Raw genomic sequence first — 57,671 nt, 5'->3', positions numbered from 1 at the left:
CTGGCGCGGAACAGGAACATGCCGCTGTTCCAGAAATATCCACCGGCTTCGACGAATTCCTGAGCGCGTTGCTCGTCCGGTTTTTCAACGAACTGGGCGACGCGGCTCACGCCTTCCGGCAGCAGGGCATCGGCGGTGGATTTGATGTAGCCGTAGCCGGTTTCAGGCTTGGTGGCCGGCACGCCAAACAGGACCATTTCGCCACGCTCGGCCGCCACGGTGGCCAGGGCCAAGGCGCGTTGCAGGGATTTCTGGTCGTCGATGACGTGGTCGGCCGGCAGCACCAGCATCAGCTCGTCACGGCCTTCGTTGGCCAGCATCATCGCGGTGATGGCGACGGCGGGGGCGGTGTTACGACCAAACGGTTCCATGATGATCGCCTGGGTGTCCAGGCCCAGACCGTCGAGTTGCTCGCCGACGATAAAGCGATGCTCCTTGTTACACACCACGATCGGGTGCTGCATGCCCTCGAACTGCAGGCGCTTGAGGGTCTGCTGGAAGAGGGTGTGTTCGCCGGTCAGTGCCAGGAACTGTTTTGGAAACTGTTTACGCGAAAGAGGCCAGAGTCGGGAACCGCTGCCACCTGACAAGATCACTGGAATCATTTTGTTTCTCCAAAATTTCGATAGCGTTTGTTTGGGCTATACGTCGGTTATGTCTGTCGTTTCGGGTGTTTCTAGTTGTTCGTGGAGCTGTAGGAGCGCGCTTGCCCGCGATTGCGTCGGTATGGCCGATACAAATGCGCCGTCTGACACATCGCATTCGCGGGCAAGCGCGCTCCTACGTAAATCCTCCGGATTTACTGAGTCGACGTCGGGCGCTTGACCCACACTGGCGACAGGTTGCTGCCGTTGCCGGTGACGTACAGCACCGCTGCTTCACCGCGCTCAAGCGCGACCGGCTTCAAGTCGCTGACTTTCTTGTCGCCATCGAACAGCGCGAAGCTGACCTTGACCGGGTTGATCTCACGCTCGCCGGTGCCTTTGGCTTTCACCGAATCCACGACCGCGGTCTTGCCGTCGGCGGTTTTCAGGGTCAGCGCCTTGTCGCTCAGGTTCTGCACGCGCACCAGGGACTTTTGCTTGTTCTTGAACGGTGGCTCTTCCACCAGCTGTGGCGCGCCTGAGGTGTTGTTGACGATGGTGTAGTAGTGATCGCTCGCCAGTTTCACCGGCAGGGTGTTGCTGCCGATTTTGGCGCTGTAGTCACCCTGAGGCATGAAGCTGAAGTCACTGCTGGCCAGCGGGCCGATTTCGTTGAGGCTGGTGTTGCCCACGCTTGCACTGATTTCGGCGTTGCTGGCGTTGTAGACACGCACGAAGGTCGAGCCTTTCGGTGCGGTCGGGCCATACAGGGCGGCGTCGCCACCGGCGAAGGCCGAAAGGGAGACGAAGCCAAGACTGGCGGCCAGGACACAGGTTTTCAGCAGACCGGTTTTGGTCGAACGAGTAGGCATGCGAGTTGGGTTCTGCAAGGTCATGTGAGTAGTCCTCTCAGTTTTGCGCCTGATTAGGCGACTCGGATTGATTGGCGTTCTGAGCCAGATTTTGTTGTGGGTCACGAGCCTTTTTGAGTTCGGCGATCCACTGCGGATCGAACTCGGTCAGGTCGTTGTGAGCCGGCAGGTAGCGCTCCGGGAACTCCCAGATCAGCACCTGCGGCGGGTTGCTCTTGAAGGCGTCGGTCTGCAGATACTTGAGCATCGGCAGGATCGGGCCGTGGCCGTCTTCGGCGTAATTCACCACGTCGCTGTGCAGGGCCTGTTTCAGGGCGCCGGCGAAGTTCCAGTTGGGGTTGGCGCTGTAGCTGGTGCCCACCAGACCGACGGCGACCGAGTTGTCTGCGAACAGCGCGTCGCCACCGTCACCTTCGGTTTGCGCAGGGTTGGTGCTGCGTTGTTGCAGGTCATCCGGCTTGGGCAGCAGGTTGCTGAACAGCGGGTCCAGCGGCAGGAAGTTGGTCAGGTCGCCCTTGTACGGCTCGCTGGACTTGGCTTCGGTGACGAAGGTCTGCGGGTCGCCACTGAGCGGGGTCTGTTTGGAGATCGCCTCACCCAGTTGCTGTGCCACCACTTCGGCGCCCATCGGCGTCCAGTGGGTGTCGGTGCGCAGGAAGACCTGGCCCTTGTCCTTGGCGCTTTGCAGCGGCGCCAGCAAGTCAGGGGCGAGGATGCCGGCCTGATTCACTTGAGCGTGGAACTGCTGGTACAGATCGGTGTGCAGCGCCGAAGGCTTGGTGTCACCGATGTGCTCCGGGTACAGACGGGTCTTGGCCGGCACGATGGCCAAGACCAGCTGCGTGCCCTGTTTTTTCAGGGTGTCACGCACGCCCTGGATGATGGCCAGGTTGTCGGCTTCGTTCTGCTCGCCGTTGACCACCGCGTCGAATTCCTCGTCGGTGTACAGCCACTGGTCCTTGCCCAGGATCACGCCCGGACGACCTTCGTTGAACACCTTGTAGTCCAGCGCGGCCCAGAGGTTGGTGCCCAGCCGCTTGATCGGGAACTGATCGTCGTAGTGAGTCTCGACGGCCTTGGTCCAGTGACCATTGAGCACTGTGGTTTCCTTGGACGTCGAGAAGCCGATGAAGCTGCGCAGCGACCACAGACCCAGCGCCAGCAAGATGGCCAGGAACAGAAAGATGTAGATGAAACGCAATGAGCGGTTCATGTCAGGCGCCTCAGAACTGGAAGTACAGGAACGGCGAGAAGCTGGCCGCCGAGAGTTTGAGAATTGAGGCCACGAACATCAGCAGGATCAGGGCGCGCATGACGTAGCGCGACCAGTCGGCGGTCCAGTACGCAGGCTGAACCTGTGCATCGGTGCCGACGATGTAACCCGGTTGATGAATGCTGCCCGGCACGTCGCCCGGTACGGCCTTGATCAGGCCTGGCACAGCCGAAGCAGGGCCATCGGCTTGAACGGGGGCATCACCTTTTGGTTTCTCAGGGGCGCGGTTACGGTAGAAATCGCGCAGGCCGAAGAACGCCAAGGTGATATACGCCACGATCAGGGTCGCCACTTGCAGACCGGTGAGGCTGGCGCGGTTCAGATCCGACAGCTGCCACTCGCCGAAGCTGAACATCGCGCCGTACATGCGGGCGGCAACGTGCAGGTTCTCGGCGCGGAAGATCACCCATCCCATCACCACCAGCAGGAAGGTGAAGGCCCAGCGCACGACGTTGAACGTCTTGGGCGCCGTGTTGATGCCCAGCGCTTTTTCGATCGCCAGCCACACACCGTGCCAGGCACCCCAGACGATGTAGGTGATGTTGGCGCCGTGCCACAGGCCGCCCAGCAGCATGGTCAGGAACAGGTTGCGGTAGGTCGCGACCTTGCCGCCACGGTTGCCGCCCAGGGTGATGTACAGGTAGTCACGCAGCCAGGTGGAGAGGCTGATGTGCCAGCGACGCCAGAACTCGGTGATCGACTGGCTGACATAAGGCTGCTTGAAGTTTTCCATGAAGCGGAAACCCATCATCAGGCCCAGGCCGATGGCCATGTCGCTGTACCCGGAGAAGTCGAAATACAGTTGCGCGGTGTACGCCAGCGCGCCGAGCCAGGCGTCACCCGTGGTCGGGTTTTGCAGGGCAAAACAATGATCGGCGACGACGGCCAGGGTGTCGGCGATGAAGACCTTCTTGATGAAGCCCTGCATGAACCGCGTGCAGCCTTCGCTGAATTTGTCCAGGGTGTGGGTGCGGTTGTTGAACTGATCCACCAGGTCGCGGAAACGCAGTACGGGGCCGGCGATCAGGTGCGGGAAGATCGCCACGAATGCTGCGAAGTCGATCAGGTTGCGCGTCGCCGGTGTGTCGCCACGGTAGACGTCGATGATGTAGCTGATCGATTCGAAGATGTAGAACGAGATCCCGATCGGCAACAGCACGTGGGTCAGGATGAACGGCTCAAGACCGAACGAGGTCATGATCGCGTTGAGGCTGTCCACGCCGAAGTTGGCGTACTTGAAGTAGCCAAGGATGCACAGGTCGACCGCGACACCCAGCAGCAGCCAGCGTTGCGCGGGTTTGGTCCTGACCCCGGCTGCACCTACACGCAGGCCGATCCAGTAGTTCCACAGCGTCACCGCAGCGAACAGGGCCAGGAAGTCCACACGCCACCAGGCGTAGAACACGTAGCTGGCCACCAGCAGCAACAGGTTGCGGTAGCGGTTTCCGCTCACGTAGTACAAGCCGAGAAACACCGGCAAGAACAGGAACAGGAACACGTTGGATGAGAAAACCATCCTTATCTCTCCGTTTGTCCAGCATCAAGGGCCAAAGCCCCCCCAAACCCCCCATGAGAAATCGGAGGGGTAAAACATTTCCAACTCACCACGCGGTATCAACCTGTGGGAGCGAATCCTGTGGGAGCGAATTCATTCGCGAAACGGTGGCTGAATCGCCAACCGTCACAGGTCAGTTCTGAGTTGTCAGGACCGGCCTCTTGCGGATGAATCCGCTCCCACAGGTTTTGCGTCAACCGGTCAGTCCGGCGTGTACATCCGCTGCTACGAACCGCCTTTCTCACCTTTCTCATGGCTCGGGTCATAGGTGCGGGTCATGTCCCCGCCCAGGCGGAAGTTCTTGAACGGCTGCATCTTGTGCTTCTGTTCCAGCACGTCCGGGCCGCAGTCGTAGAGCGAGCAGTAGGGTTCCAGCCAAGCGAATTTCATGTCGGTTTTCAGGTCCGTCATGTCTTGCTTCACGCCGTCCTTCGCCTGGAATTCGTCACCCGAATCCTTCACCCCGGCCAGTACCCGGTCACCCAGGCGTTTCAGCGCTCCGTTGTTTTCAGGACGCAGATCGACGCCGTTGGCCTGAGCGAAACTGGCGATCATTGCCAGTGGCGGCAGGGCGTAGTTGTGGTACGCCAGCGCGCGCTGTTTGCGCTTGAGCTCGTTAGGCAGGAAGCCCTGTTGGTCGATCTGATTGGCCGCGACCTTGAACTCCTTCACCGACCAGTCGAACAGGTCTTTGCGGTTGGTCGCCACGGCGGTGGACATCACCGACCAGGCAGCCCAGTAGGAGTGGTTGTTGATCTTGTCCAGCGGCAGATTGCTCCAGTCGCTGACCACCTGATCGGCGAGCTTGCTGAACCAGGCCTCGATCACTTGCGCGTCCTGACCACGGGTAGCCAACGGATGCGACTCGGAGAACTTCAGGCGCAGGTAAGACGAGGACATGCTGCCCAGCGCCCACTTACGCATCGACTTGCCGGTGTGGTTGAAGTCCTTGGACTCCAGCGCATCGGCCTTGGCCCAGGTGGTGAGCATGCCCAGCGCGCAGTCGAGCTGCTCGGGCCGGCCATCACGCATGTATTGCATCACCACTTTGCTGGTGTTGCGTTCCATCGTGGTGATGTCCTTGGTGGTGTCGCGGAAGGCTTGCTCCGACGCGACGTTCAGCGTCGCGCGAGCCTTGTCCGAGCCTTCGTACTTGCTGCGGAACTGCAGCGAGCCGGTGTAGGGCTGCGGAGTCGCGTCACAAGTGAACTTGTTTTCGCCGCTTTTGAATTTTTCCACACCCTCGTAATAGCCTTGCGGCGGCACGAGGGTCGAGGCGGCACTGGCGCTGGTGGCGAATGCCGAAGCAGACAGCACGGCCAGCGACAGAAGGGTGGGGAGCATCAGTTTTGGAGTGTGCATAAGAGCCTCATAACCCGGCTTGCGCGGTTTGATGCGCGACATTCGGGAACACGTTGCGTTTGCATACTTTCGCTTCGACTTCCTGCGGTGCAGCGCCCGCTTCAGGACCCTGCACTTCCAATGCGAGCAATTGCTGGTCAGCCCAGTCCTTGTCATCGCGCAGTTCGAAGGAGAAGCGCCCGTCGGTTTCGGATGTTTCAGGTTTTTCGATCTTCAGGTCTTCGTGGCGGCCGTTCATGTACCACAGGCGCGCCTGAAGGGTTTTCACCGAGGTGTCGGCGAACTTGATGTCGATCTGATTGCTGCCGTTGCGCACATCCTTGATGCCGTTTTTGCCGTTGACCAACAGCTCGTTGGTGCCCGGCTTGAGGGAGGTTTTGGTGGTCATCAGCGCCGGTTTGCCTTCGCAGCCGTTATCCAGCAGCGACATCATCTGGCGATAGATGGTCTCTTGGTCCAGGCGGTACAGCGGCGAGAATTCCCAGATGAGAATCTTCGGCGGATGTTTCTGGAAGTCGTCGCTGCCCAGGTACTGCAGCATCGAGCCTTCAAGGCCGCCGCCAGGGAAGGCGACGTTCAACACATCCGCACCGATGTATTCCTGCAGAAAACCGGCAAAGTTGTAGTTCTTGCCGCTGTGACTGGTACCGACCAGGGTGATTTCCGGGTTACCGGAATCGCCGAACAGGTCGCCGTCGGCCGCTTCGCCTTTAGGTTCGGTCTCGAACTGATCCATGTACTGGATGGCGTAGCTGGTGCCGCACAATTGACCGGCCATATTGTGCAGAGTGCCCTTCTTGCCCATGCGACCTGACAGATGGGTCTCGAATTCGCGCTTTGGAATGTCCTTGAAGGCGGCCATCTTGTGCACAGAGTCAGCGACGATTTTCGCTGTACGCTGAGCGCCGTACGGGGTCCAGTGCTGGTCACCGCGGAAGTAGAAATCATGGGCCTGCTGCTCGTTGGTCAACGGCGACAGATCCGGCACGGTGTAGCCCATTTTCGCGAAGCGCCCCAGCATGGCCTGGTAGTTGCGCAGTGCCGTGTTGTAGTCGAATTTGTCGCGTTCGGCCGGGAACAGCTTGTTGCGATCGACCAGCCCGCGAGTCGGCTGATACACCACCACCAGCTCCACGCCCTTGCTCTTGAAGGCGTCGTGCAGCTGTTGCATGCGGCGGTAGCCTTCAGGCGTGGTGTCGAATTCGGTGCGCAGGTCTTCGCGGGTCCGGAACAGCCAGTCGCCCTGGGCCTGCACCAGCGTGGTGAAGTTCTGCTGGTAGCGGGTGACGTAATTTTTTTCGTCGTGCGCTTCCGGGCACAGGCTGCAGCAAGGCTCGGCGGTGAAGTTCGGCGCTGCGGCATCGGCTGCCGATGCTGCGTTGCTGGCCGCGAACAGGGCCGCTGTGAGGCCCGACAGCGTCAGCAATTTGATCAAGTGTGCGTGCATAGAAATGGCTTCCTCAGTCCCGGAGTTGTTTCTGGCTTTCGACCGGGTCGATCAACACGGCTTTTTGCTGGCGCACCAGCAGATCGAGGATTTCGTCCTGACGATCGCCGAGCACGCCGTTGAAGCTGATCCCGCTGCTCTTGGTCGGCGCAAGCATCGACACCTTGTACAGCTCGACACTCAGGGGCGAGTCGATGGACAGAGGGCCTGAGCCGTTGGAGGTCAGTTCACCGCCGACCATGATCAGCGACACTTCGGCGTCGAACGGATCGAGCTTGATGTCGCGGTCGGTGTCGGACAGGTCTTTGATGTGGCCGTAGACGCCCATCAGGCCGTTGCCGATGGCCAGGTTCTCGTACAGCTTGATGTTGGTGCTGTTGCGAACCCGGATGCCGTGACGTTTGTTTGCGAACACACGGTTGCCCCACAGCAGGTTGTCGGCGCTTTCGTACAACGTGATGCCGTCGGTGTGGTTGCGATAAATCTGGTTGTAGGCCACCAGGTTGTTCACGCTGTTACGGTCCAGGACGATGCCGGACAGATGGTTCTCGTAGCTCTTGTTGTTGATGATGAAGCTGTCGTTCACCTCACGGGAGATGATGATCCCGTGCTTCTTCTTGGTCCCGTACACCGTGTTCTCGGCAATGATCAGACCGTGGGAACGGTCATGGGGGTCGATGCCGTAGATGATGTTGTCGTGGTAGGTGTTGCCCTTGACCACGAAGTCGCGGGTCTCATAGCAGTAGTAGCCGTACCACATGTCCGAGAACTCGGAATTGACGATCCAGCCGGTCGGGTCCGGGCGGTTCATCTGCGCTTTCATGTTGGGCGTGTACTGGGAAATACTCACCCCGTACGACTTGCTGTTGTTGTAGCCCAGGCTTGCGACCTTGGTATTGAACATGTAGGTCTGGCTGCCGCCCCAGGACAGCAGGAACGGACGAAACTCCTTCGGCGCCTTGAAGGTCGACGGGCCGTTGGCCTTCTCGCTCCAGCCGGTCAGTTTGGTGTCCTGCATGAACAACTGGTTGTCGTTGACCAAAAACGCGCCGGCTTCCTGGGACAGGCGCAGCTCGGTGGTTTTCTTGTCGACTTCGAAGATGCCTTTCTTGCCGACCACGATCGGCAGACGCGCCAGGAACACACCCGGCGAGGTTTCGCTCAGGTACTGTTTGGGCACCTTCTTCGCCAGATCCTGAAGGTTCATGTAGCCGTCGTCGACGAAGATCGCTTGCGGAATGCCGTGTTGACGGGCAACCCATTCGGCCATCTTATTGTCGCCGCCGATGAACTCCTTCAGCGCGTCTTCCTGCATCATGCGGCGGATCGAAACCTTGCCCGGTTTGCTGCGCACGATCTTCTTCTGCATGGCCTGTTGGGTGTAGCCCGAAAGGTCCGGCAGCTTGGGTTTGTCCATCATCAACGGGCCCGCGTCGGGGCTGGTAATGCTGTAGGTCTTGGCCTCGTGCAGGTCTTTGACCGTGCCCGGATCGGCTGGCTGCTGAGCGGCAGCCGGTGCCGGCTTGGCCACCGGCGTATTGGCCATGGCCGACACGCCGGACAGCATCAGGACGCCGCCCAGTACCGCACTTCTCAGTGCGGCGCTTTCCAGCAGGGCATAGGGCCAGGCCCGTGACCGCAAACTGTTTGCTTGGCTGTTCATCTCATCGCACTCCTATCGCGGCTTGCATCAGAAGCGCCAGATGACGTCGACGATGGCGCGGTGCATGTAGTTGTCCACACCGCTGCCATACGCATCGCCGGGTTTGAACACGCCCGCGCGCAGGCGAATCAGCGCCGACGGCTCGTCGAAGGACTGGCTGACCGAGGTCGGCAGCAGGCCTTGCTTGAAGTACTTGGTGACCACCAGATCCATCTCCTGACCCAGGTCCTTGTTGCCGTCTTCCATTGGCAAGGACGTGAAGGTCGAGACGCCATCGGCATCGACACTCTCGCTGGCCGGGTTGACGCCTGCGCCACCGATGCCCGCATGGCCATCGACGCGGCGGAACTTGTGGTAGATCAGCGAGGCGTCGTAGTCCTCTTGCATCTGCCAGGAGGCGAACAGCGAGCCGGATTCCACGTTGGCCATTTCGCCCTGGAAAGCTTCACCGAAGCGGTGCACGCGCGAGCGGGTGCCGGTCCAGTTCGAGCGGTTGCTCTCCAGGCCGTTCTGTTCGTAGTTCTTGCTGGCGCGCGAGTAAGCGCCGCCGACCTGCCACTGCGGATCCAGACGCAAACGCAGGCCCAGGTCAGTCGCCCAGCCGCTCACATGGCTGCTGTCTTTCTGACCGGCCAGGTACTGGTCAGTGGTGGCGTCGTAGGTCGAACCGATCTGATCGCGGTTACCGGTCAGCCAGGTCAGGCTGCCCCAGTAGTTGACGGTGTTCAGGTTGCGATAGTTGTAGGCATCGCTGTTGGCCTGAAGGCCCAGCCAGGTCAGGTCGCCGCGGCTGGTCTTGTCCAGATCGTCGATGGCTTCGCCCTGATGCTTGAGGCTGCCGTCGTCGTGGCTGTGATGCGCCCGAATGCCGGCCCACTGGCCTGGCATCCACTGGTACTCCACATCGCCGAACAGGTGCTGGCGATTCTTGTCCTGGGCCGACAGCTCGGTGAGGTCGGTGCGGTATTCGCTGAAGCGCTGGGCGGCGCCGACTTCGGCCTTGAGCAGGGTGGTGTCGAAGGTCCAGTTCAGGGCTTCGATGTTGGTGTCGTGCCACTGGCCGTCGTCGTTGCGCAGGCGCTGGCGACCCAGTTTCAGGATCTCGCCAGGGTAGGGCGTGAAGCCGCTGTAGCCGATCCAGAACTCGCGCAGGGCAGCGTAGCTGTCGTCCACTTCGCGGCTGCTGGAGGTCTTGCGAGCGCGCTGGCTGCTTTGACCGTTGGCATCGGTGACCTGCTGATCCAGCGGGTCGGTCTGGATGGTGTCAGTGGCGGTCACCACCTGACCCATCGCGTAGCCGCTCCAGTCGCCCCATTGGCCATAAGCCCATGGGCGCAGGTCCAGACCGACACCGTTGACGTCGCCACCGCCGCGGGTGCCCAGGTCACGGTCATCTTCCATCTGGCCGGTGGCTTTGACTTCGATGCCGAAATTCTTGGTGTCGGTCAAGGCAGCCAATGTCGGCGTGGCCCAGATCAGGGTGAAGCCCAGACCGAGCCCGGCCGCCATCAGAGGGTTCAATTTAAGCTTCATAGAGGTGCGTCCTCGCCGTCTTTTTCTTCTTGCAGGCTCTGTAAGGCCAGCGCGTTCTGCGCTGTGGTGCCACGGACCTGCTGTTCACGTTGGAGAAGACTCTGTGCCTGGGCACGTTTCTCAGGGGGCAGTTGATCGTTCAGTTGCTGCATCAGGTCGGCGGCCTGCGGCGTGCCCTGGGCCTGCGCAAGCTGGCCGAAGACCCAGGCGTTGACCGGATCAGGCTTGATGCCCTTGCCTTGCGAGAACAGCTGCGCGAGGGCGAAGTCGGCGCTGTTCTGGCCCCCGCGAGCGGACGTCAGCAGTTCGTTGACGGCACGTTGCGGATCGGGATTGCCGAGGTAGCCACGGCGGTACAGCTGGCCCAGGTAGTAATGCGCGGAGATCTGCGTCGGCGCGGCCTTGCTCAGGTGCTCCTCGGCTTTTTTCGCATCCGGCAGCACCAGCTTGCCTTCGTAGTAGAGCTTGCCCAGCAGCAGCTCGGCGCGGGGTTGGTCCGCCGCACGGCCGTTGTCCAGGTACTCCATCATCTTGTTCACGTCGCCCAGTTCGGGGTAGTCGTACAGCAGCTGCGCCAGGCTCACCCACGAAGCCGGATAGCCCGGAGCGACCTTTTCCAGCAGTTGCTGAGCGGTCTTCTCGTCGGGCTTGCCGAGGGTCGAATCGGCCAGCACACGGGCGACGGTGTCGACGCGCATGGCCGGAATGCTGCCACTCGAATAACCGCTTTCCATCTGTTTGATCAAGGCGGCCTGTTTGTCGGCTTCGCCGCGTTTCTGATAGACCGTGGCCAGTTCCATGTAGCAAACGTCGCTGGTGCGCAGCGCCTGTTTGCAGATGGTTTCGACTTCCGCCAGATGCTGGTCGTAGGTGCCCTGGGTGCGATACAGCACAACCTGAGCCAGACCCGCTTCCGGATAACCCTGAGCGCGCCATTCGTTGATCTTCTGCTGCGCATTCACGTTGGGGAACGTGTGCGGGTATTGCAGGTAGAGCATCGCCAGCGGAATCAGGGTGCCGGATTCACCATTGGCGAAGGCTTTCTTCAACAGCCCCTCGGCTTCGCGCTGCTCGGCCTCGGTGGAGTTGGGCTTGACCGCCAGCAGCTTGCCCAGACGCGATTGCGCCCGTGGCGAGGTGTCGGCTGCCGCGCGATAGGTCGCCTCGGCCTGTTTGATCTGCTCGGGGTCGCGGGTGCCGACCTGAATATCTGCAAGACCCACCTGCGCTTCGGCGTAACCCATGTCGGCCAACTGGCGATAGTTCTGCTCGGCGAGGTTGGTGTCGCCGCGTTGCAGAGCTTCATTAGCCAGGCGCTGGTCAGGCAGATTGAGGCCGCAACCGCCTAGGGTGAGGGCGATGGCCAGACTCAATACCGCCGGGGCGGACACGCTTCGTAGAGGGCCGGTCATGATCAGAGGCCTGCAGCAGTGGCTTTGTCGATCAGCCAGTTCAGCGACGGACCGCGATCACTGACCACTTCCACCGGCAGGCCTGCCAGGCTGCTGCTCAGGGATTCATCAGGCTGGATCTGCACACGAATATCGGACGACAGGTCAGCCGGGCTCAGGGCCGTGGAGCTGACGATCTTGCCGCTGTGCGTGCCTTCCTGGCCTGCGACCTGGAAGTTGACGCGCGCGCCTGGCTGCACGTCGGCGAACTGGCGATAGGTGAAGCGAGCGTCGATGTTGGCAGGCACGTTGCGCGGCACCATCTGGAAGATCACGTCGCCCTTGGCGGCGTACTGACCGTTGGCAACCAGTTGCTTGCCGATCACGCAGTCGCATGGGCTGGTGAGGGTGCCGGCCAGCTGGCGACCGAACAGCTCTTCGATCTTCGCTGGCTGCATTTCATCCGGGTCCAGGTTGCCCTTGAGCACGTCGAGCATGCTGGTGTTGAACGATGCCAGCGGCGCGCCTTTGGCCACGTCACCGTTGGGTGCGACCAGGCTGGTGACGGTGCCGTCGCGCGGCATGGTCACGTCCATGGTCGGCACACTGACCAGGCCCGACGTGGAGTGGCTGACGAAGTACATGCCGTAGACCGACTTGGCCACAAAGCCGAACGCAACCAAGCCCACCACGAAGATACCGGCGCTGAAGGTCACTGCACGCAGACGACCGAAGGCGCTCAGGCCGCTGCCGCTGTCCTTGACCTTGCGCGCCTTGGTGAAGTTGTCGCGCTGCAGGGTGGCCAGCACTTCACCCATGCTGACGATCTCGCCGGACAGGTGGGAAGTGATCAGGTGGCGCAGGGTTGCGATGTCCTGGGCTTCCAGGTGTTGGAACTGGCACCCGACGCGGCCGCTTGCCGAATCGTAGGCACGAACCAGCAGTTCGACGTCCATGGCCAGGCCCAGGTTGTCGATCAGGAACTGCATGCGCCCCTTGAGCACCTGGCCGATCTGCGGCACCAGGTTGGCGGGCGCGATGTAGCTCAGGCCGCCAGCCGACAGGTCTTCGATACGCACCAGCGGAGCATTCGGCTGGCCATTGAGCAGGCGCAGCTTGGCTGGAATTTTGATCCGGGCGTGCTGACGCTGAGCTTCGGATTCATGGACGACGTTTGCATTCACGGCTGTGTTCATGGCGGTAATTCCTGATTAATCGAGTTGATCCATTGCGGTCTTCAGACCATTGTCAGCAGCACGGCAACGAAGATGCTGCCCGCCGAGAAAGTCATGGTTCGAGACGACCAGGTGTTGAACCAACCCTGGAAGCTGGCCATGTCACGGCTCAGTTTTGTGTCCTGTCGGGTCCAGGACTGACGGTCGAGGCGGAAGAAGACGTAGATCTTCATCAGCGCGCCGACGATCTGGTTGTAATAAAGAATCACGGGGTAAGCGGGGCCGATGGCGTGCCCGGAGCACGACAGCAGCAGCGTCAGGATCAGGCGGGTAATGCCGATCCACAGCAGGTACGCCAAGAGGAACGCGATGCCGTATTTGAAGGCCGCGAGCAGGGCGACGGTCAGGCCCAGGATCGAGGTCCACATCGACACGCGCTGGTCGAACAGCACGATGCTGGTGAAGATGCCCAGACGACGCACGCCCAGACCCAGCGCACGAGAGTTCTGACGCAGGTTGTTGCCGTACCAGCGGTACATCAGCTTGCGGCTGGCTTTGAAGAAGCTCTTCTCCGGCGGGTGTTCGACCGTGTTGATCGCGGCATCCGGCACGTAGAAGGTGTCGTAACCCAGGCGCATCAGGCTGAACCAACTGGACTTGTCGTCGCCGGTCAGGAACTTGAAGCGGCCCAGGCGCCAGTGCTGCAGCGAGTCGCTCTCGACGTCGGCGATGAAGTCAGGATCGGTCACGACCGTGGCACGGAACACCGACATACGACCGGTCATGGTCAGAACGCGCTTGGACAGGGCCATCGAGCACATGTTGATGTGACGCTGAGCGAAGCGCAGCTTGTGCCACTCGCTCATGATGTAGCCGCCGCGCACTTCGCAGAACTCGTTGGTGGTCAGACCGCCGACGTTGTCGAACAGCTGGAACCACGGCACGGTTTTGCGGACCACGCCTTCAGCCAGCACGGTGTCGCCATCGATCACGGCAACCACTGCGCGGTCGTCGGGCATGTGTCGCGAGATGGCGCGGAAACCAAAGGCCAGGCCGTCACGCTTGCCAGTGCCGGCGATGCGCACGAAGTCCAGCTTCACGTGTTCTGGCGGGTTGTACTTGGCCCACAGGGCCTTGACCAGCAGCTCGTCGGACATTTCCACCAGCGAGCACACCACGGTGGTCGGGTAGCCACAGGCGATGGCTTCTTCGATCACCGAGCTGTACACCTGAGCGGTGGTCAGCGCGTCGATACGAAAGCTGGTGACCATCAGGAACACATGGGATGGATCGGCCGCCTTGCCCAGCTTGCGCACTTTGCGGCGCAGGTGGGGGTAGACGATGTAGAGAAAAATCATGCCGCGCACAAAGTGCGTTGCGCCCATCGAGTAACGCCAGATACCGACGATACCGACCAGGAAAATAAAGTCTTTGGACTGCGAGTCAAACAGCGATGCGGGCAGTGCCATTGCGATGGCAGCCAGCAAACTTAAATAAAACAGCCAACCGGCGGCTTGAAGAAAGCCTTGTTTCAGCCTGTGCATAATCGAAGTCCCTAAAAATCAGTTGCAAGCCGCGAGCTTCAAGCCACAAGCCCAAGCGAGAACGCATTGGACCTGAGGCCTGGAGCTGGCTTTGAACTTGTCGCTTGAAGCTTGCAGCTTGCCGCTGCTTTACCAGCAGATGCCTTCGGTCTGGCCGTCTTCGGTGGTGGTGCCTTTCATGAAGCCCACCAGGTCGATGACCTTCTTGCCGGCTGGAGCGTTGTTCGCCAGGGTGCGGAAACGCTCGTCACGGTTGCCCAGGATGATCACGTCGGAACCGTCGACAACGGCGTCGAAGTCCGAGTTGAGCAGGGAGGAAACGTGAGGGATTTTCGACTCGATGTAGTCTTTGTTCGCGCCGTGAACACGGGCGTACTCGACGTTGGCGTCGTAGATGCTCAGGTCGAAACCTTTACCGATCAGCATCTCGGCCAGTTCCACCAGCGGGCTTTCGCGCAGATCGTCGGTGCCGGCCTTGAAGCTCAGACCCAGCAGGGCAACCTTGCGGGTGTCGGCGGCTGCGACGATGTCGAACGCGTTCTGTACCTGAGACACGTTGCTGCGCATCAGCGAGTTGAGCAGCGGCGCTTCGACGTCCAGGGAGCTGGCGCGGTAGGTCAGGGCGCGAACGTCTTTTGGCAGGCACGAGCCGCCGAACGCGAAGCCTGGGCGCATGTAGTACTGCGACAGGTTCAGGGCCTTGTCCTGGCAGACCACTTCCATCACTTCGCGACCGTCGACACCGACTGCCTTGGCGATGTTGCCGATTTCGTTGGCGAAGGTGACCTTGGTCGCGTGCCAGACGTTGCAGGTGTACTTGATCATCTCGGCAACGGCGATGTCCTTGCGGATGATCGGCGCGTCGAGTTCTTCGTACAGCGACTGCAGAACGTCACCGGAGGCCTTGTCGAATTCCCCGATAACGGTCATTGGCGGATGATCGTAGTCGGCGATCGCAGTACTTTCGCGCAGGAACTCAGGGTTTACCGCAACGCCGAAGTCGACACCGGCTTTCTTGCCCGAGCAGTCTTCCAGGATCGGGATGACCACGTTGGCAACGGTGCCTGGCAACACGGTGCTGCGCACGACGATGGTGTGGCGGGAAGTCTTGTCGCGCAGCACGAAGCCGATTTCGCGGCAGACGGATTCAATGAAGTCCAGTTCCAGATCGCCGTTCTTCTTGCTTGGCGTACCGACGCAGATCATCGACAGGTCAGTTGCGCGAATCGCTTCGGAAAAATCGGTGGTGCCGCGCAGTTTGCCGTTCTTGATGCCGCTCTCCAGAAGCTCGCCCAGACCTGGTTCCACGATTGGAGACTTGCCCTGGTTGATCAGATCGATCTTGGCGCTGGAAATATCCACGCCGACCACATCATGACCGCGCGCCGAGAGGCAACCAGCACATACTGCACCGACATAGCCCAAACCAAAGATGCTGATATGCATCGTAATCTCCTCGATTTTTACGCCATTTAGTTGGCTGGAAATAGAACCTGTATTCAGGAACTGTCTTACAAGTTTCGCGCACTCGTCCGCACGGCAAGTTAATGTCGTGACACAAGCACAGGCAGAATTTAAGTGTGAGCGGCCTTGTTCCTTAGGCTGGCTCGAACTATACGGTTACAAGCGTCGGGTAGCGCGTATGTATATATACGGGATCCCGATCTGGGATATGGCATAACACTCCAGCGGATAGTTGCGAGTCGCTGCCGCGCCTCTGGCTCAAGGCTTTTGGCCATGATTCAGTATTGTCTTGCTCGTCAGTGGCTGCAGGCACCCATTTGGTGCTTGCTCATTTAACTCAACTAGTTTGGTGCGTTCTCTCCTTGCACGTACCAATTAGACCGGCGGTCTAACTAGGTTGAAGCGTAACTTTTGGCTCTATCGTTATTCCTTGTAAGAGATGTCTCACAAGGTGGACGAGAATTGTTACGGGATGTAGGAGCGTACGGTATCCCGAGAAGTTCCTGGCCGCTCGTCCTCTTTTTGAGATTTTTTGAAACCTTTACGCTTGTGCGGATGCTTGCACTTTGATGGCAGTTTCTGTTTCGCCCTTTGTTGCCAAGGGGTTGAGGCTAGTGCATGTAACGGTGCCACTAGTTCGAGTGGTCGAAGTGCCACTACTCAAAATCACTGTTAAATTTTTGAGAAAAATCTCGGAAACTTTCAAGGTGATTTTTTATTGGCGCCAAACGCATGACGACAGTGCCGCTCGTCTGTCCAAAAAGCATTAGCGGAACTTTCAAAGTGCCCGAATTGGCCTCGAAAAAGAGATGACAAGGGGACGAGTGGCGCGATTCACGCGCAAGCGTCAGAGCCAAAGTGGGGCAGGGGGGGTTGAACGCGGTTCGATGAGAACCGCGTCTTAATACAGCACGATAAACGGCGTGTTCAGGCGTCGCTTTCATCTCGCAGGAACACCAGCTTTTCAGCAGTGGAAAGCGCCTTGCTGAAGCAGTAGCCCTGCACATTGAATTGCTTCAAATGCTCAGGGTTGTCGATGCGCTCGGAAATGACGAAGCGACTCATCATCCCGCGCGCTTTCTTGGCGTAAAAGCTGATGATCTTGTACTGGCCGTTCTTTTGGTCGCGAAATTCGGTATCGATGACGCGAGCCTTGAGCGCCGGGCGTTTCACGGCCGAGAAATACTCGTTGGAGGCCAGGTTCAGAAGCACGTCGTCGCCTTGTTCGGCCAGCGCTTCGTTCAGCCATTCGCTGATGCGGTTGCCCCAGAACGCGTAAAGGTCCTTGCCTCGTGCGTTGGCCAGTTTGGTGCCCATTTCCAGGCGATACGGCTGCATCAGGTCCAGCGGGCGCAGCAGGCCGTACAAGCCGGAGAGCATGCGCAGGTGCCGTTGGGCGTAGTCCAGGTCGGCGTCTTTCAGGGTTTCGGCATCAAGACCGGTGTACACGTCGCCCTTGAACGCCAGCAGCGCCTGCTTGGCGTTTTTCGGGGTAAAGGCCGGGGTCCAACTGCCAAAGCGCGCGGCGTTGAGGCCGGAAAGCTTGTCGGACAGGTGCATCAGCTCGCCGATCTGCGCAGGCGTCAGCTCGCGAAGCTGCGTGATCAGCTCCTGGGAGTGGTCCAGGTACTGAGGCTGTGTGAAGCGTTCGGTGGTCGGCGGGGTTTCGAAATCGAGGGTTTTCGCTGGGGATATCACCATCAGCATGCGGACGTCTCCTTTGATCGTGGTCGCGATTCTAGGGGTTGCGCGCGGCCGACTCCAGCTATGGTGATGATAGGCGATGGAATGAAGAGCAGTGGCTGACCCTGTGGGAGCGAATTCATTCGCGATGCGGCGGTGCGGGCGATGCATCTTTATCATCTGGGCTATTTTTCGCGAATGAATTCGCTCCCACAGGTAGGTGTCATCGTTAATGAAAGGTGAGGCGTTCGCAGGGCGATTCTGGAGCCGATCAAATCCGCTATAGTGCCTCGCCGGTTTCGGCCTCTTCATTCAAGGATTGGGAGCACGTCGTTTTGCGCATGCTGTTATTGATCGGTGCCTGCCTGTTGGGGCTCAACGCCCAGGCGGCGACAGGAGATATCGCGACCATCGATCGCAGTGTCTGGCCCGAGGTGTTGGAAACCCCGCAACTGTTCGATGTGGCTTCCCGTGCCGAGATCCTCAGCTTTGCTCATCAATTGCTGGAGAGCGAAAATCTGAACGACCTGCAGTTGGCCGACCGCCTCGGGCTGCGGCAGATCAACGTGCAAACGGTGAACCTGATCCGCAATCGCCTGTGGACACGCCTGTTCGACAACTGGAAAGCCGCCGAACGCTCTTGCGAAGCCGATGCGTCGTTCTGTGTGCTGGTCGATGACGTGCCCATGCTGCGCCAGCGTGCGAGCGAATACAAAGTCGCCGACGATTCCTTTTATGCCCGCTGGGCCGCACCGGCTGATGCCTTCAACCAGCGTTATCTGAATGAGCTGCTGCGCATGGCCGCGTTGTTCCCGCAGACCAGCAGCGAGATTGAGCGCTACAACTCCGATGAGTTGAGCGGCGATGAAATGCCTGATCGCACCTTCCTGCTCAATTTCGAGAGTGGTCCTTCGGTCTCCGGCGGCGCCACCGACTGGCTGGCCGACTTCATGCGCCAGCAGAAGATCAACGCCACCTTTTTTGTATTGGGCAAGAATCTGCAAAGCCGCGTGGAAGGCAGTTCGCCCGAGGCCTTGCAGACGCTGTATCGCCAGCAATGCGTGGGCTTGCAAGGCTGGGAGTATCGCTCTCACGCCCACTGGAACGACTGGCACGACTCCATCGAGCGCAGTGCAGCGTTGGTTCAGCAGATGCTGCCCGATAACTACGTGCCGCTGTTCCGCCCCCCTTACGGCCATCGCCGGGCCGACAGTGCGCAGTTTTTCCGTGAGCAGGAACTGCGCGTGTCGCTCTGGAACATCGACTCCCAGGACGCCACCGGCCGCATCAGCGCCGAGCAGACGGCCCATCGCGTGCTGACCCTGATGCTGCTCTGGCGTCGCGGCAACATCGTCTTCCACGACAGCACCGACAAGGCGCAACAGGCGGTGCCATGGTTGATGGCCAACACGGCCCCGAGCGGGATTACGTGGGAAGACTGTCATATTTATCCCCAGCAGCTGTCGGACGAAACCGATGAGGATGTGCCCGATGACGAGGATACCGACGAGCCAGCGGATGACTCGCCCGCCGATCAGGCGCCAAGCGCTGACGATCAGGCTGAGAAGCCCGCAACACAAGGGGAGTAGGGAATAAAGAGGAAGAGGAAGTCGAAATTTCGCGCAGGTTTTCTGCCGACCGGACTTCCGACTGTAAACGCGTAGACGGCATCCGCCAAGGGCTATTCGTCACGCTGTGAAATAAACTTGGAAATCCTCTCAAAACGCTTTTTTATGTCATCGGTTTTGCGGTATTACGACAACAGACCGCCGAACCCTGCAACACAGGTGGCGTCATTCCAGACCCCACTTTGCGCAATTCTCGCCTGCCCTAAGGCGAGAGCCTCGGCGGCCTTTTCGTGGCGCGACATCGTTTGTGTGTCGCGTCGCCTGGCTACTACAAAGGTGAGCGAGTATGGATGACAACGGACGCACCCCTTCCTCTAACCAGCCAATCCTCTATGTGCTCGATACCAATGTATTGATCCACGATCCAAACGCACTGCTCAATTTCGAAGAACACCACGTCGCACTCCCCATGACTGTCCTCGAAGAACTGGACAAGCTCAAGGCGGGCAAGCACTCGGTCGCCGCAGAATGCCGCCAGGCTATCCGGCTGATCGACAAGACACTCGGCGAAGCGACCCCGGAGGAGGTCGAAAGAGGCGTACCGATCGATCGCGGTACAGGCGTTTTCAAGGGTTACCTGTCCATCCTGATGAGCAAGCGCGAAGAGCCCAACAGCCTTCTGCCTGAGCACCTGAACGACAACATCATCATCAACCAGTTGATCGACCTGCATGCGCGCAAAAAGGAAATGCGCATCATCCTGGTCACCAAAGACATCAACATGCGCCTTAAAGCGCGTGCCTGTGGCATTGCCGCCGAGGACTACAGCACCGACCAGCTGGTCGACGATGTGTCCATGCTGTCGCGCGGCTACCACACCCTGACCGGTTCTTTCTGGGACCGTGTGAGCAAGGTCGACACTCGCCAGGATCATGGCCGTACTTGGCACAAAGTGCAGATGAATGAGCAGATCCCGGCGATGCACATTAATGAGTTCATCATCGATGAGCAAGGCTTCGTCGGCTGGGTCAAGGGCGTGAAGGCAGACGAAATCGTGCTGCTGGACATGCACCAGGAGCCTCTGTTGCATCAGGAAGCCTGGGGCCTGAAACCTCGTGATATCTATCAGGGCCTGGCGCTGTTCGCGCTGCTGGACCCGGACATCCATCTGGTCAACCTGTCCGGCGCCGCAGGCTCGGGCAAGACCATTCTGGCGTTGGCCGCTGCCATCGAGCAGACCATGGTCAGCAAGCGCTATCGCCGCATCATTGCGACGCGCAGCGTGCAGGGGCTCGACCAGGAGATCGGCTTCCTGCCCGGTACCGAAGCGGAAAAAATGGAGCCTTGGCTTGGCGCCATCACCGACAACCTGGAAGCGCTGCACATGGATGACGAAAACACCCATGGCAGTGTCGATTACATCCTGAGCAAGGTGCCGCTGCAGTTCAAATCCCTCAACTACATTCGAGGCCGCAGTTTCCAGCAAAGCCTGATCCTGATCGACGAATGCCAGAACCTCACCCCGCACCAGATGAAAACCATCATCACCCGTGCCGGCGCCGGTTCCAAGGTGGTCTGCCTGGGTAACCTGGCGCAGATCGACACCCCTTACCTGTCGGCCACCAGTTCCGGCCTGACCTACCTCACGGAGCGCTTCAAGGACTTCCCCAATGGCGTGCACATCACCCTGCAAGGGGTGCCACGCTCGATCCTGGCCGAGTATGCGGAGAGCCATCTGTAAATAGCTTCGAGCTGTAAGTTCCGAGCTGCAAGTGTTGGTCCGGTGTAGGGCTAATGCTTGTAGCTTGTAGCTCGAAACTCGCGTCTTGCCGCTATAATGCGGGCTCCTGTCCAGGAGTCATCCCGTGCTCACTCATCTCGATTCCCAAGGTCGCGCCAACATGGTCGACGTCACTGAAAAAGCCGTGACGTCCCGTGAAGCCGTGGCCGAAGCGCGCGTGCGCATGCTGCCCGAAACCCTGCAAATGATCGTCGACGGAGGCCACCCCAAAGGCGATGTGTTCGCCGTGGCGCGTATCGCCGGCATTCAGGCCGCAAAAAAGACCAGCGACCTCATCCCCCTGTGCCACCCGTTGATGCTGACCAGCGTCAAGGTCGAGCTCCATGCCGAAGGCGCTGACACCGTGCACATCGTCGCCCGCTGCAAGCTCTCCGGGCAGACCGGTGTGGAAATGGAAGCGCTGACCGCCGCCAGTGTCGCGGCATTGACCATTTACGACATGTGCAAGGCCGTGGATCGCGGCATGGTCATCGAGCACGTACGTCTGCTGGAAAAACTCGGTGGCAAGAGCGGGCATTTCGTTGCCGATGAAACGGTAGGTGCGTCATGAGTATTTACGTTCAGGTTCAATACTTCGCCCGCTTTCGCGAGACGCTGGGCACTGAAAGCGAGCGTCTTGAAGGTTCGTTCGCCACCGTCGACGCCGTACGTCAGCACTTGCTGCAACGAGGCGGCGTGTGGGATGTGCTGGCCGAGCAAAGCATCATGTGCGCGCGCAACCAGGAGCTGTGCTCGTTGAACGAGCCGGTGGAGCAGGGCGACGAAGTGGCGTTCTTTCCGACCGTAACGGGAGGTTGAGCATGGCCATTCGTGTGCAGGCTACGGCATTCGATCCGGGGGCTGAAGTCAATGCGATGCACGACGCCAATGTCGGGGTCGGCGCGGTTGTCAGCTTTGTCGGCTACGTGCGGGATTTCAACAACGGGCGGGACGTGTCGGGGATGTTTCTGGAACACTACCCCGGCATGACCGAAAAGGCCCTGGGCAAGATCACCGAAGAAGCGCAGCAACGCTGGCCGTTGCTCAAGATTGAAGTGCTGCACCGCATCGGGGCGCTTGAACCTGGCGAGCCGATCGTGTTCGTCGGTGTGGCCAGTGCCCACCGTCAGGCAGCGTTCGAGGCGTGTGATTTCGTGATGGACTACCTGAAGACCCGCGCGCCGTTCTGGAAGAAGGAAAACACGTCAGAAGGGCCGCGCTGGGTCGAAGGGCGTGAGAGCGATCACAAGGCTGCAGATCGCTGGAAGTAAGCGATGCCCTTTGTTAAGGGCGGTGGCAAATGGTGTGGGAGCGATTCATTCGCGATAGGCCGGTACATCCGACATATATCTATCGTCTGTACCACCGGATCGCGAATGAATTCACTCCCACAGGTTCAGAACCGCCTGAGCAATTTCACTCCGCAGCAGGCTGCGCCTTTTGCTTGCGCACCACCGCTCTGAGCAACTCGGTTGGCGGCATTTCACAGCTGATCTTGCGACCCAGTTTTTCTTCGATCGCAGGCAACTGATACGAATCGTCTTCACCGGCGAAGCTGATGGAAACGCCGTCGGCCCCCGCGCGACCGGTACGGCCGATGCGGTGCACGTAGTCGTCCGGCACTTCCGGCAGGGTGAAGTTGATCACGTGGCTGATGCCGTCGATGTGAATCCCGCGCCCGGCCACGTCGGTGGCCACCAGCACGCGAATCTTGCCTTCGCGAAAGCCTTCCAGCGTCTTGATGCGCTTGTGCTGCGGCACATCGCCCGACAGTTGCGCGGCGTTGACGCCATCACGCACCAGGCGCTCTTCAATGCGACGCACTTCGTCCTTGCGGTTGGCGAAGACCATCACCCGCTCCCAGCCGTTGTCGTTGACCAGGTTGTAGAGCAGCTTGTATTTGTCCGCCGCCGCCACGGCGTAAACGTGCTGTTCGACGTTATCGCTGGCCACGTTTTCGGATTCGATCTCAACGATGGCCGGGTCCGTGGTCCATTGCTTGGCCAGGTTCATGACGTCGTCGGTGAAGGTCGCCGAGAACAGCAGGGTCTGACGCTCGCCCTTGTGCGGGGTCTGGCGAATGATCGAGCGCACCTGCGGGATGAAGCCCATGTCGAGCATGCGGTCGGCCTCGTCCAGCACCATCACTTCGACCATGTCCAGATGCACTTCGCCACGCTGGTTGAAGTCCAGCAGACGGCCAGGTGTGGCTACCAGGATGTCGCAGTGACGGGCTTCGAGCTGCTTGAGCTGCTTGTCGAAGTCCATGCCGCCGACAAAGGTCATGACATTGAGGTTGGTGTACTTGGTCAGCGCCTCGGCGTCCTTGGCGATCTGCACCACCAGCTCCCGGGTCGGGGCGATGATCAGCGCACGGGGTTCGCCCATGTAGCGTTCTTTGGGCGGCGGGGTCTGGGTCAGCTGGGTGATGATCGAGATCAGGAACGCAGCGGTTTTACCGGTGCCGGTCTGCGCGCGGCCGATTGCATCCTTGCCCTTGAGGGTAAAGCCCAGCACGCCTGCCTGGATCGGCGTGCAGTATGGAAAGCCCAGGTCCTGAATCGCGTGCATCAGCTCCGGGGCGAGAGGGAAATCATGAAAGCGGGTCTTGCCTTCCATGGGCTCGACCACGAAGTCTTCGAGTTTCCAGGGAATGACGACAGGCTTGGGCGCGCGTTCGCGGCGTGGACGTTCGGCCTTTGGCCGGGGCCGCTCGGTGGCTTCGGATGTTTGCGGTTGCGCAGAAGGGCCCACTGGCGTGGCGTGTTCCCGGTGAGCGGCTTGGCTCGTGCTTTCGGCGGCGGGGAGGGGCGCAGCGGGCGCGAGTGGCTCAGCCTCGCTTTTGCCGAACATTTTTTTAAGTGCTTTGAGCACGGTCATCTCGTCGATTGATTAAGGAATGTACGCCGGGCAGTGTAAAGCAAGAACCCGGCGCGGCGTAGTGCCATACCAAATCCGCAGGCAAAAAGAAAGGAAAAATCAGCCGATTAGCGCAGCCGATCCCCGAGCCAGACGCCTATGTCGGCGATTTCCTGCGGTAACACTTCGTGGCCCATTGGGTACTCCTGCCATGTCGCGGTGACGCCCTGAGCCTTCAGGTGCTCATAGGCGGACCGCCCCATGGCGTTCTGAACCACTTCGTCGTAGATGCCATGCAAGCAATACACCGCAATGCGCTGCTGACTGGCAGACAGGGTCATGTCGTCGCTGAAGGTCGGCGCGTAGGTGGACAGCGCCACAACCCCGCCCAGCGGGCCTTCCCAGCGCAAAAACGCTGTGTGCAACACCACTGCGCCACCTTGTGAAAAGCCCGCCAGGAAGATGCGAGCCGGATCGATGCCGCTGTCCCGTTGCTGTTCGATCAGCGACAGAATGCGTTGCGCCGAGCCTTCCAATTGCTCGCGATCAATGGCGCGGGCCGGGCTCATGGCCTTGATGTCGTACCAGCTCGGCATTTCGTAACCGCCGTTGACAGTCACCGCGCGGGTTGGCGCCTGGGGCAGCACGAAGCGGGTGGAGAGCAGCGATTGCTGCAGCGCTTCGGCCACGGGCATGAAGTCGTAACGGTCGGCACCCAGCCCGTGGAGCCAGATAACACAGGCATCGGCGTTTTTTTCAGGCTCGATGATCAGCGGTTCGCTCATGCGTGCTCCATTTGTGTGCGCGTGTTTTCCCGCGATGCATTAACGCAGTGCGCAGGGGTTGTCAGATATGAAAGAAGATGTCGCAAGGTTACAAGTTTTGATCTTGACCTGTCGCTAATTCGAGTTTGCCACCATGCTGGTACGCGCTTTGCTACAAATCAGTTGGAGTGAAGGCGCTCACCTCGGGCGGTAACACTACTAGGCTAATGCAGCCTGGTGGGACGACGAGGCAGCATGGAGTCTATCAAAGGATTCCCGGCACGATTCGCTCGCAAGCCTGCAAGGCTGCGAGACATCAGGAGCTTCAGTCCATTTGACCAAATCGAATCCGACCGGCACTGAACATATGTCAGATGCGGAACCGGATGCGGGTCTTACGTCGCATGACCCAAAAACAAGCCAGCACGGGTCATCAATGCCTCACAAGGGTGCGACGGGGCTAAAGCTCCTACACAACAAAGGGCAAACTGGAGGTTTGAATGAAGATGTTGAAATCCACCCTGGCTGTAGTGGCCGCCGCAGCAGCACTCGGCATCACTGGTTTCGCTCAAGCGGGCGCCAAACTGGACGCGATTCAGAAAAAAGGCTTCATCCAGTGCGGCGTGAGTGACGGTCTGCCAGGTTTCTCGGTTCCGGACAAAGACGGCAAGATCCAAGGTATCGACGCCGACTTCTGCCGTGCTGTTGCCGCTGCCGTGTTCGGTGATGCAACCAAGGTCAAGTTCAGCCAGCTGAACGCCAAAGAGCGTTTCACCGCGCTGCAATCCGGCGAGATCGACATCCTGTCGCGTAACACCACCTGGACCAGCTCCCGTGACGCGAGCATGGGTCTGATGTTCCCGGGCTTCGTGACTTACTACGACGGCGTTGGCTTCCTGGCCAACAGCAAGCTGGGCGTGAAAAGTGCCAAGGAACTGGACGGCGCGACCATCTGTATCCAGGCCGGTACTACCACCGAACTGAACGTGTCCGACTACTTCCGCGCCAACAACCTGAAGTACACCCCGATCACTTTCGACACTTCCGACGAAAGCGCCAAGTCGCTGGAATCCGGTCGTTGCGACGTGCTGACCTCCGACAAGTCGCAGCTGTACGCACAACGCTCCAAACTGGCCTCGCCGAAAGACTATGTCGTTCTGCCTGAAACCATCTCCAAAGAACCTCTGGGGCCGGTTGTAGCGCGCGGCGACGAAGAATGGACCACCATCGTTCGCTGGGTGGGTTACGCACTGCTGAACACCGAAGAAGCTGGCGTGACTTCCAAGAACGTCGAAGCTGAAGCCAAATCCACCAAGAACCCGGACGTAGCCCGTCTGCTGGGTGCTGACGGTGATTACGGTCCGCAGCTGAAGCTGAAAAAGGACTGGGTCGTTCAGATCGTCAAGCAAGTAGGTAACTACGGCGAGATCTTCGAGAAGAACCTGGGTAAATCCACGGCTCTGGAAATCGACCGTGGTCAGAACGCTCTGTGGAACGCTGGCGGCATTCAATACGCACCACCTGTGCGTTGATTGAGCTGTGCCCGGCTACGTAATGCGTAGCCGGGTACTTCGTGGCATTTCTTCCGGGGCACTCCCATGCAAAATCAGATCAGCGCACCCAAGCAGAGGCTATCGCTCAGCGATCCCAAAGTGCGTGCGTGGCTATTTCAGATAATCACGGTTATCGCTGTAGTCGCGATGGGTTGGTATCTGTTCGATAACACCCAGACCAACCTGCAACACCGGGGCATCAACTCAGGTTTCGGTTTCCTTGAAAACAGCGCCGGCTTCGGCATCGCGCAACACCTGATTCCTTTCACGGAATCGGACTCCTACGCGCGTGTTTTCCTCATCGGTTTGCTCAACACGCTGCTGGTCACCTTCATCGGCGTGATTCTCGCGACCTTGCTGGGCTTCATCGTCGGTGTGGCGCGGCTGTCCAACAACTGGATCATCAACAAGCTGGCGACGGTCTACGTCGAAGTCTTCCGTAACATTCCGCCACTGCTGCAGATCCTGTTCTGGTACTTCGCGGTCTTCCTGACGCTGCCCGGCCCTCGCGCTGCGCACGGCTTCTTCGGTTCGTTCTTCGTCAGCAGCCGTGGTTTGAACATGCCGGCAGCGATCACCAACGATGCCACCTGGCCGTTCGTGATCAGCGTCGTGCTGGCCATCGTAGCCATTGCGTTCATGACCAAATGGGCGAACAAACGCTTCGAAGAAACGGGCGTGCCGTTCCACAAGTTCTGGGCGGGCCTGGCCCTGTTCATCGTAATCCCGGCGCTGTGCGCGGCGATCTTCGGTGCGCCGGTGCATTGGGAAGTGCCTGAACTCAAGGGGTTCAACTTCGTCGGCGGCTGGGTGTTGATCCCTGAACTGCTCGCGTTGACCCTGGCCCTGACCGTCTACACCGCGGCGTTCATCGCCGAGATCGTGCGTTCGGGCATCAAGTCTGTCAGCCACGGCCAGACCGAAGCCGCACGTTCCCTGGGCCTGCGCCCGGGCCCGACGCTGCGCAAGGTCATCATTCCGCAAGCCCTGCGAGTGATCATTCCGCCGCTGACCAGCCAGTACCTGAACCTTGCGAAGAACTCTTCGCTGGCCGCCGGTATCGGTTACCCGGAAATGGTTTCGTTGTTCGCCGGTACCGTTCTCAACCAGACCGGTCAGGCAATCGAAGTCATTGCAATCACCATGAGCGTTTACCTGGCGATCAGCATCAGTATTTCTCTGCTGATGAACTGGTACAACAAGCGCATTGCGCTGATCGAGCGGTGAGGACACGCGCATGACATCCCATACTTTCAAACCTGACATGCCGCCGCCGAGCAAAGTCTTCGGCCCGGTGGCATGGATGCGCCAGAACCTGTTCTCGAACTGGCTCAACACGCTGTTGACCCTGTTCGCGATCTACCTGATCTGGCTGGTCGTGCCACCGCTGCTCAGTTGGGCGATCTTCGACGCCAACTGGGTCGGCACCACCCGCGCCGACTGCACCAAGGCCGGCGCCTGCTGGGTGTTCATCGAACAGCGCTTCGGCCAGTTCATGTACGGCTACTACCCGCAGGAGCTGCGCTGGAGGGTCGATCTGACCGTCTGGCTGGCGATCATCGGCGCGGCGCCGCTGTTCATCAAAGCCACGCCTGGCAAGGCGATCTACGGCCTGTGCTTCCTGGTGCTCTACCCGATCATTGCCTACATCCTGCTGCACGGCGGGTTCGGCATGCAGGAAGTCGCGACCAGCCAATGGGGCGGTCTGATGCTGACCCTGGTGATCGCCACTGTCGGTATCGCCGGTGCGTTGCCACTGGGGGTGATCCTGGCACTGGGGCGTCGCTCCGATCTTCCGGCGATTCGCGTGCTGTGCGTGACGTTCATCGAGTTCTGGCGTGGCGTTCCGCTGATTACCGTGCTGTTCATGTCGTCAGTGATGCTGCCGTTGTTCCTGCCAGAAGGCATGAACTTTGACAAGCTGCTGCGCGCCCTGATCGGTGTGATCATGTTCCAGTCGGCCTACGTGGCCGAGGTGGTGCGTGGCGGCATGCAGGCCATTCCCAAAGGTCAGTATGAAGCCGCTGCCGCCATGGGCTTGGGTTACTGGCGCCGCATGGGCCTGGTGATTCTGCCGCAAGCGCTCAAGCTGGTTATTCCGGGCCTGGTGAACACCGTGATCGCGCTGTTCAAGGACACCAGCCTTGTGATCATCATCGGCCTGTTCGACCTGCTCAACAGCGTCAAACAAGCTGCCGCCGACCCGACGTGGCTCGGCATGGCGACCGAGGGCTACGTATTCGCGGCCCTGGTGTTCTGGATCTTCTGTTTCGGTATGTCCCGCTACTCCATGCACCTGGAGCGTAAGTTGGACACAGGCCACAAGCGTTAGGAGTTATGTGATGAGTGAAGCTATCAGCAAGCCTCTGGGCGCCGAAGGCATGATCCGGATGGAAGGCGTACACAAGTGGTACGGCCAGTTCCATGTACTGAAAGACATCAATCTGAACGTGCGTCAGGGCGAGCGTATCGTGTTGTGCGGCCCGTCGGGCTCGGGCAAGTCGACCACCATCCGCTGCCTGAACCGTCTGGAAGAGCACCAGCAGGGTCGCATCATCGTCGATGGCACCGAACTGACTTCGGACCTGAAGCAGATCGAAACCATCCGCCGTGAAGTCGGCATGGTGTTCCAGCACTTCAACCTGTTCCCGCACCTGACCATCCTGCAGAACTGCACGCTGGCGCCGATGTGGGTTCGCAAGATGCCGAAGAAAAAGGCTGAAGAAATCGCCATGCACTACCTGGAGCGCGTACGCATTCCGGAACAGGCGCACAAGTACCCGGGCCAGCTTTCCGGCGGTCAGCAACAGCGTGTGGCCATCGCTCGTGCTCTGTGCATGAAGCCGAAGATCATGCTGTTCGACGAACCGACTTCCGCCCTTGACCCGGAAATGGTGAAGGAGGTTCTGGACACCATGGTTGGCCTGGCGGAAGAAGGCATGACCATGCTCTGCGTGACCCACGAAATGGGCTTCGCCCGCACCGTGGCCAACCGCGTGATCTTCATGGACAAAGGCGAAATCGTCGAACAGGCCGCGCCAAACGACTTCTTCGACAACCCGCAAAGCGACCGCACCAAGCTGTTCCTCAGCCAGATCCTGCACTGAGTCAATCGCTGCTCTAACCAAAACCCGGGCCTGGGGCCTAATGCCAGTCAGTTAAGCTGACTGGCATTTTTATTTTCGGGTCGGGTATTTTGCTGGTCGTTGCTTCACCACCCGCGCAAACCATCGATCAGGTCGCCGATGAGGCAGAACATACTGCGCTGCTGATGCCTGTAGATCTGCCAGAAATCCAGGCAGATTGCCGGGATGGTTGAGTGATGTGCCGTGCAGCAAGCCTAAAATTGCCCAACTGCAGGCGGTAAAGCTCATTTCGCATGGATAGACCCCCGTGCACTGTCTCGACATCTGCACCATCTGATACCGCAACAGGTTGTAGCCCAAGAGCACGCCCCACAACTCTTGCGCAATCATCTCCGGCGTCTTGCTCCGCAATGTGTACTCACCCCCTAAAAGTCCTTGCTTGATCTCTCGGTAGCCCAGTTCGATTTCCCATCGCTGACTGTAAAGATCGACGATCTCATCACCCGGGAAGCGCAGGGCATCGGTCATGGAGGTCAGCACGCTTACAACCTTGCCTTTGATTGTTTTGCTGAGCAGCCGCGCTCGCATTTCCAGCGGCAAGCCTGGCCATTGCTTGCGAGCCTGGGGCGAGGTGCGCAGCACGACCACGGCATCATTGCGCCCAAGCTTGTGCTCCACCTCGTACTGAGTGCCCTTTTTCAAGGGGATCAACCAGTGCCGATGCTCGCCTTGCGATTGCCAGTGGTGCAGCAAGCCCAATGAATAGAAACCTTTGTCGAACAGGGTCAACGAATGGTTCGGGGTGGTGGCGATCAACTGTTCTGCCAGCTTCATTTCGCTACTGTGATAGCTCTCGAAAGTGCTGCTTATCAGCAGGTGGCTGGTCAGCTCCATCTGACAGACCATCCGAACCTGAGGAAAACCGCCATCCCCATGCTGATTGGTCGCGCCGCCGTAACACGCTCGGTTTTGCGCTGTGTCAGGCGTGTTCCAGACAACGCCGTCAACGCCCAGTAGTGTCAGCCCCAACCATTGCGGGTGCTTGGTTTCTTCGTGCCATCGCTGTTGGGTGAGCGTGAAAACTTCACGTACAGCTTCGCTACCTAGCCGTTGCCGTCCTTGCACAACCGCGCTGGGCGCCACAAGAGGCCGCTTGCCCGGCAGCATGATGTCCATGTGATTCACGACATCCCAGGCCGACATCCGGCGAAACAACGCCATGCCGATGATGCACCACACCAGGCTTTCAAGCGGGAGGCGACGCTTGCGAATGGTCGAGACGCCCGCTGTTTCAAAAGCTTGTTTCACGATGTCCGGATCGAGCAAAGCTCCCAGACCCTCAAGGGCATTTGGCCGCGATGCCATTTCGTGAGTGAGGGACAGGGCTTGTGACAGGCGCATAAAAAATCCGATGCTCGTTTCCAAGCATCGGATTTTGCGGCCTTCGGGAGAAAGGTCAATGTCTCAGTCTTAACTGACTGGCATTAGGCCTGGGGCCCGGGTTTTTTTCTATCAAAGCATCAACTTAGCTGTATGTTTTCGTTGCGATCCCACGAGGGATATCCATATTGCATGTCTATTTTTCCAATGCAAGTTGAAAGCCGGTGAGTGATCTTGCTGTGAATTTTCTGGATGTCAGGTACGTGTTTAAAGAATGTTCCTACCGTTTATGCGGAGATGTCTCATTGTTGTTTTCTACAGTCGATATTTAAACTGCTCACTGCCACTTGTAATTGATAAAGGTGGATTTTTAGCCCAAGGAGGGTGCTATGAGTAGTGGTATTACATTGCCGGTTTTAACCGTAAGTGCGGTAGGTCCTGTTTTTTCTTCAACAGCTCTCGGAGGAGCAGCTGCTTTTCCAAATCCCGGCGCCTTCATGGCTTCCATGCATCCTAAGAGATTGCATAAGTACGGTGAGGGATATTGGAGAGAAATGATGCTTATGCATCTTGAGGAGGTTAACAGGCAAATCCAAAACGGATGGAGATATGGTCTGACCGCTGAGCTTGCGTTTGATATCTCTAAGATTCCGCTCGCTGATAAATATATGTGTCTGAATCCCCATGCCCTCTCGACGGACGCAGTCAGGAAAGCCATATCGGGATGGGGATACCGACGACCAATTTCAGAGGCTCGCGAGCTGTCGGGGGGGATCCTTACGCCGTTTTCGGCTTGGTCCCACTATTTGGACGGAAGCGGCGCAGACGTAACGACAAATATAAATCGTTTAGGGTTGAATCTATCAACAACAATGATTCCGGCTCTTGAGAGTGCGCTTGCCTCTGCGGGAATTGGGAGTTCGCCAATAAATATTCCGCGGATCTCCTATAATACCAAACAAGATTCGTGGATTACCTGGACTTGGTTGGGGCATATTACGCTGAAGATTGAAGGCGTGGTGAATAAGTCGCATGATGGAAGACTTACGTTTAGTGGTGTTGCAAGGGCGTATAATGATACTTATGATTTTAATGCGAGCACACATCGCTCCGAGCTTGGAGAGGCAGCAACAGCGGGTGGTCGCTACTTGGGTGGTGCAAAAGGAAAACCTTATCAGATCGTTATCGAGGGAGAGGTTCCGATCTCCATTCAACGGTAATATCGGATCTCCGATCAGTTTTGTATGGGGAATATAATGGCTGGCAATAAAGCTGTAAGTGAGAGCAGGGTTATTACGTCAATCTTTTTGTTCAGCTTGCTGCCCATCGCACCATGGATAGCCGTTTTTTGGGATGTTCAAGGCGCAGTCCATGTTGATGACGGACCTGCTGCCTTTGTCTTGCTTGCCGTGTCCGCTATAGGAACTTTACTCGCCCAATCAGTGTACTGTGGTGCAATGTTTCTACTTTTTAGAGGTTCGGTCGATCGCAGACTGACGTACGTCGCGGCATTGCTCATCTGCTGTGTGCTTGTATTTTGCGTAGGGTCGTCCCTTCTATGGGCAAAGGTGAGCATGGACGGAGGACTGCTTTTTGGTTTTGCTGCAGGACTGTACGCTATATATTCCTTAAAGTTAGTAAGAGATGTGGTCCGGTGCTTATCCCCGCGCGGCATGTAGGTGTGAGAAAGCCTCCGCGTTTCCAAGCCTATATTTGTCGCCCATCACTGAACTACCCACTGCTTTAACCTGGACCCGGGCTTTGTGCCCGGGTTCTTTGGTTGCCTGTAGCAGTCCGGCTTGCCGGCGGCAGCGACTTCAATGACGCCACCGCCGGCAAGCCGGACTGCTACAGGGTGATCAGCTCGCAAGTGTGTATTCAATCCTCACGAAACTTGTGTTCTCTGGCAATCTCCAACAGGATTACGTCTTTGCGCAATGCGCTGTTACACAATCCTGCCCCCACGAGAATCCCATGACGACCAAGGCGCCAACGGCGAGCGACACGCTATCCCCTTCCCGAAAACATCACGAGATCGACGAGTTGCTGATCGATGCAGAAGCTGATGACCCACAGGTTCAGCAGCATCGTCCCGCATTGAAGCGACCCTGGTTTTTGTTGTTGGGGCTGGTGCTGGTGGCGCTGAACCTGCGTCCGGCGTTGTCGAGCATGGCGCCGCTGCTCAGCGAAGTGTCGAAAAGCCTGGGGCTGTCGGCGGCCAAGGCCGGTTTGTTGACCACGCTGCCGGTGCTGTGCCTGGGGCTGTTCGCGCCACTGGCGCCGATTCTGGCGCGACGGTTTGGCAGCGAGCGGGTGGTGCTGGGCATTCTGATGACGCTCACGTGCGGCATCCTTTTGCGCAGTTCGTTTGGCGAAGTCGGCCTGTTCGCGGGCAGCATCATGTCGGGCGCGAGCATCGGCATCATCGGGGTCCTGCTGCCGGGCATCGTCAAGCGTGACTTCGCCAAACAGGCCGGGACCATGACGGGCGTGTACACCATGGCGTTGTGTCTGGGTGCGGCTGTTGCGGCGGGTTCGACTGTCCCGTTGAGCCAGTACTTTGGTGATAGCTGGAGCCTTGGCCTGGGTTTCTGGATCGTCCCGGCCATTCTTGCGGCGATGTTCTGGTGGCCGCAAACCCGCCAGCGTCATGGCCAGCATCAAGCGGCGTATCGCGTGCGCGGGCTGTTTCGGGATCGCCTGGCCCGTCAGGTGACGCTGTACATGGGCCTGCAATCGTCGCTGGCCTACATCGTGTTTGGCTGGTTGCCTTCGATCCTCATCGGTCGTGGCCTGACGCCTACCGAAGCCGGGCTGCTGCTCTCGGGCTCGATCATGATTCAACTGCTCAGCTCCCTCACTGCACCTTGGCTGGCGACTCGCGGCAAGGATCAGCGTCTGGCGATTCTGCTGGTCATGCTGCTGACCCTTGGCGGTCTGTACGGCTGTCTGTATGCGCCGATCAATCAGCTGTGGGTCTGGGCGGTCGTCCTCGGCTTGGGGCAGGGCGGTACTTTCAGTCTGGCGCTGACCCTGATCGTGCTGCGCTCGCGGGACTCCCATGTCGCCGCCAACCTGTCGAGCATGGCTCAAGGCGTGGGTTACACCCTGGCTTCGCTGGGCCCGTTCGCCGTGGGTGTGGTGCATGACTGGACCGGCAACTGGAGCGCGGTCGGCTGGATCTTCGGCATCATCGGCGTCGGCGCCATCCTCGCCGGGATGGGCGCAGGTCGCGCGCAGTACGTGAACGTCACCAGCGAGAAAGTGTGACCCAGGTATTTCTCTGGCGAATGTCCATGGCAAAACGCCGTATAGCCGCTTATCGTGCAGGCATCTTTTTCCATGGACGTATGGCGCATGAGCGATATCAACTCCAGTGAACTCAACGGCGCGCTGATCACCCGCTTCTACGAGGCGTTCAATCGGCTCGACGCCGAAGCCATGGCTGCCTGCTACACCGATGACGTGCTGTTCAGCGACCCGGTGTTCGGCGAGCTGCGTGGCCGACAGGCGAGTGACATGTGGCGCATGCTGACCTCCCGGGCCAGGGGGTTTTCGTTGCGTTTTGACAATGTTCGGGCCGACGATCGTTCGGGCGGCGCACACTGGGTGGCGACCTACCTGTTCAGCCAGACCGGCCGCACGGTGGTCAACGACATTCAGGCGCGCTTCGTGTTTCGCGACGGCAAGATTTGCGAGCATCACGATCACTTCGATCTGTGGCGCTGGTCCCGCCAGGCCTTGGGCGCCAAAGGCGCGCTGTTGGGCTGGACCCCGTTTGTGCAGAACGCCATCCGCGTGCAGGCGCAAACGGGTTTGAAGGCGTATCAGGCAGGACGTTGAGCCTCTGTTAGAATCGCGGCTCCTGCGTACCCTGCCCATCGTTCACATGACTGACTCCGCCGCTACCATCGACCCCGCACCCGAGACCGCTGCGCCCAAACCGTGGTTCGTGTACCTGGTGCGTGCGGCCAATGGCTCGCTTTACTGCGGTATCAGCGACGACCCCCACAAGCGTTTTGCCAAGCATCAGAGCGGCAAGGGCGCACGCTTTTTCTTCTCGAGCCCTGCGGTGGCCCTTGTTTACGTTGAGTCCTGCCGTGACAAAGGTGAGGCGCTGCGTCAGGAGCGTCTGATCAAAAAGCTGCGCAAAAGCGCCAAGGAAGCGCTGGTTGAGAGTTTTCTTCTGTCACGCGTTAGCCTTTGCCCCACTGCTCTGTAGGCTGACAGACGAGGTTGTGTAGGCGAGTATTTTCATAGCGCGTCAGAATTTTCGCATGTGAATTACCTGTTTCATTCCGTTCGTATGTGTACTAGTCTGTTCGTCAGATCCGATGAGCAGGAGCGCAATTCATGACGGCGTTGGCGATCACTCACAGTGATGGCGTTGGCGTCGACACCCCCGAAGCCGGGCGTGTCGCGCTGACGTTTTTTTTCAATCTCATGACGCATTGGGGTTGCTCCGTCGAGCAGCAACGAACGCTGCTGGGCGCCGTGAGCAACACCACTTTCTACAAGTACAGACGCACGCCTGACATACGCCTGCCTCACGACACCCTTGAGCGGATTTCCTATCTGATGGGCATCCACAAGGCGCTCAGCATCATCTTCAGCAATCAGTTGGAACGTGCCTATGAGTGGGTCGCCAAACCCAACACGGCGGCACCGTTCAACGGCCAGTCCGCATTGCAATACATGTTGGCGGGACGTGTAGTGGACATCGCAGACGTGCGTCGGTATCTGGACGGAGTGCGCGGCTGATGAAGCAACCGCAGACCGTGGTACCGGCGTGGGAGGCGGCCTTCAGGATGATCAACAGTGCGTTTCCTCCGATCACGTTGTTCGAGGATGTGCTGAACCCTGCCGACCTCGAGATGGCGTATGCGCTGGAGGCGATGACCAACGATCGTCTGCTGGATCAGTGTGGCGTCCTGCGCAGAGTCGCTGTCGAGGACCGCGTATCTGGCCCCGGATCCACCCCTGTGATGGCGGCGTTTACTCATATCGGCAAGGCGAGCCGTTTTACCGACGGGACTTACGGCATCTATTACGCAGCAAACAGCCAGGCCGCCGCTATTGCAGAAACGCGCTTTCATCAGCAGCGATTTCTCGCGGCGACCCATGAGCAGGATATCGAGCTGACTCTGCGCACCTACGTCAATCAGGTCGTGAAGCCCGTTCACGACGTGCGCGCCGATTATCCCGAACTGCATGACCCTGATCCTGCCCGTTACGGTACGCCGCAAGGTTTCGCGAAAGCGTTGCGAGATGAGGGATCCTGGGGATTGCTCTACCGCAGCGTGCGTCTGGAGGGGCATGAGTGTGTGGCAGCCTTTCGCCCTCCGGCAGTCTCCCTTCCGGTGCAGGGCAAGCACGTTCGGTATGTCTGGGATGCGAGGAGCCAGACCATCTCCCATGTGTTCGAAATCAGCTTGCTCTGACTACCGTCTCTGAACTTGGCTTGTACGTCACTTGTGGTGATCGCTGGCAACGCTCAACTTAGGCCACTGTCTGAGTACCGTGGCCGGGCGGTGAGGCGAGATCGTCATTCCCGGATTCAATGCATGCTTCCCGAGGTCGAAATATGAGTGAGCTGATCCTGCATCACTACCCAACGTCCCTGTTCGCCGAAAAGGCGCGCCTGATGCTCGGTTTCAAAGGGCTGTCGTGGCGCTCGGTGATCATCCCGCCGATCATGCCCAAGCCCGATGTCCTCGCGCTGACCGGCGGTTATCGCAAGACGCCTGTGCTGCAGGTCGGCGCCGACATCTACTGCGACACGGCGCTGATCGCCCGTCGTCTGGAAGCTGAAAAATCATCGCCCAGCTTTTACCCCGAAGGTCAGGAATTCACTGCAGCGAGTCTGGCGAACTGGGCCGATACGGTGCTGTTCCTGCACTCGGTGAGCCTGGTTTTCCAGCCCGCTTCACTGGCCGTTCGCTTTGCCAAGTTGCCACCGGAGGGTGTGAAGGCGTTCGTGGCCGACCGCGCGACGTTCTTCGACGGCGGCAGCGCGACGCGGGTGCCGCTGGAGCTGGCACAGCATCAGTGGCCAACCCTGATGGCGCGTCTGGAAACCCAGCTCGAGCGCAGCGGCGACTTCCTGCTGGGCGTGCCCTCGATTGCCGACTTTGCCGTGGCTCACACCCTGTGGTTCCTGAAGCAGACCCCGGTCACCGCACCCCTGGTCGATGAATACCCCGCAGTGTTGGCGTGGTATCAGCGCGTCGTCGGCTTTGGGCACGGAGCGGCGAGTGAGCTGAGCTCGGCAGACGCCGTCGAAATCGCGCGCGCCGCCACACCCGCGCCGCTACCGGTTGAGGCGTTCAGCGATCCGAATGGTTTCCAGGCGGGCCAGCAGGTGAGCGTGTCGGCGGTGGACTATGGGGTGAACCCGGTTCACGGCGAGTTGATGTTCAGTGGCCGTGAAGAAATCATCCTGCGTCGCGAGGATGAGCGCGCAGGCGTGGTGCATGTGCACTTCCCGCGCTACGGCTTTCGTATCGAAAAGCGCTGAGTCATTTCAGCGCGGCAAGAATCTCTTGCGGCGAAAATCCTCTGATCAACGTGCCGTTCACGTCGATCAGGGGGATCCCGCGACCACCCAGCGCCTCGTATGCCTTGCGGCCTTCCTTGGACTTCTCGATGTCGTACTCGGTATAGGGAATGCCCTTGCTGTCCAGGAAGCGTCGTGTCTGTTTGCAGTAGCCGCACCAGTCGGTGGCATACAGGGTGACCCTGGCGTTGCTCTGGACCTGCGCCGAGACGGCAGGGTCGGGGTGGACAAGGTTTTGGATCTTGCCCCAGTTCTGGTAGACCACGACCACCAGCAGGATCAACACGAACTTCTTGAGTGTGCGCACGAACATGCGGTCAGCGCCTTTTGAGCTGGTCGGTGAGCTGCGTGGGCAGGCCCTTGATGATCAGCGTGCCTTTCTCTTCGTCGTACTCGATCTTGTCGCCTAGCAGGTGCGCTTCAAAACTGATCGACAGGCCTTCGGCGCGGCCGGTGAAGCGGCGGAACTGGTTGAGCGTGCGCTTATCGGCCGGGATCTCAGGCGACAGGCCGTAGTCCTTGTTGCGGATGTGCTCGTAGAACGCGCGCGGGCGGTCTTCGTCGATCAGGCCGGAGAGTTCTTCCAGGGCGATCGGCTCGCCCATCTTGCTCTGGCTGCTGGCGTAATCGACCAGCGCCTTGGTTTTCTCGCGGGTCGATTCTTCCGGCAAGTCTTCGCTTTCGACGAAATCACTGAAGGCCTTGAGCAGCGTGCGGGTTTCGCCCGGGCCGTCGACGCCTTCCTGGCAGCCGATGAAGTCGCGGAAGTATTCGGAGACCTTCTTGCCGTTCTTGCCCTTGATGAACGAGATGTACTGCTTGGAGGCCTTGTTGTTCTGCCACTCGGAGATGTTGATCCGCGCCGCCAGGTGCAGCTGGCCCAGGTCCAGATGCCGCGACGGCATGACGTCCAGCGCCTCGGTCACGGCCACGCCTTCACTGTGGTGCAGCAGGGCGATGGCCAGATACTCGGTCATGCCTTGCTGATAGTGGGCGAACAGCACATGGCCGCCGGTCGACAGGTTGGATTCTTCCATCAGCTTTTGCAGATGCTCGACGGCCACACGGCTGAATGCGGTGAAGTCCTTGCCGTCGTCCAGGTATTCCTTCAGCCAGCCGCTGAACGGGTGCGCGCCCGACTCCGGATGAAACAGGCCCCAGGCTTTCCCTTGTTTGGCGTTATAGCTCTCGTTGAGATCGGCCAGCATGTTCTCGATGGCCTGGGACTCCGCAAGTTCAGAATCTCGAGCGTGGAGGACTGCAGGCGTACCGTCGGGTTTCTTGTCGATCAGGTGAACGATGGCATGACGGATCGGCATGGATTTCTCGGCGACTGAAGTGGACTGAGACAGGGCAAGCATGGCCCGTGCGAAAGGCGCCAAGTGTACCGCAGACTGGCTCGGCGCGTGCTGGCGACGCCTGAAACAGGGCGCCATGACCATTAATATGACTTTTTTATGCCGCAATCGCGATAAAGCTGACCAAATGGCTAGGTAGGTGCGGATATTTGCTTGGCTCTGTGCTAGTTTTGCCCGGTCTTGCGCACTGAAGCGCGCCAAGCACGCAGTTTGTGGGCGTTCGGCCGAACCAAAGGCCGTTTTAGGTATCTACATTTCGCGCCTGTACACACTCTGCAAACCATATGAATTTGATAGGGAAGGAACACCACCATGGCTCTGACTAAAGACCAATTGATCGCCGATATCGCAGAAGCTATCGACGCGCCTAAAACCACCGCGCGCAACGCTCTCGACCAATTGGGCCAAATCGTCGCTGACCAACTGGAATCCGGTAGTGAAATCACTCTGCCAGGCATTGGCAAGCTGAAAGTCACCGAGCGCCCAGCGCGCACCGGCCGTAACCCTTCGACTGGCGCTGCCATCGAAATCGCTGCCAAGAAAGTCGTCAAGTTTGTTCCAGCCAAAGTGCTGACTGACTCGGTCAACAAGTAAGCGAAAACGCTGCTTGTAGGGAGAACCGTGTAACGGAGTGATCCGGACACGGTTTTTTTGTGCCTGCTGTTTGGCTCAGCGAGCGGCCTGCGCCCAGCGCTCGGCACGCCACGCGGCCTGCTGCGTCTTGTCGTGGAACGTCCAGGCGACGAAGCGGCTTTGCTTCTGCCCTTGTGACATTTCGACCACGCGGCTTTCAACGGCGCCGGCTTTTTTCAGCGTGCTCTCGATCAGTGGCAGGTTGGACGCCTTGGACACCAGCGTGCTGAACCACAGCACCTGTTTTGGCACCTGAGCGCTTTCAATGATCAGCTGCGAGACGAAACGCGCCTCTCCCCCTTCGCACCACAATTCCGCCGCCTGCCCCCCGAAGTTCAGCACCGGCAGTTTGCGCTTGGGATCGGCCTTGCCCAGCGCGCGCCATTTGCGCTGACTGCCGCGCAAGGCCTCTTCGGCAGAAGCGTGGAAGGGCGGGTTGCACAGGGTGATGTCGAAGCGCTCGTCGGCCTGCAGCAGCCCGACCAGAATGTGCTTGCGATCGTTCTGTTGGCGCAGGCTGATGGCCTTGCCCAGGGCGTTGGCCTTGACGATTGTGCTGGCCGAGGCGAGGGCGATCTTGTCGATGTCCGAGCCCACGAAGTGCCAGTCGTATTCGCTGTGGCCGATCAGCGGGTAGATGCAGTTGGCACCAGTGCCGATGTCCAGCGCCTTGATCGCTGCGCCGCGAGGAATCATGCCGTCATTGTGCTCGGCCAGAAGGTCGGCGAGAAAATGCAGGTAATCAGCGCGACCAGGGATAGGCGGGCAGAGGTAGTCCGCCGGGATATCCCAATGAGCGATGCCGTAGAACGCCTTGAGCAGCGCGCGGTTGAACACACGCACGGCCGCTGGATTGGCGAAGTCGATGCTTTCCTTGCCATAGGGGTTGGTGATCACGAACGTGCCCAGTTCCGGGCTGCTCCTGATCAGGCGCGGGAAGTCGTAATGGCCCTGATGACGATTGCGCGGGTGCAGGCTGGCCTTCTCGCGAGGGGCGGCGGGCTTGGCAGCTGTGGCCGGCTTGGGCTTTTTGCGCGGCGGTTTGGGATGCTCGGGCTTGGTCATGACGAATTCAATTATCAAGAGAACGCAAAACCCTGTAGGAGCGCGCTTGCCCGCGATGACGGTGCGTCAGTCGGCTCATCGCTTTCTGACACTCTGCTATCGCGGGCAAGCGCGCTCCTACAGGGTTCGTGTGAGTCAGCCAGCCCGATGATTGGGCTGGCCGATTCGATTTTTACAAACTGGCAATCCGTGCGTGCTGTTCGGCCAGTTTGCTCAGCGCCTGTTCGGCCTCGGTCAGCTTGGCGCGTTCCTTGGCGATGACTTCAGGCGGCGCTTTGTCGACGAACGAGGCGTTAGAGAGCTTGCCACCCACACGCTGCACTTCGCCTTGCAGACGCTGGATTTCCTTGTCCAGACGTGCAAGTTCGGCACCCTTGTCGATCAGGCCGGCCATCGGCACCAGCACTTCCATCTCGCCCACCAGAGCGGTGGCGGACAGCGGTGCCTCGGCGCCAGCAGCCAATACGGTGAACGATTCGAGCTTGGCCAGCTTCTTGAGCAGGTGCTCGTTTTCGTTCAGGCGACGCTGGTCTTCGGCGCCGACGTTCTTGAGGAACAGCTGCAGCGGTTTGCCCGGGCCGATGTTCATCTCGCCACGGATGTTACGCACGCCCAGCATCAGGCCCTTGAGCCATTCGATGTCGCCTTCGGCGGCGGCATCGATGCGCGCCTCGTTTGCCACCGGCCACGGCTGCAGCATGATGGTTTTGCCTGAGCTACCAGCCAGGGGCGCCAGGCGCTGCCAGATTTCTTCGGTGATGAACGGCATGAACGGGTGAGCCAGACGCAGGGCGACTTCCAGCACGCGAACCAGGGTGCGACGGGTGCCGCGCTGACGCTCGATTGGTGCGTTCTCGTCCCACAGAACCGGCTTGGACAGCTCCAGGTACCAGTCGCAGTACTGGTTCCAGATGAACTCGTACAGCGCTTGCGCGGCGAGGTCGAAACGGAACTGATCCAACTGGCGGGTCACTTCGGCTTCGGTGCGTTGCAGCTGGGAAATGATCCAGCGATCCGGCAGCGACAGTTCGACTTCTTCGCCGTTCTGGCCGCAGTCCTCGCCCTTGTCCAGCACGTAGCGCGCGGCGTTCCAGATCTTGTTACAGAAGTTGCGATAGCCTTCGACGCGACCCATGTCGAACTTGATGTCGCGACCGGTGGACGCCAGCGAGCAGAAGGTAAAGCGCAGGGCGTCAGTGCCGTAGCTGGCGATGCCGTCAGCAAATTCGGCGCGGGTCTGCTTCTCGATCTTCTTGGCCAGTTGCGGCTGCATCATGCCGCTGGTGCGTTTCTGCACCAGGGCTTCGAGTTCGATACCGTCGACGATGTCCAGCGGGTCCAGTACGTTGCCCTTGGACTTGGACATTTTTTGGCCCTGACCGTCGCGCACCAGACCGTGTACATAGACGGTCTTGAACGGGATCTGAGGGGTGCCGTCTTCGTTCTTCACCAGATGCATGGTGAGCATGATCATCCGGGCGACCCAGAAGAAAATGATGTCGAAGCCGGTGACCAGCACGTCGGTCGGGTGGAAGGTTTTCAGGAACTCGGTCTGCTCAGGCCAGCCCAGGGTGGAGAAGGTCCAGAGGCCCGAACTGAACCACGTGTCGAGGACGTCGTTGTCCTGTTGCAGCGCGACGTCCGGGCCCAGGTTGTGCTTGGCACGGACTTCGACTTCGTCGCGACCGACATACACCTTGCCGGATTCGTCGTACCAGGCCGGGATACGGTGGCCCCACCAGAGCTGACGGCTGATGCACCAGTCCTGAATGTCGCGCATCCAGGAGAAGTACATGTTTTCGTATTGTTTCGGCACGAAGGCGATGCGGCCGTCTTCAACGGCAGCGATGGCAGGCTCGGCCAGCGGCTTGGTCGATACGTACCACTGGTCGGTCAGCCACGGCTCGATGACGGTGCCGGAGCGGTCGCCTTTCGGCACCTTCAGCGCGTGATCGTCGACGCTGACCAGCAGGCCCGCGGCGTCGAACGCAGCGACGATCTGCTTGCGCGCTTCGAAGCGGTCCAGGCCTGCGTATTCAGCCGGCAGGGCGCCGTCGATGGATTCGTTCAGCGTGCCGTCGAGGTTGAACACCTGAGCGGCGGCCAGCACGTTGGCGTTCTTGTCGAAGATGTTCAGCAGCGGCAGGTTGTGGCGCTTGCCGACTTCGTAGTCGTTGAAATCGTGGGCCGGGGTGATCTTCACGCAGCCTGTGCCGAATTCGGGGTCGCAATAGTCGTCGGCGATGATCGGGATGCGACGACCTACCAGCGGCAGCTCGACAAACTTGCCGATCAGTGCCTTATAGCGCTCATCGTTCGGGTTCACGGCGACGGCGGCGTCACCGAGCATGGTTTCCGGGCGAGTGGTGGCGACGATCAGGTAGTCCTGACCTTCAGCTGTCTTGGCGCCGTCAGCCAGGGGGTAGCGCAGGTTCCACAGATGGCCTTTCTCGTCGTGGTTTTCCACTTCGAGGTCGGAAATTGCGGTGTGCAGCTTGGTGTCCCAGTTGACCAGACGCTTGCCGCGGTAGATCAGGCCGTCTTCATGCAGGCGCACGAAGGCTTCTTTAACGGCTTCGGACAGGCCGTCGTCCATGGTGAAGCGCTCACGGCTCCAGTCCACGGAGGAGCCCAGGCGGCGGATCTGACGGCTGATATTGCCGCCGGACTGATCCTTCCACTCCCAGACTTTTTCGAGGAATTTTTCCCGACCCAGATCGTGGCGATTCTGGCCCTGGGCTTCGAGCTGACGCTCCACCAGCATCTGCGTGGCGATACCGGCGTGGTCAGTGCCCGGCTGCCACAGGGTATTGCGACCCTGCATGCGGCGGAAACGGATCAGGGCGTCCATGATCGCGTTGTTGAAACCGTGGCCCATGTGCAGGCTGCCGGTGACGTTCGGCGGCGGAATCATGATGGTGTACGAGTCGCCCGCGCCTTGCGGAGCGAAGTAGTTTTCGGACTCCCAGGTCTGGTACCAGGAAGTTTCGATGGCGTGCGGCTGGTAGGTCTTGTCCATGCGCGGCGGGAACCTGATCTGCTTTGAGTCGGAAAAGCCGGTCAGTATAGCCACAGGGGCAGCGGCAAGCCACAAGCTGTAAGCCGCAAGCTTATGAGTGGCTACTTGACGGGATTGGATCGTCTGTAGGAGCGCGCTTGCCCGTGATGGCGGTGCCTCAACCGACACGGTGTCGCAGACAAAATGCAATCGCGGGCAAGCGCGTGCCTACTTGCAGCTTAAAGCTTGCCGCTTGTAGCTGCCGTGACCAGCCGCTCAAGCCGTGCTTGGAGCCGACGCTTGATTTCGTTCTCGATGTGCGGGGCGAAATCGCCGATCACGTCTTGCATGATCAATTGCGCGGCGGCACGCAGCTCGCTGTCCAGATGCAACAGGTCGTCGGGGTTCGGTGCACGGGGGGCTTGCGGCTCAGGCGCAGGCGCGGCAGGCGCTGGCGGCGCGAGGGCGGGTGCAGGCTCGGTTGTCAGCAGCGCAGCGGCCTCGGCATGGGCCTCGTGTTCATCAGCGGGCACAACCTGACCGCTGACCACATCGAACAGCAGAGGAATCTGGCCTTCGCCGGTCACCGTGTCGGTCAGCAGCGGCGGTTGCAGCGTGTCGTCACCCAGTAGCTGGCGGATCGACTCCAGATCGTCCAGCAGGTGTGCGGAATCTTTCAGGGTTTTTTGATTATCCATCGTGTACTCAAAAACGCTGCAATCGGTGATTTTGCAGAGGATAGCCCTGTTCACGGTAGAAGCGAAAACTCTCTCTCGCTGCCTGCCGGATGGCGGGGTCTTCCACAACGATCTCCGCGATGCGTGCGAATTGTTTGAAGAATTCGGGGATGCGCAGGTTCAGATTGACCAACAGATCCTGATGTTGGGCACAGTCGTTGCCGATGCCCAGTGCCACCGGGGCATCATGATCGTCTTCGATCGGGCCGTGAGGCACAAAGGTTTCGCCCTTGAAACGCCACAGGCGGGCGTCCAGTTCGGCACGCTGCTCGGCGTCGCTGCAATGCAGATAGACGCGATGGCCAAGGCGCCAGGCCTTGTCGGTCAGCTTGCAGGCGAAGTCCAGACGCATCATCGGATCGGCGGTGGGCAGGACATAGAAATCGACTTGGGTCATGAAAATTCCAGAGCGTGAAACAGGCCGGGCCCGTTCAGTGAAAACGGGCCCGGCGTGCCTCAGGGCGTATCAAACGCCCGCGCGGTCGAGCAGATATTGAGTCAGCAGCGGAACCGGACGGCCAGTGGCGCCCTTGTCCTTGCCACCGCTCAGCCATGCGGTGCCAGCGATGTCCAAGTGCGCCCATTCGAACGCCTTGGCGAAGCGCGAGAGGAAGCAGGCCGCCGTGATCGTGCCGGCTTTAGGGCCGCCGATGTTGGCGATGTCGGCGAACGGGCTGTCCAGTTGCTCTTGATATTCGTCGAACAGCGGCAGTTGCCAGGCGCGGTCGTCGGCACGTTTGCCGGCGTCCAGCACCTGATTGATCAGCGCGTCGCTGTTGCCCAACAGGCCCGAAGTGTGACCACCCAGCGCCACGACACAAGCGCCGGTCAGGGTGGCAATGTCGATCACGGCCTGCGGCTTGAAGCGTTCGGCGTAGGTCAGGGCGTCGCACAGCACCAGACGGCCTTCGGCGTCGGTGTTGAGGATTTCGACAGTCTGGCCGCTCATGGTCTTGACGATGTCGCCCGGACGCGTCGCGTTGCCGCTCGGCATGTTTTCAGCGGCAGCAATGATGCACACCAGGTTGATCGGCAGTTGCAGCTGCAGCACGGCGTTCAGGGTGCCGAACACGCTGGCCGCGCCGCACATGTCGAACTTCATCTCGTCCATGCCCAGGCCAGGTTTGAGGCTGATGCCGCCGGTGTCGAAAGTGATGCCCTTGCCGACCAGCACGAAAGGCTTTTCGCTTTTCTTGCCGTTGTTGTACTGCATCACGATCAGGCGTGGCGGTTGAGCGCTGCCCTGACCGACCGCCAGGAATGAGCCCATGCCCAGATCGGCGATTTTTTTCTCGTCAAGGACTTCGACCTTCAGGCCTTTGTTGGCTTTGCCCAGCGCCTTGGCCTGTTCGCCCAGGTAGGTCGGATGGCAGATGTTCGGCGGCAGGTTGCCCAGGGTGCGGGTCACGGCCATGCCGGCAGCGATGGCCTGTGCGTGCTTGGCGGCGCGCTCGACGTCGGTGACGCTGGACTTGGCGGTCAGCAGGGTAACCTTCTTCAGCGCACGCGGGTCGGCTTTCTGGCTCTTGAACTGATCAAAGACGTATTCGCCATCGGCCAGGGTTTCCACCAGCAGGCGGTTCTTGCCGTAGGTGTCGCGACCTTTGACGTTCAGGTGGTCCAGCGCGAAGGCTGCATCGGTGCCGCCCAGGCTTTTAAGAGTGTTCAGCACGCCGCTGATGATCTTGCGGAACTGACGGTCGCCCAGCTCAGGCTCTTTACCGCTGCCGACCAGCAGAACGCGCTCGGCCTTGAGGTTCGGCAGGCTGTGCAGCAGCAGGCTCTGGCCCACTTTGCCCGACAGGTCGCCGCGCTTGAGCACAGCGCTGATGGCGCCGCCGCTCAGGGTATCGATACTTTGTGCAACATCGCTCAGGGTACGGCCTTCGCCCACGGCAACCACCAGCGTGGCGGTCTTCAAGGTTTCTGCACTGACGCTCTTAACAACCAATTCCATGTCGGGGTCCCCGAATAAACTGTGGTTTATCGCAAAATGAATGCGCGGCCAGACGGGCTGCGATGACCTGCAGCAGCGTGCTCGCGGCAAGGCCCGCAGTTTGACCCCGGCTTGGGACCCCTGACAACCCCGTTAGCACTCGCGTACTTGCATTGGTTACAGAACTATCCGGCGCGCTCAGTGACAGACACACTCAATCACAGGATAATGCCGCATATTTTTTCGAGGGTACGCAGTCGCGCGCGCCCTGATTGACCCATTTCCTTGTCAGGCTGCCTGAGCGTGACAACCCTGGAGTGTCTGGTTTGATTGTCTTCCGTTACCTGTCCCGAGAAGTGCTGGTTACCTTGAGCGCTGTGAGTGCCGTGCTGCTGGTAATCATCATGAGTGGTCGCTTCATCAAGTATCTGGCCCAGGCTGCCTCCGGTGCACTCGATCCGGGCGTGCTGTTTCTGATCATGGGCTTTCGTCTGCCGGGTTTCCTGCAGTTGATCCTGCCGCTGGGCCTGTTCCTGGGCATCCTGCTGGCGTACGGGCGGCTGTATCTGGAAAGCGAAATGACCGTACTGTCGGCCACCGGCATGAGCCAGCAGCGCCTGCTGTGGATGACCCTGGCGCCTGCCGCGCTGGTGTCGCTGCTGGTGGCCTGGCTGAGCTTCAGTCTGGCTCCGCAGGGCGCGACCCAGTTCCAGCTGCTGATCAACAAGCAGGATGCAATGACCGAATTCGACACCCTGGTGCCGGGGCGTTTCCAGCTGTTGCGTGACGGCAGCCGGGTGACCTACACCGAGACCATGACGGACGATCGCATCAACCTGGGTGGCGTGTTCATTTCCGAAAAGAAGCTGGACGAGAAAAAGGACCACGGCATCACCGTGCTGGTGGCCGAGAAGGGCAAGCAGGAAATCAGGCCGGACGGCTCTCGCTACCTGATCCTCAACAACGGTTATCGCTATGACGGCAACCCGGGTCAGGCCGATTACCGCGCGATCAAGTACGACACCTACGGTGCACTGCTGCCCAAGCCGGACATCAGCGACGAGATCACCGACCGTGACGCGATCCCGACCAGCGAGCTGTTCTCCGGCGAAGATTCCCTGCGCAACCGCGCCGAGCTGCAGTGGCGTACCTCGTTGCCGATTCTGGTGTTCATCGTGACGCTGATGGCCGTTCCGCTGTCGCGCGTCAACCCGCGTCAGGGCCGCTTCCTCAAGTTGCTGCCAGCCATTCTGCTGTACATGGCCTACCTCACCATCCTGATTGCCGCCCGTGGCGCCCTGGAGAAGGGCAAGATCCCGGCTGCGCTGGGCCTGTGGTGGGTGCACGCGATCTTCCTGATCATCGGGCTCGGATTACTTTACTGGGAGCCGTTGCGCTTGAAGATGGCGAGTCGCCGCAGTGTGTCGGAGGTGGCTCATGGTTAAGCTCGATCGCTACATCGGTAAAAGCGTGTTCATGGCGATCCTCGCCGTATTGGGCATCATCCTGGGGCTGGCGTCGCTGTTCGCCTTCATCGACGAAATGGCCGACATCAGCGACACCTACACCTTCTGGGACGCGGGCAGCTTCGTGGTCATGACCGCGCCGCGCCGCCTCTACGACATGCTGCCGATGGCGGCGCTGATCGGCTGCCTGATCGGCTTGGGCGCGCTTGCCAGCAGCAGTGAGCTGACCATCATGCGAGCGGCGGGTGTGTCCATCGGCCGTATCGTCTGGGCGGTGATGAAGCCGATGCTGGTGCTGATGGTCGCGGGCCTGTTGATCGGCGAGTACGTTGCGCCCGTCACCGAAGCGTCGGCTCAGGCCGCTCGCTCGCTGGCTCAGGGCACGGGCGACGCACAGAGCGCTCGTCATGGCCTGTGGCACCGCCAGGGGGATGAATTCATCCACATCAACACCGTGCAGCCCAATGGCCTGCTGTATGGCGTGACGCGCTATCGCTTCGACGATCAGCGCCACATGCTCAGCGCCAGTTTCGCCAAGCAGGCCAACTACAAGACCGATTACTGGGAGCTGAAAGACGTCTCCACCACGCTGTTCCATGAAGGCCGTACCGAAGTGGTAACTGCCCCGGACGAGCGTTGGAACATCTCCCTGAGCCCGCAGTTGTTGAGCACCGTGGTGTTGCCGCCGGAGTCGCTGTCGATGACCGGCCTCTACGGCTATGCGCATTATCTGGCAGATCAGGGCCTGGCCAATGGTCGCTATTGGCTGGCGTTCTACACCAAGATCCTGCAGCCGCTGGTGACCGTGGCTTTGGTGCTGATGGCCATCTCGTTCATCTTCGGCCCGCTGCGTTCGGTCACCTTGGGTCAGCGGGTTTTCACCGGGGTGCTGGTGGGCTTCACCTTCCGTATCGCGCAGGACCTGCTCGGCCCGTCGAGTCTGGTGTTCGGCTTCTCGCCGCTGTTCGCGGTGCTGGTGCCGGCCGGGATCTGCGCATTGGCAGGGATCTGGTTGTTGCGTCGCGCAGGTTGATCGTCAGACTGAATTGAAGAGGCCGACCTCAGGGTCGGCTTTTTTGTGGGCTATTTCTTCTGCTTCGGAATCCGCACCAATTGAGTTTCGGAGTACATGTCGTGCCAACTGCGCTTGTGCTTGTCGAACAGGCTCCAGAAGAAGCCTAGCCCGATACACAGCCACGATGCGATCGCCACGACAAAACGCAACAAGGCCTGCCACAGGCTGATGCCGGTGCCGTCCGGATTCTGCACACGAATGCCCCAAACCTGCATGCCCAGAGTCTGGCCGGCGTGGGTCCAGAACTTGGCGAAAAAGGCGAACAGGGCGAACAGCAGAATGGTGGAGAGTAGCGGATCGCCGTCCAGCGCCCCGGATTCGGAGAGCTGGCGCAGTCTTACCTCGCCGACAAAACCCATCCAGACGAGCTTGTAAATAAAGGTGGTGACCATCAACAGGGCAACGCACAGCAGGGCGTCATAGAAGATGGCAGCAAGGCGTCGCCCGAGGCCTGCAGGGGGGAAATCGCCTTGAGGGCGTAAGGCGTGCTTGGGCATAAGCGTTGTCTGCTTCAGGAACTTGGCTACAAGCTTAGGCAGTTTGCGCAATGGCAGGCATAAAAAAGCCCCTGATGTTGCCATCAGGGGCTTTTCGTTTTTGCGACTTAGCCTTCGGCTTGGACTTCGTCAGCTTGCATGCCTTTCTGGCCTTGCACTGCAACGAAAGTAACTTTCTGACCTTCTTTCAGGCTCTTGAAGCCGTTGCCCTGAATAGCGCGGAAGTGGACGAACAGATCCGGACCGCTCTCTGGAGTGATAAAACCAAAACCTTTCTCGTCGTTAAACCACTTAACGGTACCGCTCTGACGTTGAGACATTTTCTTATTCCTTGAAGCATAAATTAATGACAGCCCCTTTCACACGAAAGAGTACTGGGCTGGTTGCAGGAAGAAGAAACGTAGAGCGGGATGTAGCATTGCTTTTGGCGCTACTGCCCAGGTCACGATCCCAGCGACCCATGCAAACACAGTTGAGAAACTCTACGCTAACTCTCGCAGAAAAAACAAGCCCCGGATAAGCCCGGTTTCAGGGGCTTTCGGCCACTTTTTGAAAACTTTAACCAAGCGGCGGTGATCGATAGTTTTTACTGTTGAGTGCTGTTGGAAAGTGCAGTTTTCTGACAGTTTCGTTGCTGTTTCTCAAGCGCCAGACTGCGGCACGCGAAGAGCGTTCTGCACTGTTGCGGTGCCGCATTGTTTTGACGTCAAGGTCAGCCACGGAAGTAACGTGGCGCAACGAAAGGCATTTTACTCACGCGCATCGGGACTTTCTTGCCACGTACGATGGCAAACACCGGCGTTTCAAGTGCGGTGAATCCCGCGTCAACGTAGCCCATCGCCAGCGGTGCACCCAGGGTCGGACCAAAGCCTCCGCTGCACACGGTGCCAATGATCTGGTCATTACCGTCGACGATTTCAGCACCTTCGCGCACCGGCGTGCGCTCCTGCGGCAACAGGCCCACACGCTTGCGCGCTGCACCGCTTTGGTGCTGGGTGAACACTTGCTCGGCGCCCGGGAAACCACCGGCACGTGCGCCATCGGCACGACGCACCTTGGAAATGGCCCACAAAAGGCTGGCCTGAATCGGCGTCGTCTCGGTATTCATGTCGTGGCCATACAGGCACAAGCCGGCCTCAAGACGCAGCGAATCGCGGGCGCCGAGGCCAATCGGGGCGACTTCAGGCTCGGCCAGCAGGCGCCGTGCCAGGGATTCGGCTTGATCGGCAGGGACGGAAATTTCGTAACCGTCTTCGCCGGTGTAGCCCGATCGACTGATGTAGCAGTCGATGCCGTCGATGTTCGCGGTGGTGTACTGCATGAAGGTCATTTTGGCGACCTCCGGGGCCAGACGCGCCAGGGCCGTTACCGCCTGAGGGCCTTGCAGGGCCAGCAGGGCGCGCTCCTCGAACAGCGGCTGGATCTCGCATTGGTCGCCAATGTGCTTGCGCAGGTGCGCGAGGTCTTCGTTCTTGCAGGCGGCGTTGACCACCAGCATGAGCTGATCGTTGCCCAGATTGGCGACCATCAGGTCATCGAGGATGCCGCCGGTTTCGTTGGTGAACATCGCGTAGCGCTGCATGCCCACTGGCAGGTCGATGATGTCCACCGGAACCAGGGTTTCCAGGGCTCTAGCGGCGTTGGCGCCGGTCAGCAGAATCTGGCCCATGTGCGACACGTCGAACAGGCCGGCCTGATCGCGGGTGTGCAGGTGCTCTTTCATCACCCCGGCCGGGTATTGCACAGGCATGTCGTAGCCCGCGAACTCGACCATTTTCGCGCCCAGCTCACGGTGCAGGGCGTTGAGTGGGGTTTTCAGCAATTCTGTGGACATCGATGACTCCTTCAATGCATGTGCGGGCTCGTGGTGTCGATCGCACGCGGCCCGATGAAATGGTGGCTGGTATCAGCACTCGATAATGTTCACGGCCAGCCCGCCACGGGCTGTTTCCTTGTATTTGCTTTTCATGTCGGCGCCGGTCTGGCGCATGGTGCGAATGACTTTGTCCAGCGACACGAAGTGCTGGCCATCGCCGCGCAGGGCCATGCGCACGGCGTTGATCGCCTTCACCGAGCCCATGGCATTGCGTTCGATACAGGGCACCTGCACCAAGCCGCCGATGGGGTCGCAGGTCAGGCCCAGGTTGTGTTCCATGCCGATTTCGGCAGCGTTCTCGACCTGCTGCACGTTGCCACCCAGCACTTCGCAGAGCGCCCCGGCGGCCATCGAACAGGCGACACCGACTTCACCCTGACAGCCCACTTCGGCGCCGGAAATCGACGCGTTCTCTTTATAGAGGATGCCGATGGCCGCAGCAGTGAGCAGAAAACGCACCACGCCGTCCTCGTTGGCGCCGGTGATGAAGCGCATGTAGTAATGCAGCACAGCCGGAATGATCCCCGCCGCGCCATTGGTGGGCGCCGTGACAACACGCCCGCCGTTGGCGTTTTCCTCATTGACCGCCAGCGCGTACAGGTTGACCCAGTCCAGCACCGACAACGCATCGCGCAACGCGGCTTCCGGGTTCTTGCACAGCTGACGATGCAGGGCCGCCGCCCGACGCTTGACCTTTAATCCGCCCGGCAGAATGCCCTCGTTGCGGCAGCCCGCTTCGACGCAATCCTGCATCACCTGCCAGATCTTCAGCAGGCCCGCACGGGTTTCGGCTTCCGGGCGCCACGCGCCTTCGTTGGCCAGCATCACCTGGCTGATCGATAACCCGGTGCTCGCGCAGTGGGCCATCAACTCTTTGCCGGTCTTGAAGGGGTAGGGCAGCGCGGTGCTGTCTTCGACGATGCGATCGGCGCCGGCGGCGTCTTCATCGACCACGAATCCGCCACCGACCGAGTAGTACTCGCGGCTGCGAATCTGTAGGCCAGCGGCATCGAAGGCACGAAAAATCATGCCGTTGGGATGGTAGGCCAGGGGTTTGCGGATCATCGCCAGGTGCTGTTTTTCGATGAACTCAATGTCGTGCTCACCCAGCAGGTTGATGCGCCCGCTGCCGCGAATTCGCTGCAGGCGGTCGGCCACATGCTCGGTGTCGACGGTGTCCGGGTGCTCGCCTTCCAGTCCCAGCAGCACGGCTTTGTCGCTGCCGTGCCCTTTGCCGGTTGCGCCGAGTGAGCCATACAGCTCGACTCGCACGCTCGCGGTGTGGGAAAGCAGATCGTCACGACGCAGGCCTTCGGCGAACCGCGCCGCGGCACGCATCGGGCCCACGGTGTGGGAGCTTGAGGGGCCGATGCCGATCTTGAACAGGTCAAACACGCTCAGGGACATTGTCGCCTCCGAAGGGAAAGCAGCTATGAGCTTCAAGCTTCAAGCGGCAAGTAAAGAGCTGATCGGTTTCGGACTCCAGACCGCAAGCTACAAGAAAACGCTGAGCTGCTTTTTCTTGCGGCTTGCGGCTTGCAGCTCGAGGCTGTTTTTTACGCGTAATCTTCGATCGAAGGGCACGCGCAGACGAGGTTGCGGTCGCCGAACACGTTGTCGACGCGACCGACCGGTGGCCAGTATTTACCCTCAATCAGCGAGGCAACCGGGTACACGGCCTGCTCGCGGCTGTATGGGTGGCTCCACTCGCCAACCAGCTCCGCCGCCGTGTGCGGAGCGTTTTTCAGCGGGTTGTCCTCTTTGTCCAGTACGCCGCTTTCGACTGCGCGGATTTCCTCGCGGATCTTGATCATGGCGTCGCAGAAGCGGTCCAGCTCTTCTTTGGACTCGCTTTCGGTCGGTTCGATCATCAGCGTGCCCGCCACCGGGAACGACATGGTCGGGGCATGGAAGCCGAAGTCGATCAGGCGCTTGGCCACGTCGTCGACGCTGATGCCGCTGGTGTCTTTGAGCGGGCGCAGGTCGAGGATGCACTCGTGCGCCACCAGTCCGCTGCTGCCGGTGTACAGCACTGGGTAGTGCTCTTCCAGACGGCGGGAAATGTAGTTGGCGTTGAGGATCGCCAGCTGCGAAGCGCGTTTCAGGCCTTCGCCGCCCATCATGCGGATGTACATCCAGGTGATCGGCAGGATGCTGGCGCTGCCGAAAGGCGCCGCGCAGACCGCGCCTTCCTTGCGCTCCATCTTGCCGTGCCCCGGCAGGAACGGCGCCAGATGCGATTTCACGCCAATCGGGCCGACGCCCGGGCCGCCACCGCCGTGCGGGATGCAGAAGGTCTTGTGCAGGTTCAGGTGAGAAACGTCGCCGCCGAACTTGCCCGGTGCGCAGAGGCCGACCATCGCGTTCATGTTGGCGCCGTCGATGTAAACCTGGCCGCCGTTGTCGTGAATGATGCTGCAGATTTCGCGAATGCCTTCCTCGAACACGCCGTGGGTCGAGGGGTAGGTGATCATCAGTGCGGCGAGGTGATCGCGGTGCTCGATGGCCTTGGCGCGCAGGTCTTCGATGTCGACGTTGCCGCGCGCATCGCACGCAGTCACCACCACGCGCATGCCGGCCATGTTGGCGGTCGCAGGGTTGGTACCGTGGGCGGACGACGGAATCAGGCAGATGTCGCGACGCTCATCGCCACGGCTCTGGTGATAGGCGCGAATGGCCAACAGACCTGCGTACTCGCCCTGGGAGCCGGCGTTCGGCTGCAGCGAGATCGAATCGTAACCAGTGGCCGCGCAGAGCATGGCTTCCAGTTCGTCGGTCAGTTGCTGGTAGCCAGCGCTTTGCTCGGCCGGGGCGAACGGGTGCAGGTTGCCGAACTCGGCCCAGGTCACCGGGATCATTTCGCTGGCGGCGTTGAGCTTCATGGTGCACGAGCCCAGCGGGATCATGGTGCGGTCCAGCGCCAGGTCCTTGTCGGCCAGACGACGCAGGTAGCGCATCAGCTCGGTTTCGGAGTGATAGCGGTTGAAAACCGGGTGGCTGAGGATCGGCGACTGACGCTTCAGTTCAGCAGGCAGACATGCTTCGACGCTGCTGGCCAGAGCGGCGAAATCAGGCAGAGACTGGCCGTCGGCGGCGAACAGTTTCCACAGCACTTCAATGTCGGCTTGCTGAGTGGTTTCATCCAGCGACAGGCCCAGACGCTCGGTGTCCACTTCGCGCAGGTTGATCTGCTGCGCATGTGCCTTGGCGTGCAGTTCGGCGGTTTTCGCGCCGGTGTTCAGGGTGAAGCTGTCGAAGAAGAATGCTTGCTCGACGTTCAGACCCAGCTGGCTCAGGCCTTTGACGAAAATCGCGGTCAGGTGATGCACGCGGTTGGCGATGCGGGTCAGGCCGACCGGGCCGTGGTACACGGCGTACATGCTGGCGATGTTTGCCAGCAGCACCTGCGCGGTGCAGATGTTGCTGGTGGCCTTCTCGCGGCGGATGTGTTGCTCGCGGGTCTGCATGGCCAGACGCAGAGCGGTCTTGCCAAAGCGGTCGATGGACACGCCCACCAGACGGCCCGGCATGTCGCGCTTGTAGGCATCTTTAGTGGAGAAATACGCAGCGTGCGGGCCACCGAAACCCAGCGGCACGCCAAAACGTTGCGCGCTGCCGATGGCCACGTCAGCGCCGAACTCGCCCGGTGGGGTCAGCAGGGTCAGGGCCAGCAGGTCGGCGGCGACGGCCACCAGCGCGTTGGCGGCGTGGAAACGCTCGACCAATTCGCGGTAGTCGAACACATCGCCATTGCTCGCCGGGTACTGCAGCACAGCGCCGAAGAATTCGCTGACGTCGCCCAGTTGGCTTTCGTCAGCAACGACCACTTCGATCCCCAAGGGCTCGGCACGGGTGCGTAGCACGTCGAGGGTCTGCGGGTGGCAGTGGCTGGAGGCGAAGAATTTATGGCTGCCTTTGTTCTTGCTCAGGCGTTTGCAGAAGGTCATGGCTTCGGCAGCGGCGGTGGCTTCATCGAGCAGCGAGGCGTTGGCGATCGGCAGGCCAGTCAGGTCGCTGATCAGGGTCTGGAAGTTCAGCAGCGACTCCAGACGGCCCTGGGAAATCTCTGGCTGGTACGGCGTGTAGGCGGTGTACCAGGCCGGGTTTTCCAGCAAATTGCGCAGGATCGGCGCCGGCGTGTGGGTGTTGTAGTAGCCCTGGCCGATGTAGGTCTTGAACAGTTGGTTCTTGCTGGCGATGGCCTTGATGTCGGCCAATGCGTCGGCTTCGCTTTGGCCTGCGGACAGGCCCAGCACGCTGGTGCCCTTGATCGATTCCGGGATGACGCTGGCGCTCAGGGCTTGCAGCGAGTCGAAACCCAGGGTGGCGAGCATGGCGCTTTCGTCGTCGGCGCGTGGGCCGATGTGACGGGCGATGAATTCGTTGGCAGTGCTCAATTCGATGCGATCAGTCATTTCGCGCTCCTCAGGCTTCGGCGTTGGCTTTGATCAGGCGGTCGTAGGCGTCCTGATCCAGCAATTGGCCGACAGCGGCGGCGTCGGAAGGGATAAAACGGAAGAACCAGCCCTGGCCCATCGGGTCTTCGTTGACGAGCTCAGGTTTGGCATCCAGCGCCGGGTTGATCTCGACGACTTCGCCGTTCAATGGCATGTACACGCCGCTGGCGGCCTTGACCGACTCGACGGTGGCGGCTTCTGCGCCTCGGTCGTAAGACTGTAGCTCAGGCAGTTGAACGAAGACCACGTCACCCAGTGCGTCCTGCGCGAAAGCTGTGATGCCGACTGTGACGCTGCCGTCTGCTTCGGCGCGCAGCCACTCGTGATCTTCGGTAAAACGCAACTCGCTCATGGAAACTCCCCTGAATGAAAAAACCGCTCGTCATTGGCGCAAGCGTCATGGGGTAGGTGCATAGCAAGTTTGCGGCCAACCTTGCGCGAGGCCTGTAAATCAAGGGTTTCAGCGGTTTTCGAGTTTTGCCGGCAGGGGAGGCTGTAGCGAAATCGCTACAGATATTCCGAGTTTGAAAACCGTTGTGGGATCAAGGCCTTGTCGGATGGGGATATGTGAAGGTCGTAACGATATCGTTCCGATGTATCGAATTCGTTCCATGGTGCTGCGCGAGAGGTTGTGGGAGCCGGCTTGCTGGCGAAGGCGGCGTGTCATTCACTACTGAGTTGTCTGTAAATCTGCATTCGCCAGCAAGCCGGCTCCCACAGGATTCGCGGTGTCTGCCCAATGAGTCAGGTTTTGCCAGGAATCCCGTATTTGCGAAGCCGGTGGGCAATGGCCGTGTGAGACGTCTGCAAGCGTGTGGCGAGTTGCCGGGTCGAGGGGTAATGGCTGTAGAGCTTTTCCAGCAGCGATTTTTCGAAGTCTTCCACGGCAGCTTCCAGGCTGTCGATCTCGCCATCGTTTTCGCGCGCGACCGACGTACCGGCGATGTCCAGATCGCCGATGTCCACCAACGCGCTTTCGCAAATGGCTGCCGCGCGGAAGATCACGTTTTGCAATTGCCGTACATTGCCCGGCCAACGGTTGCCGAGCAGGGCGGGGTAGGTGCCGGCCGCGAGGCGGCAAACCGGGCGCTGGATCTGGGTGCAGGCCTGCTCCATGAAATAGCGCGCGAGCAGCAGGATGTCCTGACCCCGTTCGCGCAAGGGCGGGACTTCCAGGTTAAGCACGTTCAGGCGGTAGAAAAGGTCTTCGCGAAAGGTGCCCTCGGCCACCATTTTCTCCAGATTGCGGTGGGTCGCGCTGACGATGCGCACGTTGACCTGCACCTCTTTATCGCCACCGACGCGACGAAAGCTGCCGTCATTCAAAAAGCGCAGCAGTTTGGCTTGCAGGTAGGGCGACATTTCTCCGATTTCGTCGAGAAACACCGTGCCCTGGTTGGCCAGCTCCATCAGGCCCGGTTTGCCGCCGCGCTGCGCACCGGTGAATGCGCCGGGGGCGTAGCCGAACAGCTCGCTTTCGGCGAGGCTCTCGGGCAATGCCGCGCAGTTCAGCGCCAGAAAGGGCGCGCCGTTGCGTGTGCTGACCGCGTGGCAGGCGCGAGCCACCAGCTCTTTACCGGTGCCGGTTTCGCCCTGAATCAGCAGCGGGGCGTCCAATGCCGCGACCCGTTGTGCGCGAGCTTTGAGGGTGCGTATCGGCGTTGAATCGCCAAGCAGCGAATCGAAACCTTCCGCGTGATCGTGATGCAGTGCCGACAGGCGTTCACCGATGCGGCTGGGCAGGTACAGCGTCAGCAAAGCGCCAGCGTCGGTGATCGGCGTGGCGTCCAGCAGCAGCGCCTCGCCATTGAGGGTGACCTCGCGCAGCGGCAGACGAAAGCCGTTTTCCAGCAACGCGGTTTGCAGCGCCGGATCGGAAAATAGATCGCCCACAGACTCCCCCGACGGCTCGCGGCCATACAACGCGACCAACGCGGGGTTGGCCAGCAGCACGTGACCTGCGCTGTCCAGGGCCAGCACCGGGTCGGTCATGGCGGCGAGCAGGGCGTCGAGCTGCAGGTGTCGGCGTTGGCCGGGGAGGATATCGACGACGGTAATCGCCTCCACGCCACGCACCCGGAACAGCCGGTCCTTGAGTTCTTCAAGCAACTCATGGCTCAGGGTCGGGGCGTCGATGTAGACGTTGGGCGGCACCATTTCCACGGCATCCAGGTTCAGATTTCGCGCACCGAGAATCGCCAGGACTTCCTGAGTGATGCCGACGCGGTCGATGAACGTGACGTGGATACGCATGGGGTGCAGAGAGGTTCGGGCGAAAGACGGGGGCGATTATGCCAGTAAAGAGCATCACATCGTGCGGTCGAGATAGCTCCGCTGTATCTGCTGCATACGTACCTGTGGGAGCGAATTCATTCGCGAAGGATGCTACGGCTGAAAGAGCTGCGTCGGATGCGCCGCCCTCTCGCGAATGAATTAGCCCCCACAGGCAAGGCGCTTACCTCACCTGTTGCCGTTATACGC

The 57,671-nt window shown here is 59.9% G+C and carries 47 protein-coding genes and 2 pseudogenes (1 of these 49 cut by a window edge); 19 read left to right on the top strand and 30 right to left on the bottom strand.

Features of this window, described 5'->3' with window-relative positions; genetic code table 11:
• The 13 genes from AC07V9_RS22145 to yaaA form a co-directional block, all read right to left on the bottom strand.
• On the bottom strand, window positions 1–605 hold the start of the coding sequence (locus AC07V9_RS22145; protein WP_495017770.1) for a mannose-1-phosphate guanylyltransferase/mannose-6-phosphate isomerase. The gene continues 850 nt to the left of window position 1, outside the view; only the first 605 of its 1,455 coding nucleotides appear in the window; the start codon lies at window positions 603–605; its stop codon lies beyond the left edge, outside the window.
• Window positions 606–799: 194 nt separating this feature from the next.
• Complete coding sequence (locus AC07V9_RS22140) at window positions 800–1,456, bottom strand: alginate O-acetyltransferase AlgF (RefSeq protein ID WP_495017778.1); 657 nt, start codon at window positions 1,454–1,456, stop codon at window positions 800–802.
• Window positions 1,457–1,493: 37 nt separating this feature from the next.
• Window positions 1,494–2,669, bottom strand: a complete 1,176-nt coding sequence (locus tag AC07V9_RS22135; protein ID WP_495017769.1) for an alginate O-acetyltransferase — start codon at window positions 2,667–2,669, stop codon at window positions 1,494–1,496.
• A gap of 10 nt (window positions 2,670–2,679) precedes the next feature.
• Window positions 2,680–4,245: an MBOAT family O-acyltransferase gene (locus AC07V9_RS22130; protein WP_495017768.1), complete on the bottom strand. Its 1,566-nt coding sequence runs from the start codon at window positions 4,243–4,245 to the stop codon at window positions 2,680–2,682.
• A gap of 264 nt (window positions 4,246–4,509) precedes the next feature.
• Window positions 4,510–5,646, bottom strand: a complete 1,137-nt coding sequence (locus tag AC07V9_RS22125; protein ID WP_495017767.1) for a mannuronate-specific alginate lyase — start codon at window positions 5,644–5,646, stop codon at window positions 4,510–4,512.
• A 7-nt stretch (window positions 5,647–5,653) separates the two neighbouring features.
• Window positions 5,654–7,093, bottom strand: coding sequence for an alginate O-acetyltransferase (locus AC07V9_RS22120; RefSeq protein WP_495017766.1), 1,440 nt, complete (start codon window positions 7,091–7,093; stop codon window positions 5,654–5,656).
• A gap of 13 nt (window positions 7,094–7,106) precedes the next feature.
• Entirely contained in the window at window positions 7,107–8,756 is a 1,650-nt protein-coding gene (algG, locus tag AC07V9_RS22115) for a mannuronan 5-epimerase AlgG (protein ID WP_495017765.1), read from the bottom strand.
• 27 nt (window positions 8,757–8,783) lie between these two features.
• On the bottom strand, window positions 8,784–10,289 hold the full coding sequence (locus tag AC07V9_RS22110) for an alginate export family protein (RefSeq protein WP_495017764.1): 1,506 nt from the start codon (window positions 10,287–10,289) through the stop codon (window positions 8,784–8,786).
• Window positions 10,286–11,701, bottom strand: a complete 1,416-nt coding sequence (gene algK / locus AC07V9_RS22105) for an alginate biosynthesis TPR repeat lipoprotein AlgK (protein ID WP_495017763.1) — start codon at window positions 11,699–11,701, stop codon at window positions 10,286–10,288. The genes AC07V9_RS22110 and algK overlap by 4 nt, the downstream gene beginning before the upstream one ends.
• 2 nt (window positions 11,702–11,703) lie before the next feature.
• Window positions 11,704–12,876: a PilZ domain-containing protein gene (locus AC07V9_RS22100; protein WP_495017762.1), complete on the bottom strand. Its 1,173-nt coding sequence runs from the start codon at window positions 12,874–12,876 to the stop codon at window positions 11,704–11,706.
• Window positions 12,877–12,917: 41 nt separating this feature from the next.
• Window positions 12,918–14,399 carry a mannuronan synthase gene (gene alg8, locus AC07V9_RS22095; protein WP_495017761.1) on the bottom strand — a complete coding sequence of 494 codons (1,482 nt, stop codon included), beginning with the start codon at window positions 14,397–14,399 and terminating at the stop codon, window positions 12,918–12,920.
• 129 nt (window positions 14,400–14,528) lie between these two features.
• Window positions 14,529–15,845, bottom strand: a complete 1,317-nt coding sequence (locus AC07V9_RS22090) for a nucleotide sugar dehydrogenase (RefSeq protein WP_495017760.1) — start codon at window positions 15,843–15,845, stop codon at window positions 14,529–14,531.
• A gap of 945 nt (window positions 15,846–16,790) precedes the next feature.
• On the bottom strand, window positions 16,791–17,570 hold the full coding sequence (gene yaaA, locus AC07V9_RS22085; protein ID WP_495017759.1) for a peroxide stress protein YaaA: 780 nt from the start codon (window positions 17,568–17,570) through the stop codon (window positions 16,791–16,793).
• A gap of 311 nt (window positions 17,571–17,881) precedes the next feature.
• Here yaaA and AC07V9_RS22080 point away from each other — a divergent pair.
• The 5 genes and pseudogenes from AC07V9_RS22080 to moaE form a co-directional block, all read left to right on the top strand.
• Window positions 17,882–19,045, top strand: a pseudogene (locus AC07V9_RS22080) (polysaccharide deacetylase family protein); the annotation flags it as partial.
• A 415-nt stretch (window positions 19,046–19,460) separates the two neighbouring features.
• Window positions 19,461–20,855 carry a PhoH family protein gene (locus tag AC07V9_RS22075; protein WP_495017758.1) on the top strand — a complete coding sequence of 465 codons (1,395 nt, stop codon included), beginning with the start codon at window positions 19,461–19,463 and terminating at the stop codon, window positions 20,853–20,855.
• A 124-nt stretch (window positions 20,856–20,979) separates the two neighbouring features.
• Window positions 20,980–21,465, top strand: coding sequence for a cyclic pyranopterin monophosphate synthase MoaC (gene moaC, locus AC07V9_RS22070; RefSeq protein WP_495017757.1), 486 nt, complete (start codon window positions 20,980–20,982; stop codon window positions 21,463–21,465).
• A 2-nt stretch (window positions 21,466–21,467) separates the two neighbouring features.
• Complete coding sequence (locus AC07V9_RS22065; protein WP_495017777.1) at window positions 21,468–21,713, top strand: MoaD/ThiS family protein; 246 nt, start codon at window positions 21,468–21,470, stop codon at window positions 21,711–21,713.
• A 2-nt stretch (window positions 21,714–21,715) separates the two neighbouring features.
• Entirely contained in the window at window positions 21,716–22,165 is a 450-nt protein-coding gene (moaE, locus tag AC07V9_RS22060; RefSeq protein ID WP_495017756.1) for a molybdopterin synthase catalytic subunit MoaE, read from the top strand.
• Window positions 22,166–22,310: 145 nt separating this feature from the next.
• On the opposite strand, the pseudogene rhlB reads toward moaE, so the two are convergent.
• Window positions 22,311–23,597, bottom strand: a pseudogene (gene rhlB, locus AC07V9_RS22055) (ATP-dependent RNA helicase RhlB); the annotation flags it as partial.
• 284 nt (window positions 23,598–23,881) lie between these two features.
• Window positions 23,882–24,538: an alpha/beta hydrolase gene (locus AC07V9_RS22050; protein WP_495017755.1), complete on the bottom strand. Its 657-nt coding sequence runs from the start codon at window positions 24,536–24,538 to the stop codon at window positions 23,882–23,884.
• A gap of 479 nt (window positions 24,539–25,017) precedes the next feature.
• Here AC07V9_RS22050 and AC07V9_RS22045 point away from each other — a divergent pair, with 479 nt between their 5' ends.
• The 4 genes from AC07V9_RS22045 (at window position 25,018) to AC07V9_RS22030 (ending at window position 29,177) form a co-directional block, all read left to right on the top strand.
• Window positions 25,018–26,049 carry an amino acid ABC transporter substrate-binding protein gene (locus AC07V9_RS22045; RefSeq protein ID WP_495017754.1) on the top strand — a complete coding sequence of 344 codons (1,032 nt, stop codon included), beginning with the start codon at window positions 25,018–25,020 and terminating at the stop codon, window positions 26,047–26,049.
• 66 nt (window positions 26,050–26,115) lie between these two features.
• The gene (locus AC07V9_RS22040) at window positions 26,116–27,297 is read left to right on the top strand and encodes an amino acid ABC transporter permease (RefSeq protein ID WP_495017753.1); all 1,182 of its coding nucleotides are present in this window, start codon (window positions 26,116–26,118) and stop codon (window positions 27,295–27,297) included.
• A gap of 10 nt (window positions 27,298–27,307) precedes the next feature.
• A complete protein-coding gene (locus AC07V9_RS22035; RefSeq protein ID WP_495017752.1) occupies window positions 27,308–28,402 on the top strand; it encodes an amino acid ABC transporter permease in 1,095 nt (364 codons plus the stop codon).
• Between the two features lie 10 nt (window positions 28,403–28,412).
• The gene (locus tag AC07V9_RS22030; protein ID WP_062386562.1) at window positions 28,413–29,177 is read left to right on the top strand and encodes an amino acid ABC transporter ATP-binding protein; all 765 of its coding nucleotides are present in this window, start codon (window positions 28,413–28,415) and stop codon (window positions 29,175–29,177) included.
• Window positions 29,178–29,246: 69 nt separating this feature from the next.
• Here the strand turns inward: AC07V9_RS22030 and AC07V9_RS22025 are convergent, their stop codons facing one another.
• On the bottom strand, window positions 29,247–30,557 hold the full coding sequence (locus AC07V9_RS22025) for an IS4 family transposase (RefSeq protein WP_495017751.1): 1,311 nt from the start codon (window positions 30,555–30,557) through the stop codon (window positions 29,247–29,249).
• 368 nt (window positions 30,558–30,925) lie between these two features.
• Between AC07V9_RS22025 and AC07V9_RS22020 the strand changes: the two genes are divergently transcribed.
• The 7 genes from AC07V9_RS22020 to AC07V9_RS21990 all read left to right on the top strand — a co-directional run bounded on the left by AC07V9_RS22020 (window position 30,926) and on the right by AC07V9_RS21990 (window position 37,053).
• Window positions 30,926–31,756 (top strand): lipid II-degrading bacteriocin, encoded by an 831-nt coding sequence (locus AC07V9_RS22020; RefSeq protein ID WP_495017750.1) that lies wholly within the window; start codon window positions 30,926–30,928, stop codon window positions 31,754–31,756.
• Window positions 31,757–32,510: 754 nt separating this feature from the next.
• A complete protein-coding gene (locus AC07V9_RS22015; RefSeq protein WP_495017749.1) occupies window positions 32,511–33,806 on the top strand; it encodes a CynX/NimT family MFS transporter in 1,296 nt (431 codons plus the stop codon).
• An 87-nt stretch (window positions 33,807–33,893) separates the two neighbouring features.
• Window positions 33,894–34,379: a nuclear transport factor 2 family protein gene (locus AC07V9_RS22010; protein ID WP_495017748.1), complete on the top strand. Its 486-nt coding sequence runs from the start codon at window positions 33,894–33,896 to the stop codon at window positions 34,377–34,379.
• A gap of 46 nt (window positions 34,380–34,425) precedes the next feature.
• Window positions 34,426–34,758 (top strand): GIY-YIG nuclease family protein, encoded by a 333-nt coding sequence (locus tag AC07V9_RS22005; protein ID WP_495017747.1) that lies wholly within the window; start codon window positions 34,426–34,428, stop codon window positions 34,756–34,758.
• A gap of 131 nt (window positions 34,759–34,889) precedes the next feature.
• On the top strand, window positions 34,890–35,297 hold the full coding sequence (locus tag AC07V9_RS22000) for an MbcA/ParS/Xre antitoxin family protein (protein WP_495017746.1): 408 nt from the start codon (window positions 34,890–34,892) through the stop codon (window positions 35,295–35,297).
• The gene (locus AC07V9_RS21995) at window positions 35,297–35,977 is read left to right on the top strand and encodes an RES family NAD+ phosphorylase (protein WP_495017745.1); all 681 of its coding nucleotides are present in this window, start codon (window positions 35,297–35,299) and stop codon (window positions 35,975–35,977) included. The genes AC07V9_RS22000 and AC07V9_RS21995 overlap by 1 nt, the downstream gene beginning before the upstream one ends.
• A gap of 143 nt (window positions 35,978–36,120) precedes the next feature.
• Window positions 36,121–37,053: a glutathione S-transferase family protein gene (locus AC07V9_RS21990; RefSeq protein ID WP_495017744.1), complete on the top strand. Its 933-nt coding sequence runs from the start codon at window positions 36,121–36,123 to the stop codon at window positions 37,051–37,053.
• Between the two features lies 1 nt (window position 37,054).
• Here AC07V9_RS21990 and AC07V9_RS21985 read toward each other — a convergent pair whose 3' ends face one another.
• Both AC07V9_RS21985 and yejK read right to left on the bottom strand, forming a co-directional pair.
• On the bottom strand, window positions 37,055–37,405 hold the full coding sequence (locus AC07V9_RS21985; RefSeq protein ID WP_495017743.1) for a glutaredoxin family protein: 351 nt from the start codon (window positions 37,403–37,405) through the stop codon (window positions 37,055–37,057).
• 4 nt (window positions 37,406–37,409) lie between these two features.
• On the bottom strand, window positions 37,410–38,411 hold the full coding sequence (gene yejK / locus AC07V9_RS21980; RefSeq protein ID WP_495017776.1) for a nucleoid-associated protein YejK: 1,002 nt from the start codon (window positions 38,409–38,411) through the stop codon (window positions 37,410–37,412).
• A 351-nt stretch (window positions 38,412–38,762) separates the two neighbouring features.
• On the opposite strand from yejK, the gene AC07V9_RS21975 reads away from it, so the two are divergent.
• Window positions 38,763–39,044, top strand: a complete 282-nt coding sequence (locus AC07V9_RS21975) for an HU family DNA-binding protein (protein WP_062391072.1) — start codon at window positions 38,763–38,765, stop codon at window positions 39,042–39,044.
• Between the two features lie 75 nt (window positions 39,045–39,119).
• Here AC07V9_RS21975 and rlmF read toward each other — a convergent pair whose 3' ends face one another.
• From rlmF to AC07V9_RS21950, 5 genes are all read right to left on the bottom strand, one after another.
• Window positions 39,120–40,148 (bottom strand): 23S rRNA (adenine(1618)-N(6))-methyltransferase RlmF, encoded by a 1,029-nt coding sequence (gene rlmF, locus AC07V9_RS21970; protein ID WP_495017742.1) that lies wholly within the window; start codon window positions 40,146–40,148, stop codon window positions 39,120–39,122.
• Window positions 40,149–40,320: 172 nt separating this feature from the next.
• The gene (locus AC07V9_RS21965) at window positions 40,321–43,167 is read right to left on the bottom strand and encodes a valine--tRNA ligase (RefSeq protein WP_495017741.1); all 2,847 of its coding nucleotides are present in this window, start codon (window positions 43,165–43,167) and stop codon (window positions 40,321–40,323) included.
• 218 nt (window positions 43,168–43,385) lie between these two features.
• Window positions 43,386–43,844 (bottom strand): DNA polymerase III subunit chi, encoded by a 459-nt coding sequence (locus AC07V9_RS21960; RefSeq protein ID WP_495017740.1) that lies wholly within the window; start codon window positions 43,842–43,844, stop codon window positions 43,386–43,388.
• Between the two features lie 7 nt (window positions 43,845–43,851).
• Window positions 43,852–44,280, bottom strand: coding sequence for a DNA polymerase III subunit chi (locus AC07V9_RS21955; RefSeq protein ID WP_495017739.1), 429 nt, complete (start codon window positions 44,278–44,280; stop codon window positions 43,852–43,854).
• Window positions 44,281–44,349: 69 nt separating this feature from the next.
• A complete protein-coding gene (locus tag AC07V9_RS21950) occupies window positions 44,350–45,840 on the bottom strand; it encodes a leucyl aminopeptidase (RefSeq protein WP_495017738.1) in 1,491 nt (496 codons plus the stop codon).
• 305 nt (window positions 45,841–46,145) lie between these two features.
• On the opposite strand from AC07V9_RS21950, the gene lptF reads away from it, so the two are divergent.
• Together lptF and lptG are read left to right on the top strand one after the other, a co-directional pair.
• Window positions 46,146–47,264: an LPS export ABC transporter permease LptF gene (lptF, locus tag AC07V9_RS21945; RefSeq protein ID WP_495017737.1), complete on the top strand. Its 1,119-nt coding sequence runs from the start codon at window positions 46,146–46,148 to the stop codon at window positions 47,262–47,264.
• A complete protein-coding gene (gene lptG / locus AC07V9_RS21940) occupies window positions 47,257–48,318 on the top strand; it encodes an LPS export ABC transporter permease LptG (protein ID WP_495017736.1) in 1,062 nt (353 codons plus the stop codon). Before lptF ends, lptG begins: the two co-directional genes overlap by 8 nt.
• A gap of 50 nt (window positions 48,319–48,368) precedes the next feature.
• On the opposite strand, the gene AC07V9_RS21935 is transcribed toward lptG, so the two are convergent.
• From AC07V9_RS21935 to gcsR, 7 genes are all read right to left on the bottom strand, one after another.
• Window positions 48,369–48,857: an RDD family protein gene (locus AC07V9_RS21935; RefSeq protein WP_495017775.1), complete on the bottom strand. Its 489-nt coding sequence runs from the start codon at window positions 48,855–48,857 to the stop codon at window positions 48,369–48,371.
• Window positions 48,858–48,964: 107 nt separating this feature from the next.
• Window positions 48,965–49,177 carry a cold-shock protein gene (locus AC07V9_RS21930; RefSeq protein ID WP_007934683.1) on the bottom strand — a complete coding sequence of 71 codons (213 nt, stop codon included), beginning with the start codon at window positions 49,175–49,177 and terminating at the stop codon, window positions 48,965–48,967.
• A 392-nt stretch (window positions 49,178–49,569) separates the two neighbouring features.
• Window positions 49,570–50,691, bottom strand: coding sequence for a glycine cleavage system aminomethyltransferase GcvT (gene gcvT / locus AC07V9_RS21925; protein WP_495017735.1), 1,122 nt, complete (start codon window positions 50,689–50,691; stop codon window positions 49,570–49,572).
• Window positions 50,692–50,763: 72 nt separating this feature from the next.
• Window positions 50,764–52,140: an L-serine ammonia-lyase gene (locus AC07V9_RS21920; protein WP_495017734.1), complete on the bottom strand. Its 1,377-nt coding sequence runs from the start codon at window positions 52,138–52,140 to the stop codon at window positions 50,764–50,766.
• Window positions 52,141–52,289: 149 nt separating this feature from the next.
• Complete coding sequence (gene gcvP / locus AC07V9_RS21915; protein ID WP_495017733.1) at window positions 52,290–55,148, bottom strand: aminomethyl-transferring glycine dehydrogenase; 2,859 nt, start codon at window positions 55,146–55,148, stop codon at window positions 52,290–52,292.
• 10 nt (window positions 55,149–55,158) lie between these two features.
• Complete coding sequence (gene gcvH, locus AC07V9_RS21910) at window positions 55,159–55,542, bottom strand: glycine cleavage system protein GcvH (RefSeq protein ID WP_495017732.1); 384 nt, start codon at window positions 55,540–55,542, stop codon at window positions 55,159–55,161.
• A 392-nt stretch (window positions 55,543–55,934) separates the two neighbouring features.
• A complete protein-coding gene (gene gcsR, locus AC07V9_RS21905) occupies window positions 55,935–57,443 on the bottom strand; it encodes a transcriptional regulator GcsR (protein ID WP_495017731.1) in 1,509 nt (502 codons plus the stop codon).
• Between the last annotated feature and the right edge of the window lie 228 nt (window positions 57,444–57,671).

The organism is Pseudomonas sp. GW821-FHT02A11 (assembly GCF_059421985.1).
This window is presented reverse-complemented; position numbering and strand designations above follow the sequence as displayed.

What these genes read in the sequence shown, in the direction of transcription:
- AC07V9_RS22140 (WP_495017778.1), bottom strand. Translation starts at nt 1,456, where the DNA reads ATGCCTACTCGTTCGACCAAAACCGGTCTGCTGAAAACCTGTGTCCTG.
- AC07V9_RS22135 (WP_495017769.1), bottom strand. Translation starts at nt 2,669, where the DNA reads ATGAACCGCTCATTGCGTTTCATCTACATCTTTCTGTTCCTGGCCATC.
- AC07V9_RS22130 (WP_495017768.1), bottom strand. Translation starts at nt 4,245, where the DNA reads ATGGTTTTCTCATCCAACGTGTTCCTGTTCCTGTTCTTGCCGGTGTTT.
- AC07V9_RS22125 (WP_495017767.1), bottom strand. Translation starts at nt 5,646, where the DNA reads ATGCACACTCCAAAACTGATGCTCCCCACCCTTCTGTCGCTGGCCGTG.
- AC07V9_RS22120 (WP_495017766.1), bottom strand. Translation starts at nt 7,093, where the DNA reads ATGCACGCACACTTGATCAAATTGCTGACGCTGTCGGGCCTCACAGCG.
- algG (WP_495017765.1), bottom strand. Translation starts at nt 8,756, where the DNA reads ATGAACAGCCAAGCAAACAGTTTGCGGTCACGGGCCTGGCCCTATGCC.
- AC07V9_RS22110 (WP_495017764.1), bottom strand. Translation starts at nt 10,289, where the DNA reads ATGAAGCTTAAATTGAACCCTCTGATGGCGGCCGGGCTCGGTCTGGGC.
- algK (WP_495017763.1), bottom strand. Translation starts at nt 11,701, where the DNA reads ATGACCGGCCCTCTACGAAGCGTGTCCGCCCCGGCGGTATTGAGTCTG.
- AC07V9_RS22100 (WP_495017762.1), bottom strand. Translation starts at nt 12,876, where the DNA reads ATGAACACAGCCGTGAATGCAAACGTCGTCCATGAATCCGAAGCTCAG.
- alg8 (WP_495017761.1), bottom strand. Translation starts at nt 14,399, where the DNA reads ATGCACAGGCTGAAACAAGGCTTTCTTCAAGCCGCCGGTTGGCTGTTT.
- AC07V9_RS22090 (WP_495017760.1), bottom strand. Translation starts at nt 15,845, where the DNA reads ATGCATATCAGCATCTTTGGTTTGGGCTATGTCGGTGCAGTATGTGCT.
- yaaA (WP_495017759.1), bottom strand. Translation starts at nt 17,570, where the DNA reads ATGCTGATGGTGATATCCCCAGCGAAAACCCTCGATTTCGAAACCCCG.
- AC07V9_RS22075 (WP_495017758.1), top strand. Translation starts at nt 19,461, where the DNA reads ATGGATGACAACGGACGCACCCCTTCCTCTAACCAGCCAATCCTCTAT.
- moaE (WP_495017756.1), top strand. Translation starts at nt 21,716, where the DNA reads ATGGCCATTCGTGTGCAGGCTACGGCATTCGATCCGGGGGCTGAAGTC.
- AC07V9_RS22050 (WP_495017755.1), bottom strand. Translation starts at nt 24,538, where the DNA reads ATGAGCGAACCGCTGATCATCGAGCCTGAAAAAAACGCCGATGCCTGT.
- AC07V9_RS22045 (WP_495017754.1), top strand. Translation starts at nt 25,018, where the DNA reads ATGAAGATGTTGAAATCCACCCTGGCTGTAGTGGCCGCCGCAGCAGCA.
- AC07V9_RS22040 (WP_495017753.1), top strand. Translation starts at nt 26,116, where the DNA reads ATGCAAAATCAGATCAGCGCACCCAAGCAGAGGCTATCGCTCAGCGAT.
- AC07V9_RS22035 (WP_495017752.1), top strand. Translation starts at nt 27,308, where the DNA reads ATGACATCCCATACTTTCAAACCTGACATGCCGCCGCCGAGCAAAGTC.
- AC07V9_RS22030 (WP_062386562.1), top strand. Translation starts at nt 28,413, where the DNA reads ATGAGTGAAGCTATCAGCAAGCCTCTGGGCGCCGAAGGCATGATCCGG.
- AC07V9_RS22025 (WP_495017751.1), bottom strand. Translation starts at nt 30,557, where the DNA reads ATGCGCCTGTCACAAGCCCTGTCCCTCACTCACGAAATGGCATCGCGG.
- AC07V9_RS22020 (WP_495017750.1), top strand. Translation starts at nt 30,926, where the DNA reads ATGAGTAGTGGTATTACATTGCCGGTTTTAACCGTAAGTGCGGTAGGT.
- AC07V9_RS22015 (WP_495017749.1), top strand. Translation starts at nt 32,511, where the DNA reads ATGACGACCAAGGCGCCAACGGCGAGCGACACGCTATCCCCTTCCCGA.
- AC07V9_RS22010 (WP_495017748.1), top strand. Translation starts at nt 33,894, where the DNA reads ATGAGCGATATCAACTCCAGTGAACTCAACGGCGCGCTGATCACCCGC.
- AC07V9_RS22005 (WP_495017747.1), top strand. Translation starts at nt 34,426, where the DNA reads ATGACTGACTCCGCCGCTACCATCGACCCCGCACCCGAGACCGCTGCG.
- AC07V9_RS22000 (WP_495017746.1), top strand. Translation starts at nt 34,890, where the DNA reads ATGACGGCGTTGGCGATCACTCACAGTGATGGCGTTGGCGTCGACACC.
- AC07V9_RS21995 (WP_495017745.1), top strand. Translation starts at nt 35,297, where the DNA reads ATGAAGCAACCGCAGACCGTGGTACCGGCGTGGGAGGCGGCCTTCAGG.
- AC07V9_RS21990 (WP_495017744.1), top strand. Translation starts at nt 36,121, where the DNA reads ATGAGTGAGCTGATCCTGCATCACTACCCAACGTCCCTGTTCGCCGAA.
- AC07V9_RS21985 (WP_495017743.1), bottom strand. Translation starts at nt 37,405, where the DNA reads ATGTTCGTGCGCACACTCAAGAAGTTCGTGTTGATCCTGCTGGTGGTC.
- yejK (WP_495017776.1), bottom strand. Translation starts at nt 38,411, where the DNA reads ATGCCGATCCGTCATGCCATCGTTCACCTGATCGACAAGAAACCCGAC.
- AC07V9_RS21975 (WP_062391072.1), top strand. Translation starts at nt 38,763, where the DNA reads ATGGCTCTGACTAAAGACCAATTGATCGCCGATATCGCAGAAGCTATC.
- rlmF (WP_495017742.1), bottom strand. Translation starts at nt 40,148, where the DNA reads ATGACCAAGCCCGAGCATCCCAAACCGCCGCGCAAAAAGCCCAAGCCG.
- AC07V9_RS21965 (WP_495017741.1), bottom strand. Translation starts at nt 43,167, where the DNA reads ATGGACAAGACCTACCAGCCGCACGCCATCGAAACTTCCTGGTACCAG.
- AC07V9_RS21960 (WP_495017740.1), bottom strand. Translation starts at nt 43,844, where the DNA reads ATGGATAATCAAAAAACCCTGAAAGATTCCGCACACCTGCTGGACGAT.
- AC07V9_RS21955 (WP_495017739.1), bottom strand. Translation starts at nt 44,280, where the DNA reads ATGACCCAAGTCGATTTCTATGTCCTGCCCACCGCCGATCCGATGATG.
- AC07V9_RS21950 (WP_495017738.1), bottom strand. Translation starts at nt 45,840, where the DNA reads ATGGAATTGGTTGTTAAGAGCGTCAGTGCAGAAACCTTGAAGACCGCC.
- lptG (WP_495017736.1), top strand. Translation starts at nt 47,257, where the DNA reads ATGGTTAAGCTCGATCGCTACATCGGTAAAAGCGTGTTCATGGCGATC.
- AC07V9_RS21935 (WP_495017775.1), bottom strand. Translation starts at nt 48,857, where the DNA reads ATGCCCAAGCACGCCTTACGCCCTCAAGGCGATTTCCCCCCTGCAGGC.
- AC07V9_RS21930 (WP_007934683.1), bottom strand. Translation starts at nt 49,177, where the DNA reads ATGTCTCAACGTCAGAGCGGTACCGTTAAGTGGTTTAACGACGAGAAA.
- gcvT (WP_495017735.1), bottom strand. Translation starts at nt 50,691, where the DNA reads ATGTCCACAGAATTGCTGAAAACCCCACTCAACGCCCTGCACCGTGAG.
- AC07V9_RS21920 (WP_495017734.1), bottom strand. Translation starts at nt 52,140, where the DNA reads ATGTCCCTGAGCGTGTTTGACCTGTTCAAGATCGGCATCGGCCCCTCA.
- gcvP (WP_495017733.1), bottom strand. Translation starts at nt 55,148, where the DNA reads ATGACTGATCGCATCGAATTGAGCACTGCCAACGAATTCATCGCCCGT.
- gcvH (WP_495017732.1), bottom strand. Translation starts at nt 55,542, where the DNA reads ATGAGCGAGTTGCGTTTTACCGAAGATCACGAGTGGCTGCGCGCCGAA.
- gcsR (WP_495017731.1), bottom strand. Translation starts at nt 57,443, where the DNA reads ATGCGTATCCACGTCACGTTCATCGACCGCGTCGGCATCACTCAGGAA.